The sequence below is a fragment of the Kineococcus aridisoli genome, assembly GCF_050871885.1.
GTDB lineage: Bacteria > Actinomycetota > Actinomycetes > Actinomycetales > Kineococcaceae > Kineococcus.
Map to the genome: position 1 here is coordinate 1 of NZ_JBJLSF010000026.1, position 50,822 is coordinate 50,822.

The 50,822-nt window shown below is 77.2% G+C and carries 40 protein-coding genes, 4 tRNA genes and 1 pseudogene; 16 read left to right on the forward strand and 29 right to left on the reverse strand.

Annotated elements, in window-relative coordinates; translation table 11 throughout:
* Positions 1-779: pseudogene (locus tag ACRYM2_RS09385) on the reverse strand (hypothetical protein); the annotation flags it as partial.
* An 87-nt stretch (positions 780-866) separates the two neighbouring features.
* Between ACRYM2_RS09385 and ACRYM2_RS09390 the strand changes: the two are divergent.
* From ACRYM2_RS09390 to ACRYM2_RS09405, 4 genes are all read left to right on the forward strand, one after another.
* Positions 867-2,246, forward strand: coding sequence for a cation:dicarboxylate symporter family transporter (locus tag ACRYM2_RS09390; protein ID WP_432521700.1), 1,380 nt, complete (start codon positions 867-869; stop codon positions 2,244-2,246).
* Between the two features lie 249 nt (positions 2,247-2,495).
* On the forward strand, positions 2,496-3,503 hold the full coding sequence (locus tag ACRYM2_RS09395; RefSeq protein ID WP_432521702.1) for a globin domain-containing protein: 1,008 nt from the start codon (positions 2,496-2,498) through the stop codon (positions 3,501-3,503).
* A gap of 50 nt (positions 3,504-3,553) precedes the next feature.
* Positions 3,554-4,696 carry a globin domain-containing protein gene (locus ACRYM2_RS09400; RefSeq protein ID WP_432521704.1) on the forward strand — a complete coding sequence of 381 codons (1,143 nt, stop codon included), beginning with the start codon at positions 3,554-3,556 and terminating at the stop codon, positions 4,694-4,696.
* Positions 4,693-5,496 (forward strand): DivIVA domain-containing protein, encoded by an 804-nt coding sequence (locus tag ACRYM2_RS09405; protein WP_432521707.1) that lies wholly within the window; start codon positions 4,693-4,695, stop codon positions 5,494-5,496. Before ACRYM2_RS09400 ends, ACRYM2_RS09405 begins: the two co-directional genes overlap by 4 nt.
* A 21-nt stretch (positions 5,497-5,517) precedes the next feature.
* On the opposite strand, the gene metX is transcribed toward ACRYM2_RS09405, so the two are convergent.
* The gene (gene metX / locus ACRYM2_RS09410; RefSeq protein ID WP_432521771.1) at positions 5,518-6,696 is read right to left on the reverse strand and encodes a homoserine O-acetyltransferase MetX; all 1,179 of its coding nucleotides are present in this window, start codon (positions 6,694-6,696) and stop codon (positions 5,518-5,520) included.
* Between the two features lie 122 nt (positions 6,697-6,818).
* A complete protein-coding gene (locus ACRYM2_RS09415) occupies positions 6,819-8,159 on the reverse strand; it encodes a bifunctional o-acetylhomoserine/o-acetylserine sulfhydrylase (RefSeq protein ID WP_432521709.1) in 1,341 nt (446 codons plus the stop codon).
* Between the two features lie 369 nt (positions 8,160-8,528).
* Between ACRYM2_RS09415 and ACRYM2_RS09420 the strand changes: the two genes are divergently transcribed.
* From ACRYM2_RS09420 to ACRYM2_RS09435, 4 genes are all read left to right on the forward strand, one after another.
* The gene (locus tag ACRYM2_RS09420) at positions 8,529-8,885 is read left to right on the forward strand and encodes a hypothetical protein (RefSeq protein ID WP_432521711.1); all 357 of its coding nucleotides are present in this window, start codon (positions 8,529-8,531) and stop codon (positions 8,883-8,885) included.
* A gap of 72 nt (positions 8,886-8,957) precedes the next feature.
* A complete protein-coding gene (locus tag ACRYM2_RS09425) occupies positions 8,958-9,971 on the forward strand; it encodes a zinc-dependent alcohol dehydrogenase (protein WP_432521713.1) in 1,014 nt (337 codons plus the stop codon).
* Between the two features lie 205 nt (positions 9,972-10,176).
* Positions 10,177-12,882, forward strand: coding sequence for a putative bifunctional diguanylate cyclase/phosphodiesterase (locus tag ACRYM2_RS09430; RefSeq protein ID WP_432521715.1), 2,706 nt, complete (start codon positions 10,177-10,179; stop codon positions 12,880-12,882).
* A gap of 88 nt (positions 12,883-12,970) precedes the next feature.
* The gene (locus tag ACRYM2_RS09435) at positions 12,971-15,718 is read left to right on the forward strand and encodes a putative bifunctional diguanylate cyclase/phosphodiesterase (RefSeq protein WP_432521717.1); all 2,748 of its coding nucleotides are present in this window, start codon (positions 12,971-12,973) and stop codon (positions 15,716-15,718) included.
* On the opposite strand, the gene ACRYM2_RS09440 is transcribed toward ACRYM2_RS09435, so the two are convergent.
* From ACRYM2_RS09440 to ACRYM2_RS09450, 3 genes are all read right to left on the reverse strand, one after another.
* Positions 15,684-16,280 (reverse strand): DedA family protein, encoded by a 597-nt coding sequence (locus ACRYM2_RS09440; RefSeq protein ID WP_432521719.1) that lies wholly within the window; start codon positions 16,278-16,280, stop codon positions 15,684-15,686. The genes ACRYM2_RS09435 and ACRYM2_RS09440 overlap by 35 nt on opposite strands.
* Before the next feature lie 95 nt (positions 16,281-16,375).
* Positions 16,376-16,449: transfer RNA gene (locus ACRYM2_RS09445), tRNA-Thr, on the reverse strand.
* Positions 16,450-16,538: 89 nt separating this feature from the next.
* The gene (locus ACRYM2_RS09450) at positions 16,539-18,125 is read right to left on the reverse strand and encodes a methyl-accepting chemotaxis protein (protein ID WP_432521721.1); all 1,587 of its coding nucleotides are present in this window, start codon (positions 18,123-18,125) and stop codon (positions 16,539-16,541) included.
* Between the two features lie 240 nt (positions 18,126-18,365).
* On the opposite strand from ACRYM2_RS09450, the gene ACRYM2_RS09455 reads away from it, so the two are divergent.
* The gene (locus ACRYM2_RS09455) at positions 18,366-18,743 is read left to right on the forward strand and encodes a VOC family protein (protein ID WP_432521723.1); all 378 of its coding nucleotides are present in this window, start codon (positions 18,366-18,368) and stop codon (positions 18,741-18,743) included.
* A 6-nt stretch (positions 18,744-18,749) separates the two neighbouring features.
* On the opposite strand, the gene ACRYM2_RS09460 is transcribed toward ACRYM2_RS09455, so the two are convergent.
* The 10 genes from ACRYM2_RS09460 to ACRYM2_RS09505 form a co-directional block, all read right to left on the reverse strand.
* Entirely contained in the window at positions 18,750-19,580 is an 831-nt protein-coding gene (locus tag ACRYM2_RS09460) for an alpha/beta fold hydrolase (RefSeq protein WP_432521725.1), read from the reverse strand.
* Positions 19,581-19,648: 68 nt separating this feature from the next.
* A complete protein-coding gene (locus ACRYM2_RS09465; RefSeq protein ID WP_432521727.1) occupies positions 19,649-21,193 on the reverse strand; it encodes an alpha/beta hydrolase in 1,545 nt (514 codons plus the stop codon).
* Between the two features lie 41 nt (positions 21,194-21,234).
* Entirely contained in the window at positions 21,235-22,407 is a 1,173-nt protein-coding gene (locus ACRYM2_RS09470; RefSeq protein WP_432521729.1) for a DNA polymerase III subunit delta', read from the reverse strand.
* A complete protein-coding gene (tmk, locus tag ACRYM2_RS09475; RefSeq protein WP_432521731.1) occupies positions 22,404-24,608 on the reverse strand; it encodes a dTMP kinase in 2,205 nt (734 codons plus the stop codon). The genes ACRYM2_RS09470 and tmk overlap by 4 nt, the downstream gene beginning before the upstream one ends.
* Positions 24,605-25,777 carry an acyltransferase family protein gene (locus ACRYM2_RS09480; protein WP_432521733.1) on the reverse strand — a complete coding sequence of 391 codons (1,173 nt, stop codon included), beginning with the start codon at positions 25,775-25,777 and terminating at the stop codon, positions 24,605-24,607. Before ACRYM2_RS09480 ends, tmk begins: the two co-directional genes overlap by 4 nt.
* 163 nt (positions 25,778-25,940) lie before the next feature.
* The gene (gene topA / locus ACRYM2_RS09485; RefSeq protein ID WP_432521734.1) at positions 25,941-28,826 is read right to left on the reverse strand and encodes a type I DNA topoisomerase; all 2,886 of its coding nucleotides are present in this window, start codon (positions 28,824-28,826) and stop codon (positions 25,941-25,943) included.
* Between the two features lie 153 nt (positions 28,827-28,979).
* Complete coding sequence (locus ACRYM2_RS09490; RefSeq protein WP_432521736.1) at positions 28,980-30,503, reverse strand: DUF7059 domain-containing protein; 1,524 nt, start codon at positions 30,501-30,503, stop codon at positions 28,980-28,982.
* Between the two features lie 75 nt (positions 30,504-30,578).
* Positions 30,579-32,966 (reverse strand): sodium-translocating pyrophosphatase, encoded by a 2,388-nt coding sequence (locus ACRYM2_RS09495; RefSeq protein WP_432521738.1) that lies wholly within the window; start codon positions 32,964-32,966, stop codon positions 30,579-30,581.
* 128 nt (positions 32,967-33,094) lie between these two features.
* On the reverse strand, positions 33,095-33,526 hold the full coding sequence (locus ACRYM2_RS09500; RefSeq protein ID WP_432521740.1) for an ATP-binding protein: 432 nt from the start codon (positions 33,524-33,526) through the stop codon (positions 33,095-33,097).
* Positions 33,527-33,553: 27 nt separating this feature from the next.
* Complete coding sequence (locus ACRYM2_RS09505) at positions 33,554-33,922, reverse strand: anti-sigma factor antagonist (protein WP_166615633.1); 369 nt, start codon at positions 33,920-33,922, stop codon at positions 33,554-33,556.
* Positions 33,923-34,109: 187 nt separating this feature from the next.
* Between ACRYM2_RS09505 and ACRYM2_RS09510 the strand changes: the two genes are divergently transcribed.
* Positions 34,110-36,470: a DEAD/DEAH box helicase gene (locus tag ACRYM2_RS09510; RefSeq protein WP_432521742.1), complete on the forward strand. Its 2,361-nt coding sequence runs from the start codon at positions 34,110-34,112 to the stop codon at positions 36,468-36,470.
* On the opposite strand, the gene ACRYM2_RS09515 is transcribed toward ACRYM2_RS09510, so the two are convergent.
* The 8 genes from ACRYM2_RS09515 to ACRYM2_RS09550 all read right to left on the reverse strand — a co-directional run bounded on the left by ACRYM2_RS09515 (position 36,431) and on the right by ACRYM2_RS09550 (position 43,887).
* Positions 36,431-36,817 carry an Rv3654c family TadE-like protein gene (locus ACRYM2_RS09515; protein ID WP_432521744.1) on the reverse strand — a complete coding sequence of 129 codons (387 nt, stop codon included), beginning with the start codon at positions 36,815-36,817 and terminating at the stop codon, positions 36,431-36,433. The two genes, ACRYM2_RS09510 and ACRYM2_RS09515, sit on opposite strands and share 40 nt — an antisense overlap.
* Entirely contained in the window at positions 36,814-37,215 is a 402-nt protein-coding gene (locus ACRYM2_RS09520; RefSeq protein WP_432521746.1) for a TadE family type IV pilus minor pilin, read from the reverse strand. The genes ACRYM2_RS09515 and ACRYM2_RS09520 overlap by 4 nt, the downstream gene beginning before the upstream one ends.
* Before the next feature lie 56 nt (positions 37,216-37,271).
* Entirely contained in the window at positions 37,272-37,496 is a 225-nt protein-coding gene (locus ACRYM2_RS09525; protein WP_432521748.1) for a DUF4244 domain-containing protein, read from the reverse strand.
* A gap of 166 nt (positions 37,497-37,662) precedes the next feature.
* The gene (locus ACRYM2_RS09530) at positions 37,663-38,178 is read right to left on the reverse strand and encodes a type II secretion system F family protein (RefSeq protein WP_432521750.1); all 516 of its coding nucleotides are present in this window, start codon (positions 38,176-38,178) and stop codon (positions 37,663-37,665) included.
* A 164-nt stretch (positions 38,179-38,342) separates the two neighbouring features.
* Positions 38,343-39,032, reverse strand: a complete 690-nt coding sequence (locus tag ACRYM2_RS09535; RefSeq protein WP_432521752.1) for a hypothetical protein — start codon at positions 39,030-39,032, stop codon at positions 38,343-38,345.
* Positions 39,029-40,273 (reverse strand): TadA family conjugal transfer-associated ATPase, encoded by a 1,245-nt coding sequence (locus ACRYM2_RS09540; protein WP_432521773.1) that lies wholly within the window; start codon positions 40,271-40,273, stop codon positions 39,029-39,031. Before ACRYM2_RS09540 ends, ACRYM2_RS09535 begins: the two co-directional genes overlap by 4 nt.
* Positions 40,273-41,418: a septum site-determining protein Ssd gene (gene ssd, locus ACRYM2_RS09545; RefSeq protein WP_432521754.1), complete on the reverse strand. Its 1,146-nt coding sequence runs from the start codon at positions 41,416-41,418 to the stop codon at positions 40,273-40,275. The genes ACRYM2_RS09540 and ssd overlap by 1 nt, the downstream gene beginning before the upstream one ends.
* A gap of 408 nt (positions 41,419-41,826) precedes the next feature.
* Positions 41,827-43,887 (reverse strand): penicillin-binding transpeptidase domain-containing protein, encoded by a 2,061-nt coding sequence (locus ACRYM2_RS09550; protein WP_432521756.1) that lies wholly within the window; start codon positions 43,885-43,887, stop codon positions 41,827-41,829.
* 45 nt (positions 43,888-43,932) lie between these two features.
* Here ACRYM2_RS09550 and ACRYM2_RS09555 point away from each other — a divergent pair.
* The 3 genes from ACRYM2_RS09555 (at position 43,933) to ACRYM2_RS09565 (ending at position 45,825) form a co-directional block, all read left to right on the forward strand.
* Positions 43,933-44,023: transfer RNA gene (locus ACRYM2_RS09555), tRNA-Ser, on the forward strand.
* Positions 44,024-44,209: 186 nt separating this feature from the next.
* A tRNA-Arg gene (locus tag ACRYM2_RS09560) sits at positions 44,210-44,282 on the forward strand.
* Positions 44,283-45,141: 859 nt separating this feature from the next.
* A complete protein-coding gene (locus tag ACRYM2_RS09565) occupies positions 45,142-45,825 on the forward strand; it encodes an Lsr2 family DNA-binding protein (RefSeq protein ID WP_432521758.1) in 684 nt (227 codons plus the stop codon).
* Between the two features lie 88 nt (positions 45,826-45,913).
* Here the strand turns inward: ACRYM2_RS09565 and ACRYM2_RS09570 are convergent, their stop codons facing one another.
* From ACRYM2_RS09570 to upp, 3 genes are all read right to left on the reverse strand, one after another.
* The gene (locus tag ACRYM2_RS09570) at positions 45,914-46,792 is read right to left on the reverse strand and encodes a PH domain-containing protein (RefSeq protein WP_432521760.1); all 879 of its coding nucleotides are present in this window, start codon (positions 46,790-46,792) and stop codon (positions 45,914-45,916) included.
* A 2-nt stretch (positions 46,793-46,794) separates the two neighbouring features.
* Positions 46,795-46,956 (reverse strand): hypothetical protein, encoded by a 162-nt coding sequence (locus ACRYM2_RS09575; protein WP_166617974.1) that lies wholly within the window; start codon positions 46,954-46,956, stop codon positions 46,795-46,797.
* Positions 46,957-47,162: 206 nt separating this feature from the next.
* Positions 47,163-47,798, reverse strand: coding sequence for a uracil phosphoribosyltransferase (upp, locus tag ACRYM2_RS09580; RefSeq protein ID WP_432521762.1), 636 nt, complete (start codon positions 47,796-47,798; stop codon positions 47,163-47,165).
* A gap of 92 nt (positions 47,799-47,890) precedes the next feature.
* Between upp and ACRYM2_RS09585 the strand changes: the two genes are divergently transcribed.
* From ACRYM2_RS09585 to ACRYM2_RS09595, 3 genes are all read left to right on the forward strand, one after another.
* Complete coding sequence (locus tag ACRYM2_RS09585; RefSeq protein ID WP_432521764.1) at positions 47,891-48,442, forward strand: tRNA adenosine deaminase-associated protein; 552 nt, start codon at positions 47,891-47,893, stop codon at positions 48,440-48,442.
* Between the two features lie 35 nt (positions 48,443-48,477).
* A complete protein-coding gene (tadA, locus tag ACRYM2_RS09590) occupies positions 48,478-48,912 on the forward strand; it encodes a tRNA adenosine(34) deaminase TadA (protein ID WP_432521765.1) in 435 nt (144 codons plus the stop codon).
* A gap of 36 nt (positions 48,913-48,948) precedes the next feature.
* Positions 48,949-49,035, forward strand: a tRNA-Ser gene (locus ACRYM2_RS09595).
* Between the two features lie 72 nt (positions 49,036-49,107).
* Here the strand turns inward: ACRYM2_RS09595 and ACRYM2_RS09600 are convergent.
* Both ACRYM2_RS09600 and ACRYM2_RS09605 read right to left on the reverse strand, forming a co-directional pair.
* Positions 49,108-50,337, reverse strand: a complete 1,230-nt coding sequence (locus ACRYM2_RS09600; protein ID WP_432521767.1) for a VWA domain-containing protein — start codon at positions 50,335-50,337, stop codon at positions 49,108-49,110.
* A partial coding sequence (locus ACRYM2_RS09605) for a DUF5682 family protein (protein ID WP_432521769.1) occupies positions 50,334-50,822 on the reverse strand: 489 nt, incomplete at its 5' end. The genes ACRYM2_RS09605 and ACRYM2_RS09600, both read right to left, overlap by 4 nt.

Sequence of the window (50,822 nt, forward strand, 5' to 3'; positions counted from 1 at the left end):
CCCCCCCCCCCCCCCCCCCCCCCCCCCCCCCCCCCCCCCCCCCCCCCCCCCCCCCCCCCCCCCCCCCCCCCCCCCCCCCCCCCCCCCCCCCCCCCCCCCCCCCCCCCCACCCCCCCCACCCCCCCCCCCCCCCCCCCCCCCCCCCCCCCCCCCCCCCCCCCCCCCCCCCCCCCCCCCCCCCACCGCGAGAGCGCGAAGCTGCCCGCGACGGCCACCGCGACGGCCAGCGCCAGCGCGGTCAGCAGCACCGGCAGCCGGGCGAGCAGGTCCGCGGTCACCGAGCGCGTGGTGACGCCGACGGCGACGGCGCCGACGACCCGCCCGCCGTCGTCGCGCACGGGCAGCACCGCGCGCACGGACTCCCCCAGGGTGCCGGTGTAGGTCTCCACGACCCGCCCGCCGGCGAAGGCGGCCTCGGTGTGGCCCAGGAAGGGGCGGCCGATCTGGGCGGGGTCGGGGTGCGACCAGCGGACGCGGTCGCGGTCCATGACGGTGACGAAGTCCACGCCGGCGGCGGTGCGGACGTCCTCGGCGTGGCGGGCGACCGCGGCGCGCGCACCGGCCAGCGCGGGGTCGGTGGTGCCCCCGGGCACGGCCAGGCCCTCGCGGACGTCGGGGGCGGTGGCCAGCGAGGCCGCGACGTCCGCGACGAGCGCGGCCGCGTCGCGGCGGGTGTCCTCGCGCAGCTGCCACACGAGCGCGGTGGTGGCGCCGCCGACGACGACCGACAGGACCAGCAGCTGCAGCACGAGCACCCGCGAGGCCAGCGTCCAGTGCACGAAACGACCAGAAGGACGTGTCCCGGGTCCCGGTGTGAGCACCATCACCTCCAGCACGACGTTCCCCGACGCTTCCGAGAGGGTCCCATGAGCACAGGCGCTCAGAACGCACCGTCGGCGGGCACCGCCGCACGGGGTCGCGACCGCACCCACTTCCTCTACATCGCCGTCATCGTCGCCGTGGCGCTCGGCATCGCCGTCGGGCTGGTCTTCCCGGAGGCCGGCAAGGCGCTGAAGCCGCTGGGCGAGGGCTTCGTCGACCTCGTCAAGATGATGATCTCCCCGATCATCTTCTGCACGATCGTGCTGGGCATCGGCTCGGTCCGGAAGGCCGCCCAGGTCGGCCGGGTCGGCGGGACGGCGCTGCTCTACTTCGTCGTCATGTCGACGTTCGCGCTGGCCATCGGCCTCGTCGTCGGCAACCTGCTGCCGGTCACGGACCTGGAGCTGACCGACGAGCTGCGCGGCGTCGGGGCCGAGCGCGCCGCGCTGGCCGAGGAGTCCGGCGGCACCGTCGACTTCCTGCTGGGGATCATCCCGACGTCGCTGCCGTCGGCGCTGACCGACGGCTCGGTGCTGGAGACGCTGTTCGTCGCGCTGCTCGTGGGCTTCGCGGTCCAGGGCCTGGGCACCACCGGCGAGCGGGCGCTGACGGCGATCGAGGCGATCCAGAAGATCGTCTTCAAGGTCCTCGCGATGGTCATGTGGGTGGCCCCGGTCGGGGCCTTCGGGGCGATCGCGGCGGTCGTCGGCGAGACGGGCGTGGACGCCCTCAAGGCCCTCGGCATCGTCATGCTCGGCTTCTACGCCACGTGCGCGGTGTTCGTCTTCGTGGTGCTGGGCGTCCTGCTGAGGGTCGCCACGAGGATCTCGATCTTCTCGCTGCTGCGCTACGTGGCGCGGGAGATCCTGCTCATCGTCTCGACCTCCAGCTCGGAGACGGCGCTGCCGCGCCTGATCGCCAAGATGGAGCACCTGGGCGTCAGCCGCTCCACCGTGGGCATCGTCGTCCCGACGGGGTACTCCTTCAACCTCGACGGCACGGCCATCTACCTGACGATGGCCTCGCTGTTCATCGCCAACTCCCTGGGCGACCCCCTGTCGGTCTCCGAGCAGGTCTCGCTGCTCGTCTTCATGGTCATCGCCTCCAAGGGCGCCGCCGGGGTCTCCGGCGCCGGCCTGGCCACGCTGGCCGGCGGGCTCGCCTCGCACAAGCCCGCCCTGCTGGACGGCGTCGGGCTCATCGTCGGCATCGACCGGTTCATGTCCGAGGCGCGCGCGGTGACGAACTTCATCGGCAACACGGTCGGGACGCTGGTCATCGGCACCTGGACCCACCAGGTCGACCGGGAACGGGTCGAGCACGTCCTGGCCGGCCGGGTCCCCTTCGACGAGCGGACGATGGACCCCACGCACGGCTCCGTCGACGCGCGCACCGACGAGCGGGTCGCGGCCACGACGCCCTGACCCCGCGGCCCGCAGCCCCTCGACCCGCCCCCGGTGCACGCGCGCCGGGGGCGGGTCGCGTTCCGCCCCCGATCGCCAGCTCTGCGTCACTCGTTGATCACGCTGCGCAGTGATCCGGGACGAGTTCCCCGATCTGCCTTCCCGCGGCTGTGACGGCTGCGTACGCTCCGGCGCACCACTAGCCCACACGAGGGAGTGCGGAATGCCGTCGCCCGCGCCAGCACGCACCACGCCCACCGGAGGTGCGCGGTGCTGCTGACCACCCACCAGGCCATCGACGCGGCGGCGCGGTTCTCGCCCGCCCGCCGGGCCGGCTACAGCCAGTCCGAGGTGGACGCCTTCGTCGCCGCGGTGCGCGAGACCGTCGAGGTGCTGACGAGCGAGCTGCACACCTCGCGCAACGCCCGGTTCGAGCTGGAGAGCCGCCTGGCCGCGGACCCGCAGCAGGGCGGGACGAACGGGGCGGCCCCGCCGCACGTGCAGGCGGCGCGGCTGCTGGAGATCGCCCAGCGCACCGCGGACACCGCGGTGGCCGAGGCGCAGGAGATCGCGACCCGCCTGGTCGCCGACGCGGAGCGGCGCGCCGCGGCCCTGGAGGCGGCGGCCCGGGAGCGGGCGGAGGCCGCGGAGCGCGCCGTCCGGGAACGGGCGGAGGCCGCGGAGCGCGCCGCCCGCGAGCAGCAGGAGCGCCTGCGCGGCGAGATCGACCTCCTGGAGGCCTCGCGGGCCGACTCCCGGGCGCACGTGCAGAAGCTCGGCGCGCTGCTCGCGGACGTCCTGGAGCGCACGGAGCCGGACGCTCCCCCGCCCCCGGCGGCACCCGCCCCCGCGGCGCGGCAGGCCGACGGACCCGCCGCCGACGGCGGCACCCACGACGAGGAGGTCCCCGTGTCCATCTACGAGCAGCTGGGTCGCGAGCAGGGCATCGGCACGGCGGTGCAGGAGTTCTACGAGCGGGTGGTGGCCGACCCCCGGCTGGCCCCGTACTTCGCCGACACGGACATGACCGCGCTGCGCCGGCACCAGACGGCCCTGCTCGTGCAGGTCACCGGCGGCCCGGTGCGCTACGAGGGGCGGGACCTGGCGCAGGCGCACGCCGGGCTCGGCATCTCCCCCGACGACTTCGACCGCGTGGTGACCCACCTCGCCGGGACGCTGACCGACCTCGGCGTGGACACCGCCGTCGTCGAGCAGGTCGGCGCGGCCCTCGGCGCCCACCGCGAGGAGATCGTCCAGCGCACCGTCGCCGTGGACTGAGCGCCCCTCAGCCACCCCGCCCGACTGCCCGACCCGCCGCGAGGAGAGCCGTGGACGTCGCGAGGATGCGCCGCAACTTCGCCAAGGCCGCACGGGCCGGCGACGAGGCCCCGCTGTTCTTCTACTCGCACCTGTTCCTGAGCCACCCGGAGACGCGGGAGCTCTTCCCCGTCTCGATGATGCACCAGCGCGACAGGCTCTTCCGCGCCCTCGGGCAGGTCGTCGCCCTCGTGGACGACCTGGACGCGCTGGTGCCGGTGCTGCAGGGGCTCGGGCGCGACCACCGCAAGTTCGGCACGGTCGCCGCGCACTACCCCGCCGTGGGCGCGAGCCTGCTGGCCACCCTGGAGCACTTCGACGACGAGTGGGACGCCGCCCTCGCCGCGGACTGGGCGGCGGCCTACGGCGTCGTCGCCCAGGTCATGGTCGAGGCCGCCGAGGAGGCCTCCTCGGCCCCCGCCTGGTGGGAGGCCGACGTGCTCTCCTGCGAGCGCCGCACCATCGACGTCACGGTCCTGCAGATCAGGCCCCGCGCGGAGCTGCCCTTCCGGGCGGGCCAGTCGATCTCCGTGGAGACCGGGCTGCGGCCCCGGCTGTGGCGGTACTACGCCGTGGCGAACGCACCGCGCCCCGACGGCGTCCTGGAGCTGCACGTGCAGGCGCACGACGGCGGGCCGGTCAGCTCCGCGCTGGCGCGGCAGGTGGCGCCCGGCGACGTGCTGCGCCTGGGACCGGCCCTGGGCACCTGCACCCTCCCGCCGGGTTCCGACCGCGACCTGCTGCTGGTCGCCGACGGCACCGGGCTGGCCCTGCTGAAGGCCCTGGTCGACGAGGTGGCCCGGCACGGACCGGTCCGGCGGGTGGACCTCTTCCTCGGGGCCCGCACCGAGGCGCAGCTGTACGACCTGCCCGCCCTGCGCGACCTGCAGGACAAGCACCCGTGGCTCACCGTCACCCCGGTCGTGTCCGACGACGAGCGGGCGGGCGAGGCCGAGCACGGGGAGCTGACCGACGTCCTGCTCACCCGCGGCCCGTGGACCAGCCGCGAGGTCTTCGTGGCCGGGTCCGGCCCGGTGGTGCGGGAGGTCGGCTCGGCGCTCGCCGGCCAGGGCCTGCCACCGGAGCGGCTGCACGCGGAGGCCTTCAGCCCCAGCCGACCAGGCCCCACCGTGGAAGGGAAGGTGTCCGCATGAGCAGCGACCGGGACAGGGGCGGGAGCGAGTGGCGGCTCACCCCCGCCGCGGTGCACGGCGTCCGCTTCAGCCGGGCGAGCCGGATGCACCCGGGGTACGTCGACACCGAGGTCGACGCCTTCCGCGGACGGGTGGAGCTGGAGCTGCAGCGCCTGACGGCGGAGAAGGCGGAGCTGCGCGAGCAGGTGCACGCCCTGCGCCGGGCGGCCGAGGCCAGGGAGGCCGACGCGCAGGCGGCCGCCCGCGAGGCGCCGGCCCCGGAGGAGGTGCCGGTCCAGGCCGTGCACATCCTGGCCGCGGCCCAGCAGACGGCCGACCAGTACGTCGCCGAGGCGGAGGAGTTCAGCCGCCGCATCACCGGCGAGGCCCGCGAGCACTACGAGCAGCTGGTGCAGCAGGCGCGCGCCGAGGCCGACACCGTCCTGCGGGAGGCGGCGTCCCTGGCCGCCGTCGCCCGCGAGGCCGTGCCCGCGCCGGCGCAGGAGGCCAGGGACGTCCAGGAGGAGGTGGCCTACCTCAAGGCCTTCGGCCAGGCCTGCCGCACGCAGCTGCGCTCCTACCTCGAGGCGCTGCTGGACGACGTCGAGCGGGAGTGGGGCCGCGCCGACCCGCAGGCGGTCGCCGCCCGCACCCACCGGCCCCCCGGGGACGGGCGGGCCGACGGGCGGGCCGACGGGCGGGCCGACGGGCGGGCCGACGGTGGCGCGAACGGTGGCGCGAACGGGACGGGCGGGGCGGCGGACGCCGACCGCGCCGCCGCGCCGGCCGAGGCCGGCGCGGTCATCGACGTGCGGCGCTAGCCGGGGCCGTCCGCGAGCGCCTCAGCGCGAGCCGAGGGCGAGGACCTCGGTGACCAGCGGGGCGATCTGGTCGGCCTCCAGCAGGAAGCCGTCGTGGCCGGCGGTGGAGGTGACCACCCGCAGGCCGCCGACGGTGGCCGGGGCGCCCTCGGCGATGCGCACCGAGTCCGCCAGCGGGTAGAGCCGGTCGGAGTCGACGGCGGCGACGACGAGCGGGACCCGGATGCCGGCGAGGGCCGCCTCGGTCCCGCCGCGCCCGAGCCCGACGTCCCAGGTGTTGAGCGCGTCGGTGAGCGCGACGTAGCTGCCGGCGTCGAAGCGGCGCACGAGCTTGTCGGCGTGGTGGTCCAGGTAGGACTGCACGGCGTAGCGGCCCGGGGCGTCGGCGGAGAGCGGGTCCTCCCCCAGCTGCGCGGCCCGGCCGAAGCGCGCGTCGAGCTCGGCGGCCGTGCGGTAGGTCAGGTGCGCCAGCCGGCGCGCCAGGCCCAGCCCGGCGTGCGGGCCGTGCCCGTCGGGCAGGTCGTGGTAGTCCCCGCCGTGCCAGCCGGGGTCGCCGAGGACGGCGGTGATCTGCGCGCTCTGGGCGCCGATCTGGTCGGCGCCGGTGGCCGCGGTGCTCGCCAGCACCAGCGCGGCCCCGACCCGCCCGGGCTGCGCGGCCGCCCACTCCAGCGAGCGCATGCCGCCCATCGACCCGCCGAGGACGGCGGCGAAGCGCGCGACGCCCAGCGCGTCGGCCAGCCGGGCCTCGGCGGCGACCTGGTCGGCGACGGTGATGCGCGGGAACGCCGACCCCCACGCCTGCGCCGAGCCGGGCCGGCGCGAGGCCGGGCCGGTGCTGCCCTGGCAGCCGCCGAGCACGTTGGCGGCGACGACGAACCAGCGGTCGGTGTCCAGCGCCCGGCCGGGCCCGACGAGGGCGGACCACCAGCCCGGGGTGGGGTGGCCCTCGCCGGCCTCGCCGACGACGTGCGCGTCACCGGTGAGGGCGTGCTCGACGAGGACGGCGTTGGAGCCGTCGGGGGCGAGCTCACCCCACGTCTCGTAGGCGAGGCGGACCTGCGGCAGGACGCCGCCGAGCTGCAGCGGCAGGTCGCCGACGTCGGCGAAGCGCCGCCGCCCGACCGGGTCGCCCTCGCGCCAGGCCCCGGTGGCGGGCGGCGGCGGCGGCGCCAGGGCGCGGGCCACCTGCCCGGGCACCTCCCGCGCCACCTCCTGCGCGCTCACCCGCCGCGCGCTCACGTCCTGCGCGCCCACGTCGTCGACCACCACTCCCCGCACCGCGTGCTGCTCCTGCGTCCAGTCTCCCCCGGCGCGCGCGCTCAGGAGGACGCGGCCGCGAAGCCGGCCTCGAGGTCGGCGAGGACGTCCTCGATGGCCTCCAGGCCGACGGCGAGGCGGACCAGGCCGGGGGTGACGCCCGCGGCGAGCTGCTGCTCGGGCGTCAGCTGGCTGTGGGTGGTCGAGGCCGGGTGGATGACCAGCGAGCGGACGTCGCCGATGTTGGCGACGTGGCTGTGCAGCACGAGGGCGTCGACGAACCTCTTGCCCGCGTCGACGCCGCCGGCGATCTCGAAGGCCAGCACCGCACCGGGGCCCCGGGGGGCGTACTTGCGCTGCTGGGCGTGCCAGGGCGAGCCCGGCAGCGCGGCGTAGTTGACGGAGAGCACGTCCTCGCGGGCGTCGAGCCACTCGGCGACGCGGCGGGCGTTGGCCACGTGGCGCTCCACGCGCAGCGACAGCGTCTCCAGGCCCTGGGCGATGAGGAAGGCGTTGAAGGGCGCGACGGCGGGGCCGAGGTCGCGCAGCAGCTGCACGCGCAGCTTGGTGAGGTAGGCGGCCGGGCCGACGGCGTCGGTGAAGACGACCCCGTGGTAGCTGGGGTCGGGGGTGGTCAGGCCCGGGAAGCGGCCGGAGGCGGCCCAGTCGAAGCGGCCGGAGTCGACGACGACGCCCGCCACGGAGGTGCCGTGCCCGCCGAGGTACTTCGTCGCCGAGTGCACGACGACGTCCGCGCCGTGCTCGAAGGGGCGCACCAGGTACGGGGTGGCGATCGTGTTGTCGACCACGAGCGGCACGCCGGCCGCGTGGGCCGCGCCGGCGACGGCCTCGATGTCGAGCACGTCACCGGCGGGGTTGGAGATGGTCTCGGCGTAGAAGAGCTTGGTCTCCGGGCGCACGGCCGCGGCCCAGGAGGCCGGGTCGTCGGGGTCGGCCACGAAGCCGACGCTGATGCCCATCTTGGGCAGCGTGTGGTGGAACAGGTTGTACGTGCCGCCGTACAGGCGCGGGCTGGAGACGACGTGGTCCCCGGCGGAGGCGATGTTGAGGATCGCCAGGCTCTCGGCGGCCTGGCCGGAGGCCACGAGCAGCGCGCCGATGCCGCCCTCGAGCGCGGCGATGCGCTGCTCGACGACGTCCTGGGTGGGGTTCATGATCCGCGTGTAGATGTTGCCCGCCTCGGCGAGGCCGAACAGCGCGGCGGCGTGGTCGGAGTCGCGGAAGGCGTAGCTGGTCGTCTGGTAGATCGGCAGCGCCCGCGCGCCCGTCGTCGGGTCCGGCGACTGGCCGGCGTGGATCTGGAGCGTCTCGAAGCTCCAGCGCGACGGGTCGTTGGCGGGGACGTCGGCAGGGGTGTTCGCGGGGGTGGCGTCGGTGCTCACGGCGGGTCCTCTTCGGTGGGTGGTGCGGCGGGTGGGCTGGGGCGCGTCAGGAGCGCCGACACCAGCCGTCGAAGAGGTACGGACGCCGGCCCGGCCAGAAGGGGTCGAGGACGACCAGCCGGCGTGGGAGCACGTGCCGATGGTGCCGCCGCGGGGAAGGCCGAGGCAACTCCTCGGTCCGCTCGTCCACCGGTTGGACAGCCACCGCTGCTCGTGGACACCACGACATCGACTCAACGTGTTGCAGCGATGACAGCGCGGAACCGCTCGTCGTCTGGCAGGCTGACCGAGCAACTCTGTGCAATGAGTCGCTCACTTTCAGCTGCCCTTGCGGTCCTTCCCACCCCACTAGCCAGTCATGGAGCGTCGATGGACGACCAGCGCACTCCCGCCGACGGCACCGCCCAGGTGGCCGACGACACCCTCCGGGTCATCCGGTGGGACGCCCCCGCGTGGGCGTCCCAGGGGCTGGAGGTCGAGGGCGGCTGGCTGCACGCGCACGAGGCCGCCACCGTCCCCCTCGAGGGCGACGAGGGCGCCGAGCGCCCCTGCCCCGTGCGCCTGGAGTGCACCGACCTCGCCTACGCCGAGCGGGGCGAGACCGTGCTGCGCCGCTTCGGCCCGCGGGTCTTCATCGGCGACATCGCCCAGCTGTCGCTGCCGGAGGCGCGGCGGCTGGTGAGCGCCCTCACCGAGCTGCTCGACCGGGCCGAGGGCGGGGCCTGACGCGGCCCCCCGGCCGCACCGCCCGCCGCGCCCGGCGCCGCACGCGTCGCAGCGGCCCGCTAGCTTGCGCCCATGACCGCCGCGCGCACGGGACGGGCCGTCCGGGTCCCCGCCCCCGGATCCCTCGAGCTCATCGACGTCGACGTCGCCGACCCCGGCCCGGGTGAGGCGCTCGTCAGGATCGCCTGGTGCGGCATCTGCGGCTCCGACCGCGAGGTGTTCGCCGGCACCCGCCCCGCCGAGTTCGTCCGCTACCCCGTCGTCCCCGGCCACGAGTGGTCCGGGACCGTCGAGGCCGTCGGCGCCGGCGTGCCCGAGGGGATCGTCGGCCGCGGCGTCGTCGGCCAGGGCATCCGCACCGCCGAGGGCACCCCCTCCTCCGTGGTGGGCGACCCCGACGGCTGGCCGCAGGAGTACGAGGAGACCGGCTTCACGCTGCCCGGCGGCTGGGCCACCTGGCTGACGCTGCCCGCGCGCTACCTGCACCTGCTGCCCGAGGGCGCCGACCTGCGCGCCGCCGCCGGCATCGAGCCCGCCGCCTGCGTGGCCGAGGCCGTCCTGCTCGCCGACGTCACCGTCGGCTCGAAGGTCGCCGTCATCGGCGCCGGCACGCTGGGCCTGCTCGCCGTGCAGCTGCTGCGCGGCGCCGGCTGCGAGGTCACCGTCGTGCACCGCGACGACTCCCGCCGCGAGCTGGCCGCCACCTGCGGCGCCGCGCACTACACCTCCGACCCGGCCTCGGTGGAGGGCCGCTTCGACGCGGTCGTCGAGGCCGCGGGCGCACCGGGCGTGGCCCGCAGCGCCGTCCGGCTGGCCCGCCGCGGCGGGCGCGTGGTGCTCACCGGCATCCCCGCCTCCGACGCCGACGACCTGTCCAGCCTGGAGCTCGTCTCCCGCAACGTCCACGTCCTCACCGTCTTCGGCGCCCCGACCCGCGCCTGGGCCTACGCGGTGCGCGCCTTCGCCGCGGGCGTGCTGGACCCGACGCCGCTCATCACCCACGAGTTCGACATCGCGCGGGCCGGCGAGGCCCTCGACGTCCTCGCCGCCCGCTCCGGCGCCCTGAAGGTGCTGCTGCACCCCTGAGCGGGCCGCGCACCGCCGCGCACCCGGGCGCACGGATCTCGCCGATCCGCTTGCGCCCGGCGGGCTGCGTCCCGTTCGCTGGACACGCCCGCGCGAGCGCGCCGGGCCGGTGCGCTGGACCGGGCGGGTGGTCGGACACGGCTGTCCGGGTACCCCTCGCGCGGCACCGCTCAACACGCGGCGGTGCCGCGCCGACGTCCGCGAGGTGAGCACCGTGGAGCGCAGGTGGTGGCGGGGCCGTGGCGGCCTGCAGCAGCGCCTGGTCGCGCTCGTGCTGGTGCCGGCCACGGGTGTCGCCCTCCTCGTCGGCGTCGCCGTGCAGGAGCGCAGCCGGCAGGTGGCGGCGGTGCGCACCGCCGTCGCGGAGGTGCGCGCCGCCGTCGCCCTGGACGCCGTGCGGGTCGGCATCGCCCAGGAGGTCGCGCCCGCCCTGGTCACGGGTCTGGTGAGCGATCCCGCGCAGGCCCGCGCCCTGGGGGTCGACGCCACCGTGCTGGAGGCCCTGCGGGGTGCCGAGGCGCCGGGCCGCCTGCAGAGCGCGCGCGTCCAGGTCGACGCCGCCGTGCAGCGGGCCCGCGGCACCGCCGCCCGCGCCGACGCCGAGCAGGTCGCGCAGGCGCTGGCGCGGCTGCGCGGCACCCGGCACGGCGACCGGCCCCTGGAGTCGGTGTTCACCGAGTACCAGCAGCTGGGGCGGCAGCTGGGGATCCGCACGGCCGCGCACCTGCGCACCGCCCGCACCCAGGGGCTGGACGGCGGGACCACCGACGCCGTCGGCGACGTGCTGCGCGTCTCGCGCGCGGGCACCCTCGCCGGCGCGGAGACGCCCCTGCTCCTGGCCTCGCTGCTGGGCAGCGGGGCGGCCGGCGACGCGGTCCACGCCCGCTTCGTGGAGGTCTGGGGCGGCTACCGGGAGGCCGCCGCCGAGGTGGTCGGCACCTGCGCGCCGGAGGTCGTCACCGCCTGGACGGCCGCCACGGGCAGCGGCGTGCGCACCGTCGACGCCACCGCGGCCGCCGCCGCCACCGCCGGCCAGGAACCGCCGCCGAGCCGGTTGCCGGCGCTGCTGGCCGCCAACGCCCGCCGCGACGCCGGCATCGAGCGCGCCGTGCAGGTGGCCGCCGACCGCGCGGTGGAGGCCGCCACCGCGCACGCCGCGCACGTGGACCGGCAGCTGCGCTCGGTGGTGCTGCTGGCCGCCGCCCTGCTGGCCGCGACCCTCGTGGCCACCGTGGTCGTGCGCATCTCGCTGACGCGGCCGCTGGCCCGGCTGGCCGCGCAGGCGCGCGCCGTCGGCGCCGGCGAGCTCGTCGACGTGGAGGAGTCCGGCCCCGCCGAGGTGCGCACCGCGGCGCGCGGCCTGGCCGCCGCCGTGCACGGGCTGCGCCGCCTGCGCGACCAGGCCCAGGCCGTCGCCGCCGGCGACCTGGAGTCCGAGGCGGCGCGCCGCTCCCTGGAGGGGCCCCTGGGAGCGGTCGTGCACGCCTCGATGACGCAGCTCATCGGTGCCGTCCAGGACCGCGAGCGGTTGCGGGCGGACCTGGCCCACCAGGCGGCGCACGACGCGCTCACCGGCCTGCCCAACCGCGCGCGGGCGCAGGCGCTGCTGGAGGCCGCGCTGGAGGGCGCCGGGGGCGCGGGGCAGCGCGCGGAGCACCGCGTGGGGCTGCTCTTCGTCGACCTGGACCACTTCAAGGCCGTCAACGACTCCCTGGGGCACGCCGCGGGCGACGACCTGCTGCGGGAGGTGGCCGCGCGCATGGGCGCGGCGGTGGGCGAGCACGACGCGGTGTGCCGCTTCGGAGGCGACGAGTTCGTCGTCCTGGTGCCGCTCGTCCCGGTGGCCGACGGGTCGCCGGAGGCGGTGGGCGGGGCGCTGGAGGCGCTGCGCGAGCGGGGCCGGCGGCTGGTGGAGGCGGTCTGCGCGCCGGTGGAGCTGCGCGGGCGCCCGGTGCGCGCCGGCGCCAGCGTCGGGGTGGCGCTGAGCTCCCCCGGCAGCACGCCCGAGCAGCTGCTGCAGGAGGCCGACGCCGCCGCCTACCGGGCCAAGGCCGCCGGCCGCGGGGTCGTGGAGGTCTTCGACGACGCGCTGCGCGCCGAGCTGGCGACGCGCGCCGAGGTGGAGGCCGCGCTGCGCCACGCCCTCGACGCCGGGGAGCTGGTGCTCTTCTACCAGCCGGTGCTCGACCTGCGCACCGGCCGCACCCGGGGCGTCGAGGCGCTGGTGCGCTGGCAGCGGCCCGGGCACGGCCTGGTGCCCCCGGACGCCTTCGTGCCGATCGCCGAGGCGTCCTCGCTGGTCCGCGACCTGGGCCGCTGGGCGCTGGCCGAGGCCTGCGCCCAGCTGGTGCGCTGGGACGCCGAGGGCGGGCAGCGCGCCGGCCTGGGCGTGGCCGTCAACGTCTCCGGCCGCCACCTGGCGCGCGCGCACCTGCTGGAGGACGTCGCCGCGGCCCTGGCCGCCAGCGGCGTCGCCCCGCAGCGCCTGACCGTGGAGGTCACCGAGACCGTCCTCGTCGACGAGCCGCTGGCCCTGGAGCAGCTGCGCGCCCTGCGCGCCCTGGGCGTGCGCGTGGCCATCGACGACTTCGGCACCGGCTACACCTCCATCGGCCAGCTCTCGCGGCTGCCGGTGGACGTGCTCAAGATCGACCGCAGCTTCGTGGCCTCCCCCGACGCCGCCTCCGCCGACCTCGTGCGGCTGCTGATCAGCGCCGCCCACAGCTTCTCCCTCGGCGTCGTGGCCGAGGGCGTGGAGGAGGACTCCCAGCTGGCGGTGCTGCTCACGGCCGGCTGCGACGCGGCCCAGGGCCACCTCTTCGCGCGCCCGGCGCCGGCCGCCGACGTGCCGGTGCCGCGGCTGCCGACGGGACCCGCGGCGCGGGCGGCGGTCGCCGGCAGCGGAGCGTGACACGCTGCGCACTGGTGTGCGCTGGGCGACCGGGTGGCAGACTCGATTGACAGCTCAACCACCTGCACCAGGCCGTCGAGGAGCGTCCGTGCCACCAGTCCAGCCGCCGGCCGACCGCCCGCACCGCGCCCGCCCCGGGGCCCGGCCCTGGGCCGGGCCCCGGACCGGGCCCGGCTCGTTGCAGCGCAGCCTGCTCGCCCTCGTCCTCGTCCCGCTCGTCGGGCTCGTGGGCCTGGTCGGCTACGCCGTGGACGAGCAGGCCGAGCGCGCCGCCGCCGCGGCCGAGGCCACCGACGACGTGCGCAGCGCCGTCGCCCTCGACGTCGTGCGCGCGGCCGTGGCCCAGGAGGTCGTGCCCGTGCTCGGCCAGGCCGTCCTGGGCGACCCGGCCACCGCCGCCTCCGTGGGCCTGGACGGCGCGTCGCTGGCGCAGCTGCCGACCTTCGCCGGCGACGCGCTGGGCGCCCAGCTCGCGGCCGCGCAGCGGACCACCGACGAGGCGGTCGCCGCGGCCGGCACCACGGGCGCCGCCGCGCAGGCCGCCGCGGCCGGCCGCGGGGTGCGCCAGCTGCGGGCGCAGTCCGCCGACGGCGACCTGTCGGCCGTGTTCGGCGGCTACCGCGGCCTCGTGGCGCGCCTGGCGGTCCAGGTCGGCGACCACCTGCAGAGCGCGAGCGCCGCCGGCCTCGACGACGCCGGCACCCGCGCCGTCGCCGACCTGCAGCGCGTCTCGCGGGCCTCCTCGCTGGCCAGCGTCGAGGTGCCGCTGTACTTCTCCTCGCTGACGACGAGCGGCCAGGAGCAGGTCGACAACCGCGCGGCGTTCCTGTCGACCTGGGGCGGCTACGCCGTCGCGGCCACCGAGGTGACCTCCCTGAACTCCCCGGGCAGCGCCGCCCGCTGGACCGGCGTGGTCTCCACCCCCGAGGCGGTGCAGCTGGAGGCGCTGCTGCGCACCGCGGCGCTGGAGGACGGCTCGCTGGCGCTCCCGCAGTTCGTCGCGCTCACGGCGGCCAACAGCGCCCGCGACGCGGCGCTGGGCACCGTCGTGGCCGAGACGGGCGAGGCGGCCGTCACCGCGGCCGGGGGGCCCGCGCGCGAGGCCCGGGACACCCTGCGCGTGCTCGTCGCCGTCTGCGCGCTGCTGGTGGCCGGCACGCTGGCCGCCGCCCTGCTGCTGCGCCGCTGGATCGCCGCCCCGCTGGGGCGCCTGGCCGCGCAGGCCCGCGCGGTCAGCGACGGCGAGCTGCTGGACGTGGAGGAGTCCGGTCCCGCCGAGGTCCGCACCGTCGCGCGCGGCCTGGCCGCCGCCGTCGACAACCTGCGCCGGGTGCGCGACCAGGCCCAGGCCGTCGCCGACGGCGCCCTGGACGCCGACGTCGTGCACCGCCCGGTGCACGGCCCGCTCGGGGAGGTCGTCCACGACTCGGTGCGACGGATGGTCGGTGCCCTCTCCGAGCGCGAGCGGCTGCAGGCGGACCTGGCGCACCAGGCCTCCCACGACGCGCTCACCGGCCTGCCCAACCGGGCGCAGGCGCTGCTGCTGATCGAGGCGGCGCTGCACCGCGCGGCCCGCAGCGGCGGCCGGGTGGGGCTGCTGTTCGTCGACCTGGACCACTTCAAGGCCGTCAACGACACCCACGGCCACTCCGCCGGCGACGAGCTGCTGCGGGTGGTGGCCGGGCGGATGGCGGCCTGCCTGCGCGGCGGCGACGTCGTGGCCCGCCTGGGCGGCGACGAGTTCGTCGTCCTCGTCGAGGGCGTCGAGGGCGGGGACGGCCCCGCGGCGAGCACGGCCGACGCGGCCCTGGTGGACCTGGGCCGCCGCCTCATCGACGCCGTCAGCGAGCCGGTGCAGCTGAGCGGGCGCCACGCCGGGGCGCAGGTGCGGGTGGGGGCCAGCGTCGGCGTCGCCGGCAGCGGCGGGGGCGGGGGCGGCGCCGAGCGGCTGCTCGTGGAGGCCGACGCGGCCGCCTACCGGGCCAAGGCCGCCGGCCGCGGGGTCGTGGAGGTCTTCGACGACGCGCTGCGCGCCGAGCTGGCCCGGCGCGGAGCGGTGGAGCGGGCGCTGTGGACCGCGCTGGCCGAGGGCGGGTTGGAGCTGCACTACCAGCCGGTCGTGGACCTGGCGACGAGGTCGGTGGAGGGTGTGGAGGCGCTGCTGCGCTGGGACCGGCCCGGGCACGGGCCCGTGCCGCCCGCCGAGGCGGTCGCCGTCGCCGAGCGCTCCGACCTCGTCTGCGAGCTCGGCCGCTGGGCGCTGGCCGAGGCCTGCGCCCAGCTGGTGCGCTGGGACGGCGAGGGCGGTGCGCTGGCCGGCATCGGCGCCGCCGTCAACGTCTCCGGGCGCCACCTCGGGCAGGCCCGCCTGGTCGGCGACGTGACGGCCGCGCTGGCCGCCAGCGGCATCGCCCCCGAACGCCTGACCGTGGAGATCACCGAGACCGTCCTCGTCGACGAGCCGCTGGCCCTGGAGCAGCTGCGCGCCCTGCGCGCCCTGGGCGTGCGCGTGGCCATCGACGACTTCGGCACCGGCTACACCTCCATCGGCCAGCTCTCGCGGCTGCCGGTGGACGTGCTCAAGATCGACCGCAGCTTCGTGGCCTCCCCCGACGCCGCCTCCGCCGACCTCGTGCGGCTGCTGATCAGCGCCGCCCACAGCTCCCGCCTGGGCGTGGTCGCCGAGGGCGTGGAGCAGGACGGCCAGCTCACCGGCCTGCTGGCCGCCTCCTGCGACGCCGCGCAGGGCTACCTCTTCGCCCGCCCCGTCCCCGCCGGCGAGGTCGCGGACCTCGCCGTCGTCACCGGCGCCCCCGCCGGCGCTGCACGAGGCTGACCAGGGCGGAGGCGGCCACGCCCAGCGCGACGGCGGCCGCCACGCCCACCCACGGGCGGTCGCTGAGGCTGCGCCCGGCCAGCCCCAGCGCGCCGTAGGCCAGCGCCCAGCAGGCCACGGGCGCGGTGTCGGCCACGGCGAAGCGCGGGAGGGGGTAGCCCGTCGTGGCGGCGGCCGCCATCACCGGCACCCGCGCTCCCGGCAGCAGCCGCGAGGTCGTCAGCGTGCCGACGTCGTGGCGGGCCAGCCGGCGCCCCAGCTGCTCCAGGTGCGCCGAGCTGCCCGCCCGCCGGTGCAGCGCCCGCCCCGCCCGGGTGTGCGCCCCGCGCAGCAGCAGCGCGTACAGCAGCAGGTCCCCCGCGTAAGCCGCCACCGCGCCGACGAGGACGACCTCGCCCGTGGCCGGCCAGGAGCGGTGGTGCGCGAGCGCCGCCATGGCGCTCACCGCCGCGCCGGTGGGCACGACGGGCAGCACGGCCCCGACGACGACGGTGCCCAGCAGCAGGGCGAGCGCCACCAGCCAGTCGTCGGCGTGGGCGGCGGGGTCGAGCAGGTGCGCCACGGGCGGCATCCTCGCGCACCGCTGCCGCGCCGGGCCCGCACCGCACCCCGGACGCGACGGAGGGGGCGCCCGTCGTGGGCGCCCCCTCCGGGACGAGCCGCCTCGGGGAATCGAACCCCGGACCTACGCATTACGAGTGCGTCGCTCTGGCCGACTGAGCTAAGGCGGCGTCTCGCGCCCTCGCGGGCACGGTCAGTGAGCTTACAGGACGACGGGGTCCGCCCTCACCTCGAGGCGCCCCGCCGTCCGCGGGCCCGCTCAGCAGACGAAGGTGCCCATGAGCCGGTCGAGGTCGGCCGCCACCCGCGAGACCTCCTCGGCCGTCGCCGCCGTGTGACCGGCGCTGCTGGTGGTCTGGTCGACCGCGGCGGCGATGCTCCCGACGCTCGCGGCGACCTCGCGGCTGCCGCCGGAGACCCCGGTGGCGCTGCGGACCACCTCCGCGGTGGTCGCGGACTGCTGCTCGACGGCGGCGGCCACGCTCGCCTGCAGGGCGTCGATGCGGGCGATGACGTCCAGGACCTGGGCGATGGCGCCGGTCGCGGCGCTCGCGTCGGCCTGGGTGGCCGCCACCCGGCTGGTGATGTCCTCGGTGGCGCGCGCGGTCTGCTGGGCCAGCTCCTTGACCTCGCCGGCGACGACGGCGAAGCCCTTGCCGGCCTCCCCCGCCCGGGCGGCCTCGATGGTGGCGTTGAGGGCCAGCAGGTTGGTCTGCTCGGCGATGGAGGTGATGAGGCTGACGACGGCGCCGATCTCCTGGCTGGAGGCCGACAGGCGGGCCAGGATCGCCTGCGCCGAGGACGCGTCCTGCACCGCCGCCGCCGCGACGGCGGAGGCCTCGGCCGTCGATGCCGCGATCTCGCGGATGGCGGCGGTCATCTGCTCGCCGGCCGCGGCGACGGTGCCGATGCCCGCCGAGATCTCCTCGGTGGCCGCGGCGACCGAGCGCGACTGCACGGCCGACTCCTCCGCGCTGGACGACAGCTGCGAGGCCACGGCGGTCAGCTCCTCGGAGGAGGCCGCCAGCGCCGAGGCACCGCCGGAGACGTCGCGCACGAGGCCGGCCAGGCGGTCCACCGAGGCGTTCGTGGCGGCGGCCATCTGTCCCAGCTCGCAGCGGGAGAGCACCCGGGCGCGCCGGTCCAGGCGCCCCTCGGCCAGTCCTTCGACGACCGGGACCACGAGCGCCAGGGGCACGGAGATGCTCTTGCCCAGCAGGACCGCGATCGCGGTGCCGGCGAGCAGCGCGAGCGCTGCGACACCGGCGATCAGCTGGAGCGCGCGGTGGTACGTGTCCTCGCCGGCGGCGGCGCTGACGGCGGCCGCGCGCTCCTCGGTCTCGACGAGGGCGGTCAGGTCGGCGGACAGGGCCTCCCCGGAGGGGGTGGTCGTGGCGGCCCGGGCGGTGGTGAACCCTTCGACGTCCCCGGCCAGGGCCAGCTCCGCGACGGTGTCCCGGTCCGCGCGCCAGGCGGCCAGGTCGGCCGTGAACTCCTCGCGCTGGGCCGGCGAGGACGCCGGGGAGGAGTCCAGGTAGGCCGTCCAGGCGGCGTCGAGCGCGGCGTCGTCGGTGCTGGTGCGCTGCTGGACCCGGGCCCGCGCCTCCTCGCCGACGGCCAGCGCCAGGTCGGGCAGGTCCCCCTCCACCCGCTCCAGGGCACGTCCCACGTGCCCGAGGGAGTCGGCCGAGGCGACGGTGGACACGCTCATGTCCTGCAGCCGGGCGTGCACGGCCTCCAGCTGCACCACGCCCGCACCCGCGACGACGAGGAGCAGCGCACCGACCACCGCGAAGCCGCAGAGGATGCGGGGCACGACCCGCATGTCGCAGAAGAACTTGACCACCTTCTAGCAATCGGCAGCGAGCACGCCGACCTGCGCTTCCGGGGCCGGGTCGCGGCGAGGGCTGCGCGAGGGCGGCCGCGGACCCTGGCGGCGGCACCCGGGACGGGCTAGCGTCGGGCGCGCGCCCCTCGGGCCCCGACTCCAGGGAGGTTCCTGCTGGACCCCGTCCGGGGGCGCGCGCAGACGGCTCCTCCTCCGGACCCCCGTGACCGGACGCCGAAGACACCGAGGAGACCCGTCGTGCCCGCTTCCTTCAACCACACGATCATCGCCGCCCGCGACCGCGGCGAGTCCGCGACCTTCCTGCGCGAGCTGCTGGAGCTCGCCGACGCCCCCTCCTGGGGGCTGTTCACCAACCTGCTGATGCCCGACGGCGTGCTGCTGCAGTTCGCCGAACCGCCCGTGGAGCTCATCCAGCCCCAGCACTACGCCTTCCTCGTCGACGAGGAGCTGTTCGACCGGGCGTACGCGCGGCTGGTGGCCGCCGGCCGCGAGCACTGGGCGGACCCGCAGCGCACCCGCCCCGGCGAGACGAACACCGAGCACGGCGGGCGCGGGGTGTACTTCCTCGACCCCGCCGGGCACTACCTGGAGCTGACGACGAAGCCCTACGTCTGAGCAGCCCTACCCCTGGGCGCCCGCCCGCGCGTCGGCGACGAGGCGGGCGACGAGGTCGGGCGCCTCCAGGTACGGCAGGTGGGCGGTCCCGGGCAGCGCGGCACGCCGCGCTCCCGGGATCCGCTCCAGCAGCTCCTCGGTGCGCCGCAGCAGGTACGGGGCGTCGAGGTCACCGGTGGCGATCGTCACCGGCACCGCCAGCTCGCCCAGGCGCGACCACGCGTCGAGCCCGCCGTCGCCGCTGTCGGCGCCGCCACCGCGCACGGCCGCGCGGGCCATGTCGCGGGCCAGCTCGCGCGCGGCACCGACCACGCGCCCCGGGCGGGCGGGGCCGTCGAGCCACAGCTGCAGGCTCAGCTCGACCGCGCCCTCCACGTCGCCGCGCGCGAGGGCCTCGTCGGCGGCCGCGTCCAGGGCCAGGGTGCGCTCGTCGAGGTCGCCCGCGGCGGGTGCCGGTGCCCCGCTCACCGCGGGCGCCAGCAGCAGCAGCGCGGCCACCCGCTCCGGCAGCTCCAGGGCGGCGTCCAGGGCCAGGCCGCCGCCCATCGAGCTGCCGACGAGGACGACCGGCTCGGCGTCCGTCGCGCCGACGTGGTCCAGGACCGCGCGCAGGTCCTGCAGGTGGGTGGGGTCGCCCTCGCCGGCGGGGGTGGACTCCCCGAAGCCGCGGCGGTCGTGGGCCAGCGTCGCGGTGCCCGGCAGGCGGTCCACGACCTCGCGCCAGCTGCGGCGGTCGCAGACGCCGGCGTGCAGCAGGACCACGAGCGGCCCGCGGCCGGGGCGGTGGTCGGCGACGAGCTGCGCCCCGCCGACGTCGATCCTCAGGAGTTCGTCCACGCGGTCATCGTGGTCCGCCCGCACCCGCTGCGCACCGGGTTTCCCGCCGCACCGGGGGTGCGGGGACGTCAGGTGCAGGTGGTGCCCTCCTCGGGCGGGGTGCCGGCCACGAGGTAGGCGTCGACGGCGGCGTCGATGCACCGCGAGCCCATCGCGTAGGCGGTGTGCCCGTCGCCGTCGTAGGTGAGCAGCCGGCCCGAGCTCAGCTCCTCGGCCAGGCCCTGCGCCCACCGGTACGGCGTCGCCGGGTCGCGGGTGGTGCCGACGACGAGGATCGGCCCGGCGCCCTCGGCGCTCACCGGGGCGACCGTGCCGACCGGCGGGATCGGCCACTGCGTGCACGCCAGCGCGCCCCACGCCAGGAACGGCCCGAACGTCGGGGAGTCCGCGGCGAACTCCTGCACCGAGCGCTGCACGTCCGCCAGCGGCTCGGCGTCGTCGCGGTCCAGGCAGTTCACCGCGTAGATCGCCGTCGTGGAGTTGTCGGCGTAGCGGCCGTCGGCGCCGCGGTGGGCGTAGGCGTCCGCGAACGCCAGCATCGCCGAGCCGTCCCCGGCGAGCGCGGCGCCCAGCGCGGCCGACAGCTGCGGCCACAGCTGCCGCGCGTACAGCGGGTAGGCCAGCGCCAGGTAGCCCAGGCCCTGCACGAGCGGGCGGTCGGTGCCGGTGGGCAGCGGCCGGGCGTCCAGGCCGTCCAGGAACGAGCGCACCTGCGCGACCCCGTCGTCGACGCTCCCGCTGAGGGGGCAGTCGTCCCCGGCCAGGCAGTCCTGCACGTAGGAGCGCAGCGCCAGCTCGAAGCCGGCGGCCTGCCCGGCGTTGACCTCCTCGCTGCTCAGGGCAGGGTCGATGACCCCGTCGAGCACGAAGCGCCCCACGCGCTGCGGGAAGGCGTCGGCGTACAGGGCCCCCAGGTAGGTGCCGTAGGACTTGCCGAGGTAGTTCAGCCTGTCGTCGCCGAGGACCGCGCGCAGGACGTCCATGTCCCGGGTGACCGAGCGGCTGTCGACGTGGGCGGCCAGCTCGCCGGAGGCCGCGCACCCGGCGCCGAGGGCGCCGGCCTGCTGCTGCAGCGCCTGCACCTCGCCGCCGTCGTCGGGGGTGGGGTCGGTGGCCAGGAACGCGTCGACCTGCTCGTCGGACAGGCACCGCAGCGGGTCCGAGTCGCCCACCCCGCGCGGGTCGAAGCCGACGACGTCGAAGTGGTCGCGCAGCGCCTGCGAGGTGACGCCGGTCGCGGCCCGCGCGTACTCCACGCCGGAGGCGCCGGGACCGCCGGGGTTGAGCACCAGGGAGCCGAGCCGGTCCTCGCCGGTGGCCGCGGTGCGCAGGCGCACCACCGCCAGCGAGGCCGTCGCCCCGCCGGGCTCGGCGTAGTCGACGGGCACCGTCAGGCGGGCGCACTCGAAGCCGCCGGAGCAGTCGGCCCACTGCAGCCGCTGGTCGTAGTAGCGGGCCAGGTCCGCGTCCTGCGCGGGCTCGCCCGCGACGGCGGTGGCGCTGCCCACCGGTTCCGGCTCGGGCTCGCCGCCGAGGGCGGAGCAGCCGGAGGCCAGCAGCGCGGCGGCGCCGAACCCGGCGACGGCGGTCAGGAGGGCGGGACGGCGGCGCATGGTGACGCCAGGCTACGCGGGAGCACCGCGCGGGGGGCGGTTCAGCGCGCCGGGGGCCGCCGGGGCGAGCGCAGCTGCAGGGCGAGGGCCTCCACGGCCAGCAGCGGGGCCACGTTCTGCGCCAGGCGCTCGCGGGCCAGCTGGACGGCGTCGGCGCGGCGCAGGACGTCCTCGGGGGTGGACTGCTCGGCCATCGCCCGCACGTCGGCGGTCATGTCGGAGTTCACCAGGTCCACCGGTGCCCCCAGCTGCACGACGAGGACGTCGCGCAGCAGCCCGAGCAGGTCCACGAGCGCGCGGTCCAGGACGTCGGTCTGGTGGCGGCGGGCCCGGCGCTTCTGGTCCTCCTCCAGCTGGCGCACCTGCGCGCGCACCGCGGGCGGCACGCTCGCGCTGCCGTCGGCGCCCAGCGCCCGCAGCAGCGCGGCCCTCTCGGCGGCGTCGCGCTCGCTGGTGGAGGCCCCGGCCTCCTCGGCGGCCACCTCGACCAGCTCGCCGGCCGCGACGACCGCGTCGCCGACCCCGCGCAGCCGCTGCGGCAGCCGCAGCACCTCGCGGCGGCGGATGCGCGCACCCTCGTCGCGGGCCAGCCGGCGGGCGAGGCCGACGTGGCTCTGCGCCGCGCGCGCGGCGAAGGCCGCCATCACCGGGTCGACACCGTCGCGGCGCACCAGCAGCTCGGCCACGGCGTCGGCGGGCGGCACCCGCAGCGGCACGTGCCGCGAGCGCGAGCGCAGGGTCGGCAGGACGTCGTCGACGCCAGGCGCGCACAGCACCCACACCGTCTGCGGCGGCGGCTCCTCGACGGTCTTCAGCAGCACGTTGCCCGAGGTGGGGTTCAGCCGGTCGGCGTCCTCGACGACGATGACCCGCCAGCGCGCCACCGAGGGGCGCCGCTGCGCGGTGGCGATGAGCGGCTCGACGTCCTCGCGGCGGATCTGCATGTGCTCGGTGCTGAAGACGGTGACGTCGCCGTGCGAGCCGGCCAGCCCCGTGCGGCAGCCCGGGCAGCGCCCGCAGCCGACCTCGGCGGCGTCCTCGCAGACCAGCGCGGCGGCGAAGGCGCGGGCGGCGTTGGAGCGCCCCGAGCCGGGCGGCCCGGTGAGCAGCCAGGCGTGGGTCATGCCGCCCGTGCCGCGGCGGGCGGCCAGCGCGGCCCGCGAGAGCACGGCGACGGCCGGCTCCTGGCCCACGACGTCGTCCCACACGCTCACCGGGCACCGGCCCGGGTCTGCGCCGCGGCGCCGGGAGCGGCGTCCGGGGCCGCGGTGGACCCGGCGGTGGACCCGGCGGTGGACCCGGTGGTGGGCCCGGCGGGCGTGCCCGCGGGAGCGGGCAGCAGCGGCCCGAGGTGCTCGCGCAGGCGGCGCTGCACCGACTCCGCGGTGCCGGTGGCGTCGACGACGAGGTAGCGGGCGGGCTCGCGGAGCGCCAGCAGCAGGAACTGCTCGCGCACGCGGGCGTGGAAGGCCTGCGACTCCGCCTCCAGGCGGTCCTCCCCCGCCCGGGAGGCGTCCCGGCCGCGGCGCTGCGCGGCGGTGGCGGGGTCGACGTCGAGCACGACGGTCAGGTCGGGCAGCAGCCCCTGCGTGGCCCAGGTGGACAGCTGCTCGACCTCGGCGGCCGGCAGCGCCCGCCCGGCGCCCTGGTAGGCCAGCGAGGAGTCCACGTAGCGGTCGGTGAGCACGACGGCGCCGCGGCGCAGACCGGGCCGCACGACCTCGGCGACGTGCTGGGCGCGGTCGGCGGCGAACAGCAGCGCCTCGGCGCGCGCGTCCAGCGGCGGGCGCTGCGCGGCGGCGTCCGCACCGGCCAGCAGCACCTCGCGCAGCGCGCGCCCGGTGGCCGTGCCGCCCGGTTCGCGGGTGACGACGACCTCGTGGCCGAGGCCGGTCAGCCAGTCGGTGAGCAGCGCGGCCTGGGTGGTCTTGCCCGAGCCGTCGCCGCCCTCGAAGGCGAGGAAGAACCCGCCGGCCTCGCGCACGGGGCGCTGCGCGGAGCCGGTGGCCGGCTGCGCCCGCCCGTCACCGTCGCCGTCGTCCCCGCCGCCGCGCAGGGCCCGCAGGAGGTCGGCGCGCAGGCTGGTGCCGCGCCGGTCGTCCATGTGCCGGTAGGCGAGCACGCCGGCGACGGCGGTGACCACCCCGGCCAGCGCCATCGCCAGCGCGGCGCCGGAGTAGGTGACCGACCAGTGCGGGCTGGGCGCGAGGGTGTGCTCGCCGAGCAGCTGCGCCACCCACGGCGCCACGAGCATCACGGCGATGATGACGACGCGGGTGCTGGAGCCGACGAAGGAGAACGTGCGCCCGCGCACGTCGTCGTCGACCTCCAGGCCGAGCAGCGTGTAGGCCGACACGTAGGCCAGGCCGGTGAACAGCCCCAGGGCCACGACGAACAGCGCGGCGACGACGATGTTCGCCACGAGCGCGACGAGCACGAGCGCCACCCCGGCCGCGGTCAGCGCCAGGCCGAACACGCGCCGCCGGCTGAGCCCGGCCAGCCGGCGCGGGCCCTGCCACACCCCCAGCGCGACACCGGCGAAGACGGCCATGACGACGACGCCGTAGCCGGGGTCGCCGGCGCCCAGGCCGGTGACGAAGGCGCGGCCCAGGCCCAGCACGACCCCGCCGGCGCCGAAGGCGACGAGCATCCCGAAGACCAGCCCGCGCAGCAGCGGGGAGGCGCCCACGAACCGCCAGCCCTCGACGATGTCGCGCCCGAGCGTGGGCGCCAGGCCGCCGGTGCGCACCCGCGGGGTGCGCGGGGGGATGTCCAGGCGCCAGATGACGGCGGCCGCGACGAGGAAGGTGAAGGCGTTGACGTACATCGCCAGGTCGGACTGGCTGCCGCTCAGGAAGGGCAGCACGTTGTCCAGGACGCCGGTGAGCAGGGTCAGCGCGATGAACGCCAGGCCCGCGACGGGTGCGGAGCCGTAGGTGGCCACCAGGCTGACCTGGTTGGCCACCTCCAGCTGGTGGGCGGGCACGAGGTTGGGCACCGTCGCGTCCTTGGCCGGCCCCCAGAACAGCGTCACCAGCTCGATGAGCAGCGTGGCGACGTACAGCCAGGTCAGGCTGCCGGCGATCGGGATGGACAGGAACAGCCCGAAGCGCAGCAGGTCGCCGACGACCATCGTGGCCCGGCGGTCCAGGCGGTCGGCCAGCGCACCGGCCAGGGGCCCGAGCAGCGCCGCCGGGGCCAGCTGCAGGACGAAGACCGTCGAGACGGCGACGCTGGTCTGGGTGGCGCTGCCGCCGGCCAGCTGGGTCAGGCCGGCGGCCGTCCCCAGCTTGGCGAGCATGCCCAGCCAGTCGCCGAAGCTGGAGAGCATCAGCGACAGCCACATCCGGCGGAAGTCGCGGTTGCCGGCCAGCAGCGCCCGGACGTCGTGGTCGGGAGCTGCGGCAGGTCTCACGCCGTCAGGGTAGATGCCTGCCCGGACAGCTCCGGTGCCGGCGACGCGGGCGCGGGCACCTCCGCGGGCACGCCCCGGCGGCCCCGCTCCAGCGAGCGGGTCAGGCGCAGCAGCGGCTGCTCCGCGAACCGGTGCGTCAGCGAGGCGGCGAGCACGCAGCCGGCGGCGACGGCCGCGACGACCAGCAGCTGGACGGCGACGCCGGCGCCCCCGCCGACCGGCGGCAGCAGCCGCGCCAGGACGATCGCCGCGAGCGTGATCGCGGGCACGTGCACCAGGTACAGCGAGTAGGAGGAGTCGCCGAGGCGGGCCAGGGCGGCCGGTACCCGCAGCCGTCCGTCGCGCTCCAGCAGCGCCAGGCCGGCGACGGCGAGCGCCGCGCCCGTCCCGACGACGAGCGCGCCGACGAGCGGGTCGCGCAGCAGCGGCCCCTGCGCGCCGAGGTCGGCCCAGGCGAGGACGAGGACCACCGCCCCCGCACCCAGCAGCGCCGCCCCGCCGCGGCGGGCGTGCAGCACCAGGCAGCCGGCGCCGATGCCCAGCAGGAACTCCAGGTTCATCGGGTTGAACCCGACGACCAGCCACGGCGAGGACGGGTGCGGCACCAGCAGGTGGCCGACGAGCACGACGGCCGCCCAGGCGCCCAGCACGCTCCAGGCCGCCCACCGGGCGCGCACGGCCAGGGCGAGGGCGAAGACGAGGTAGAAGCCCACCTCGTGCACGAGCGTCCAGCCCACCAGCAGCAGCGGCTCCCCGGCCTGCGGCAGCAGCAGGAAGGAGGCGGGCAGGCTGGTGGGCTCGCCGTTGCCGTGGACCAGCTGCGGCGCGGCCAGGACGACGGCCAGCAGCGCCAGCGAGACCAGCCAGTACAGCGGGTAGATGCGGCTGGCGCGCCGCCACGCGAAGCGGCCCAGCGACTGGCGGGGGGCCGCGCCGGTGAGCGCACCACCGGCCGTGACGACCATGACGAAGCCGCTGACGACGAAGAACAGGTCGACGCCGGTCATCGCCGGGTGCCACAGCGGGTCGAGCAGCGAGCGCCCGAACACCTTGTGCTCGAAGGCGGTGGGGCCGGCGAGGTGGACGACGACGACCATCGCGGCGGCGAGCGCGCGGACGGCCTGCAGGGTGGCGAGACGCCCTGGTGCGGGCGGGCGGGGTGTGGGCACGAGCGGGAACCCTGCCCGACCCCGCGCGGGCCCGGAGGGGATTTTCGCCCCGCTCACGGGGACGGCCGACCACCCCCGACGGTCCGTGCCGACGCCGTCACCGTGCGCCCCGCCCGTTCCGCGGTGGCCGGGTGCGCGCACGCGCCGGCCACCGCGGGCGGGGTCAGGACTCCGCGGCCGCCGTGCTCTTGGCCGCGGTCTTCTTGGCGGCGGCCTTCTTCGCCGGCGCCGCGGTCTTCTTCGCCGTGGTCTTCTTGGCGGCGGCCTTCTTGGCGGTCTTCTTCACCGGTCCCTTGGCGCGCTTCTCCGCCAGCAGCTCGGCGCCGCGCTCGGCGGTGATGGTCTCCGGGTCGTCGTCCTTGCGCAGGGTCGCGTTGGTCGTCCCGTCGGTGACGTACGGGCCGAACCGGCCGTCCTTGACGACCATCGGCTGACCGGACTCGGGGTCGGGACCGAGCTCCTTCAGCGGCGGCTTGGCGACCTGCCCGCGGCGCGTCTTCGGCTGCGCGTAGATCGCCAGCGCCTCGGGCAGCGTGATGGAGAAGATCTGGTCCTCGTCCGCGAGCGAGCGCGAGTCCGTGCCCTTCTTCAGGTACGGGCCGTAGCGGCCGTTCTGCGCGGTGATCTCGTCGCCGGTCTCGGGGTCGGTGCCGACCACGCGCGGCAGCGACAGCAGCTGCAGCGCCTGCTCCAGCGTCACCGTGTCCACGGACATGTCCTTGAACAGCGAGCCCGTGCGCGGCTTGGCCTTCGCGGCCTTCTTCGCGGTGCGCTTCTTCGGCGCCCCCTCCGCCTGCTGGGCGCGCTCGGCCACGGCCGTGGCGGGGGCGTCGTCCTCGATCAGCTCGGTGACGTAGGGCCCGTAGCGGCCCACGCGCGCCACGATCGTGCGGCCCGTCGCGGGGTCGGTGCCCAGGACGTTGTCGCCGTCGGACTGGGAGGTCAGCAGCTCGCGCGCCTTCTCCACGGTCATCTCGTCGGGGGCGACGTCGTCGGGGACCGAGGCCTTGAGCAGCTCGCCGGTCTCGGCGTCCGGGCCCTCCAGGTAGGGGCCGTAGCGGCCGACGCGCAGGACGATGCCCTCGCCGATCGGCACGGTGGAGATCTCGCGGGCGTCGATGGAGCCGAGGTCGTCGGCCAGGCCCTTGATGCCCTCCATGTTCGCCGGCGAGCCGTCGGAGCCGTCCGGGCCGCCGGAGCCGTCCGGCGGGCCCGCGGGACCGGCGGACCCGTTGGCCGGGCCGTCGGCGCCGAAGTAGAACCTCGTCAGCCAGTCGACGCGCTCGGCCTCGCCGCGCGAGATCGCGTCGAGGTCGTTCTCCATCCCGGCGGTGAAGTCGTAGTCGACGAGCTTGGGGAAGTGCTCCTCCAGCAGCCGGGTCACCGCGAACGCCAGCCACGTGGGCACCAGCGCGGAACCCTTGTAGCGCACGTACCCGCGGTCGACGATCGTGGAGATGATCGAGGCGAACGTGGACGGCCGCCCGATCCCCTTCTCCTCCAGCGTCTTCACCAGGCTCGCCTCGGTGTAGCGGGCGGGCGGGGTGGTCTCGTGGGCGTCGGTGGCCAGGGCGGTGGCGGTGAGCGCGTCACCCGCGACGACCTGCGGCAGCCGGCGGTCGGTGTCGTCACCGGCGTCCTGCTCGTCGCGGGTGGCGTCGCGGCCCTCCTCGTAGGCGGCCAGGAACCCGCGGAAGGTGATGATCGTGCCGGAGGCGGAGAACTCGGTGTCGCGCCCGTCGGCCGTCCGCGCGCCGACGCGGACCGTCGCGGTCGTCCCGCGGGCGTCCTGCATCTGCGAGGCGACCGTGCGCTTCCAGATGAGGTCGTAGAGGCGGAACTCGTCGCCGCGCAGCTCGCCGGAGACCTGGGCGGGGGTGCGGAAGGTCTCCCCCGCGGGCCGGATGGCCTCGTGGCCCTCCTGGGCGTTCTTCGACTTCGAGGCGTACACCCGCGGGGAGTCCGGCACGTACTCCGGCCCGTACAGCTCGCGGGCCTGCGCCCGCGCCGCCGACAGCGCCTGCGCGGACAGCTGGATGGAGTCGGTGCGCATGTAGGTGATGTAGCCGCGCTCGTACAGGCTCTGCGCGGTGCGCATCGCCTGGCGGGCGTTCAGCCGCAGCTTGCGGGAGGCCTCCTGCTGCAGCGTGGAGGTGATGAACGGCGCCGCGGGGCGGCGGGTGTACGGCTTCTCCTCCACCGCGCGCACCGCGAAGGAGGCGCCGGCCAGGCCGTCGACGAGCGCCTGCGCGGCGGCCACGTCCAGGTGGGCCACGTCGCGGGCCTTCAGCCGCCCGGTGTCGTCGAAGTCGCGGCCGGTGGCCACGCGCTTGCCGTCCACGCTGGTGAGGCGGGCGCCGAAGGCGGAGTCCCCCTCGGGGGCGAAGGTGGCGGTGACGTCGGCGTAGCCGGCGGCGCGGAAGGCCATCCGCTCGCGCTCGCGCTCGACGCACAGCCGGGTCGCCACCGACTGCACGCGCCCCGCGGACAGCCCGGCGCGCACCTTGCGCCACAGCACCGGCGACAGCTCGTAGCCGTAGAGGCGGTCCAGGATGCGGCGGGTCTCCTGCGCGTCGACGAGGCGGTCGTCGATGTCGCGCAGCTCGCGCGCGGCCTGCTGGATGGCCTCGCGGGTGATCTCGCCGAAGACCATGCGGCGGTAGGGCACGCGCGGCTCCAGCGCCTGCACCAGGTGCCAGGCGATGGCCTCGCCCTCGCGGTCGCGGTCGGTGGCGAGGATGAGCTCGTCCGCCTCGCGCAGCGCCCGCTTGAGGTCGTTGACCTTCTTCTTCTTGTCGTCGTCGACGACGTAGTAGGGCTCGAAGCCGTGCTCGACGTCGACGGCGAACTTGCCGTACGGGCCCTTCTTGACGTCCTCGGGCAGCTGCGAGGGCTGCGGCAGGTCGCGGATGTGGCCGTAGCTGGCCTCGACCTGGTAGCCCGGGCCGAGGTAGGTGGAGATCTTGTCGATCTTGCTGGGCGACTCGACGATCACCAGCCGGCGCAGTCCGTCACCGGACGTCGGGGATGCCTGGGACTTGCCCGCCACTGGTCCTGCCTCTCACCTTCGATCGCTGCCACCGCCGGGCGACTCGTCCGGCCCTCGCCGTCACGCCCTGCTGATGCACTCTCGCACGCCGCGGAGCCGCGCCGTGCGCCTTCAATGTCGCACGGTCCCCTCGCCGCCGTGCAACCCGCCGCGTCAGGGCAGCAGGAGCAGGCCGTCGGCGACGAGGTCGCGCACCCGGGGGAACAGGCGGGCGCGCACCGCGCCGACCTCCTCCTCGCCGAGCACCGCCAGACCCGCGCTGACCTGCGCCAGCGTCAGCTCCCCGTCGCACGCGCCGACCAGCCCCGCGAGGTCCCCGTCCACCTGCGCGACGTGGCGCAGGCCGCCGCCCTGGCGCAGCAGCACGATGCGCGGGTCCGGCTCCCCCGGGGTGTGGTACCGCTCGTCGGTGACGTCGGCGGCCACCCGCAGCGCCAGCTCGCCCAGCGCGTCGTCGTCGAGGACGGCAAGCCGGTCGTGCGCGGCCAGGCCGGCGGCGAAGACCTCCCCCAGCGGGTCCGTCAGGGGCGCCAGGTTCTCCTCGAAGCGGCGCAGCGGGGTCCCCGGCCGCTCGGGGCGGCGCAGCGTGACGACGCCGAAGCCGACGCCCGTGACACCGCGGGCGGCGAAGTCGTCCAGCCACGCCGCGTACAGCTCGTCGAAGCGCGGGCCGGGCTTCTGGCCGCCGTCGCGGATCCACGTCTCGGCGTACAGCGCCGGGTCGGCCACCTCGCGCTGGACGACCCAGGCGTCCAGGCCGGTGCCCTCCAGCCAGTGCTCCAGCCGCTGCGACCAGCTCTCGCCCTCGTGCAGCTCCCAGTTGCCCAGCAGCTGCGCGACGCCGCCGGGGGCCAGCACGTCGCCGACCCCGCCGACCAGGCGGGCCACCAGCGAGTCGCCGGGCATCCCGCCGTCGCGGTACTCGTAGGTCGGCACCGCGCCGGTGCGCGGGGTGATGACGAACGGCGGGTTGGAGACCACCAGCCCGAAGCGCTCGCCGTCCTCCACGGGCTCCAGCAGCGAGCCCTGCCGCAGGTCCAGGGCGACCTCGTTGAGCGCGGCGTTGACGGCCGCGAGGTCCAGGGCGCGCTCGGAGGTGTCGGTCGCGGTGACCCGGCGCGCGTGCCGGCTGGCGTGCAGGGCCTGGATCCCGCAGCCGGTGCCGATGTCCAGCACCCGCTCCACGGGCGTGCGGACCGTCGCCGAGGCCAGCGTCAGCGACGCCCCGCCGACGCCGAGGACGTGGTCGGCGGACAGCGCCTGCCCGGTGGCCAGCTCTCCGAGGTCGCTGACCAGCCACCACTCGGCCGCACCGGCCGCGTCGTCGACGGTGTACGGGCGCAGGTCCACCAGCGGGCGCACCTCGTCGTCGGGCCCCTCGCCGGCGGCGGCGACCAGGCCGAGGGCCTGCGCGCCCGCGGTGCCGGTGCGCGGCAGCGCGGCGTCCAGCTCCGCGCGCCGCACCGCCCGGCCCAGCGTGGCGCAGCGCAGCAGCACCGCGGCCGGCTCGCGCGAGCCCTCGGTGGCGCGCAGCGCCGGCAGCGGCTGCTCGCGCTCCAGCGCCGCCGAGGCGACGTCGCCGACGAGCTCGCCGACACCGTCGACGGTGTAGTTCGCGGCGCGCAGGTCCTCGCGCAGGCCGGCGAGGAGGGCACGGGGGTCGGGACCGGGGCTCACGCGGGAGGAGTCTGCCCGACGGCGCGCACCGGCGGCTCAACCGCCCGGGTCGGCCGCCCGGGTCGGGCGCCCGGGTCAGCCGTTCGGGCGGGCGTCCTGCACCGCGCCGCGCACGTCCAGCCCGTCGCTCCCGTCCAGCGCGCCGGCCGCGGCGCCACCCGCCGCGCCACCGGCGGGGGCGGACATGTCGACGCGGCGGTTCCGGCTGGTGACGACGGCGACGACGATGATGAGCGTCGCGACGGCGGCGATGCCGTAGCGGGCCCAGGCGTTGGCGTCGGCGCCGATGGACAGGGTCACCACGGCGGGCGCCACCAGCAGCGCCACGAGGTTCATCACCTTGATGAGCGGGTTGACGGCCGGTCCGGCGGTGTCCTTGAACGGGTCGCCGACGGTGTCGCCGATGACGGTCGCCGCGTGCGCCTCCGAGCCCTTGCCGCCGTGCCGGCCGTCCTCGACGATCTTCTTCGCGTTGTCCCAGGCGCCACCGGCGTTGGACAGGAAGACCGCCATGAGCACCCCCGCGGCGATCGCCCCGCCGAGGAAGCCCGCCAGCGGCGCGACGCCGAGGCCGAAGCCCACCGCGATGGGCGCGAAGGCGGCGAGCAGGCCCGGGGTGGCCAGCTCGCGCAGCGCGTCCCGGGTGCACAGGTCGACGACGCGGCCGTGGTCGGGGCGCTCGGTGCCGTCCATGATCCCGGGGTGCTCGGCGAACTGCCGGCGCACCTCCAGCACGACGGCCCCGGCCGAGCGGCCCACCGCGTTGACGGCAAGCCCGGAGAAGAGGAACACCACGGCCGCCCCGAGCAGCACCCCCACCAGCGTGGTCGGCGTGGAGACGGAGAAGTCGCCGATCGTGCGCTGCAGGTACTGCGAGGGCGCCTCGATGCCGACGGCCGCCTCGTTGATGCGGTTCACGACGGCGTCCTGGTAGGAGCCGAACAGCGCGGTCGCCGCCAGCACGGCCGTGGCGATCGCGATGCCCTTGGTGACGGCCTTGGTGGTGTTGCCCACCGCGTCCAGCTCGGTGAGGACCGCGGCGCCCTCCTCGTCGACGTCGCCGCTCATCTCGGCGATGCCCTGGGCGTTGTCGCTGACGGGCCCGAAGGTGTCCATCGCGACGATGACGCCGACCGTCGTCAGCAGCCCGCAGCCGGCCAGCGCGACGAGGAACATCGCCAGCGCGAGCACGCCGCCGGCGAGCAGGAAGGCCAGGAACACCGCCCCGGCGATGACGAGGGTCGTGTAGACGGCCGACTCCAGGCCCAGCCCGACGCCGGCCAGGACGACGGTGGCCGCACCGGTGGTCGAGGCGTCGGCGACGTCGTTGGTGGGCCGGCCGTCGGTGCCGGTGAAGCGGCCGGTGATCCACAGGATGAGGACGGCCAGCAGGATGCCGAGGAACACCGCGCCCAGCGCCACCGCGCGCGGGTCGCCCGCCAGGCCGGCGACGGTCTCGTCCGCGCCGGTCAGCTCGGCGAACGAGCCGGGCAGGAAGGCGAAGCAGGCGGCGGCCGTGCCGGCCAGGGCGATCGCGGCCGAGGCGTAGAAGGCGTTCTGGATGGAGGTCAGCCCGCTGACGCCGGGCCGGGCGCGCACCAGCAGCACGCCGAGGGCGGCGGTGATCGCGCCGATGGCCGGGACGAGCAGCGGCAGGACGAGGCCGTCCTCGCCGATGGCGGTGCTGCCGAGGATGACGGCCGCCACGATCGTCACCGCGTAGGACTCGAAGAGGTCGGCGGCCATCCCGGCGCAGTCGCCGACGTTGTCGCCGACGTTGTCGGCGATGGTCGCCGGGTTGCGCGGGTCGTCCTCGGGGATGCCCTGCTCGATCTTGCCGACGAGGTCGGCGCCGACGTCGGCGGCCTTGGTGAAGATGCCGCCGCCGACGCGCATGAACATCGCCAGCAGCGCGGCGCCGAAGCCGAAGCCCTCCAGGACGGTGGGCGCGTCGCGGCCGAAGACCAGCACCGCCACCGAGGCGCCGAGCAGGCCCAGGCCCACCGTGGTCATGCCGACGACGCCGCCGGTGCGGAAGGCCAGCCGCATGCCGCGCTCGCGCCCACCGGCCCCGGTGCGCGCGGCCGCCGCGACCCGCACGTTGGCCCGCACCGCCAGCGACATGCCCAGGTAGCCGATGGCCGCGGAGAAGCCCGCGCCCAGCACGAAGGCGCCGCTGCGCGCCGCCCGCAGGTCCCAGCCGTCGGCGGGCAGCGCCAGCAGCAGCAGCAGGACCGCGACGGCGAACCAGGCGAGGGTGCGGAACTGCCGGCGCAGGTAGGCGGCGGCACCGCTCTGCACGGCCCCGGCGATCTCGCGCATCCGCTCGGTGCCCTCGTCGGCGACGAGCACCTGCCGCCGGAAGACCCAGGCGGCCAGCAGGGCCAGCAGGGCGACGACGGCCACGGCGAGGACGATGCCCTGCGCTGAGCTGGAAAGGTTCTCCGACGCGGTCGGGGACATCCGTCCTCCTCGACGAGTGACGACCTTGCCACCGAGAGTAGGGCAGTGCCCCGGGGACGGCTACGCCCGCCGCGCCGCGCTCCTGCGGGGCCCGTCCCGGTGCTGCGCGCCGGGGAGCCCCCGGAGGATCAGGAGCCGCCGGCCTGCCGCGACCAGCTGAGGACCATGCCGCCCGCGGCGGCGGTCTGGGTGCTGGAGTCGGCCGTCCCCGCCATGAGCGCCATCGACAGCGGGTCGGTGGCGGCCAGGGAGCCGGCGGGCTCCTCCAGCGGGTCGCCGTGCTCGTCGCACTGCACGACCGTCACGTCCAGGCGGTCGTCGTCGTCGCACAGGCGCATGTCGACCAGCCCGACCTCCGCGGGGGCCGGCGACAGGCCGAGGCCCCCGCTCGCGGTGGGAGCGGGGGCGACGGCGCGGGCGCAGGCCTCGCCGATCGCGATCCGGATCTCGTCGAGCTGGTCCTCGCCGAACCCGGCGCGCCGGGCCACGGAGACCGCCACGAGCCGGGCGGTGCGGACGTGCTCGGCGAGCGGTGAGAACCGCAGGGCGACGGTGGGCACGGTCTCGGCTCCGGATCGCAGGCGACCTCAGGAGGTCGCGTTGGCCTCGTCGGCCGCGGTCGACGCGGCGATCGCGTCGGCGACGGTGTCGTGGATCGGGAAGACCTTGGTCAGCCCGGTGATGCGGAACACCTTCAGGATCTTCTCGCGCTGGCACACCAGGTGCAGGGACCCGTCGTGCGAGCGCACCCGCTTCAGGCCCCCGACGAGGACGCCGAGCCCGGTGGAGTCGAGGAACTCGACACCCTCCATGTCCACCACCAGGTGGTGGTGACCGGCACCCACGAGTTCGTTGAGGCGCTCGCGCAGGGTCGGTGCGGTGTACACGTCGATCTCGCCGGACACCTCGACGACGGTCCGGCCGCTCTCCTCGCGGCTGGTCACCGACAGGTCCACAGGACCCCTCCTCGCTGCTGGTCTGCTGCTCGCTGGTCGCGTGCAGGCGTTCGTGCGGTGCTCTTGCGGTGCTGCTGCGGAGCCGCTGGGAGCGGCTCCCCTGGCATTCAACCATCGCGGTGCGTGAGCGGCCTGTCCAACGAGGGCGCGTCCGGGGGCCGGGGGCCGCCTGGAGGACACTGGGCGCGTGGAAGCGCGCTGGCAGCACCTGCTCGACGCGGGTGCGCGCAGCGACCGGCTGCGCCACGTCGAGACGCTGCCGGCGCGCGCCGGGGAGCGGGTGCCGTGGCCGGGCTGGGCCGACCCGGACGTCGTCGCCGCGCTCGCCCGCAGCACCGGCGGCCTGCCCTGGCGCCACCAGGTCGAGACCGCCGAGAGCGTGTGGGCCGGGCGCTCCACGGTGCTCGCCGCCGGCACCGCCTCCGGCAAGTCGCTGGCCTTCCAGCTGCCGGTGCTGACCTCGCTGCGCCGCACCGCGCAGCAGGCGCCCAGCGGCAGGGGCGCCACCGCGCTGTACCTGTCGCCGACCAAGGCGCTCGCGGCCGACCAGGAGCAGCGGCTGCGCGGGCTCGGCCTCGACGACGTGCCCGGGCCGGTGAGCAGCACCTACGACGGCGACACCCCGCCGGAGGTGCGGCGCTGGATCCGCGAGCACGCCGCGCTCGTGCTCACCAACGTGGACATGCTGCACCGTTCGGTGCTGCCCGGCCACGAGCACTGGGCCAGCTTCCTGCGCCGGCTGCGCTACGTGGTCGTCGACGAGCTGCACACCTACCGGGGCGTCTTCGGCTGCCACGCGTCCGCCGTCCTGCGCCGGCTGCGCCGCGTCGCGGCCCGCTACGGCGCCGACCCCGTCTTCGTGCTCGCCTCCGCGACGGTCTCCGAGCCGGCGACGACCGCCCGGCGGCTCACCGGCGTGCCGGTGCACGCCGTCACCGTCGACACCTCCCAGCGCCCCGCCGTCTCCGTGGCCCTGTGGGAGCCGCCGCAGCGGCCCCCCGCCCCCGGTGAACCCGCCGGGAAGGTGCCCGAGCGCCGCACCGCGACCGCCGAGAGCGCCGACCTGCTCGCCGACCTCGTCCTCGACGGGGTCCGCACGCTGGCCTTCGTGCGCAGCCGCGCGGGCGCGGAGTCCGTCGCCGCCGGCGCCCGGCGGCGGCTGGCCGAGGTCGACGAGGACCTGCCGTCGCGGGTCGGCGCCTACCGCGGCGGCTACCTGCCCGAGGACCGCCGGGCGCTGGAGGAGGCGCTGCGCTCGGGGCGGGTGCTCGGCATGGCGACCACGAACGCCCTCGAGCTGGGCGTGGACGTCGCCGGGCTCGACGCCGTGCTGGTGGCCGGCTGGCCCGGCACCCGCGCCTCCTTCTGGCAGCAGGTCGGGCGCGCCGGCCGCCGCGGGGAACCGGCGCTGGGGGTGTTCGTCGCCCGCGACGACCCGCTGGACACCTTCCTCGTGCACCACCCCGAGGCGCTCTTCGGCGCCGGGGTGGAGGCCAGCGTCCTGGACCCGGACAACGCCTACGTCCTGGCCCCGCACCTGGCCGCCGCCGCCCAGGAGCTGCCGCTCACCGAGGCGGACCTGGACGCCTTCTCCCCCGCCGCGCGGGAGGTCGTCGACCTGCTCGTGGCGCGCGGGCTGCTGCGGCGCAGGGCGACCGGCTGGTACTGGACGCGCCGCGAGCGCGCCTGCGACCTCACCGACCTGCGCGGGGCCGGCGGCAGCGTGCGCATCGTCGAGGCGGGCACCGGCCGCGTGCTGGGCACCGTGGAGCGCACCTCGGCCGACGCGCAGGTGCACCGGGGCGCGGTGCACCTGCACCAGGGCCGCACCTACCTCGTCGACGAGCTGGACCTGGAGGAGTCGGTCGCCGTCGTGCACCCGGAGCCCGAGCCGGGGTTCACCACCCACGCCCGCTCCACCTCGGACGTGCGGGTGCTCCAGGTCGGCGCGCAGCGGCGGTACGGCCCGCTGGTGGTCTGCTCGGGGGTCGTCGAGGTCGGCAGCCGGGTGACGGGGTTCCTGCGACGGCGGACGGGCACGGGGCAGGTCCTCGGCGAGGAGAGCCTCGACCTGCCGCTGCGCACGCTGCGCACGCGCTCGGTGTGGTGGACCCTCGACGCCGACGCCGCCGCGGCGGTGCTCGGCGACGCCACCCGCCTGCCGGGTGCGCTGCACGCCGCCGAGCACGCCTCGATCGGGCTGCTGCCGCTGCTGGCCACCTGCGACCGCTGGGACCTCGGCGGGCTGTCGACGCCGCTGCACCCCGACACCGGCCTGCCCACGGTCTTCGTCCACGACGCCGTCCCCGGCGGCGCGGGCTTCGCCGACCGCGGCCACGAGCGCGTCGCGGACTGGCTGGGCGCCACCCGCGACGCCGTGCGCGCCTGCCGCTGCAGCGACGGCTGCCCGGCCTGCGTGCAGTCGCCCAAGTGCGGCAACGGCAACGAGCCCCTCGACAAGGCCGGTGCGCTCGCCGTCCTGGAGCTGCTGGTCGGCTCCCTGGGCGCTCACCGGGACCCCTCCGCCGAGACCGCCTCCGTCGCCTGACCGGCCCGGGCCCGCGCCACGGCCTCGCCGAGCGCGGCCAGCGGGCCGACCGGCAGCACCGCGGCGCTCACCGCGACCGACCCGTCGCCGCCCACCGCGCAGCCCACCACCCGGGCCCCGTGCGCGAGCAGCACGGCGGCCGCCCGCTCGCACGGCGCACCGCTCGCCCGGCCGGCGAGCACGTCGGCGCCGGCCAGCGCGGCGAGGTCGGCCGCCGACTCGGCCCGGTGCCGGGCCAGCACGGCCGAGGACAGCCCCAGCACGCCGAGGCCGACGCCGAGCAGCGCGGCGCAGACCGCGAGCACCAGGACGCTGCCGGACCCGCGGTCGCGGGGCCCCCGCGTCACGACGCCTCACCTGCCCGTTCCCCGGCCACGTCCCGCACCGCCTGCACCCCCGCGGCCTGCACCCCCGCGGCCTGCACCCCCGCGGCCTCCACCGCCGCCGTCGCCGTGCCGCGCGCCAGGACGTCCCCGCCCCACGGCCCGGCCAGCGACTGCCGCGAGCTGACCTCGACGACGACCGTGCCGGCACCGGCGCGGACCACGACCGCGGCGCCGCGCGGGGCGAGCGCGGCCGCGGCGGCCCGCACCACGGCGGGGTCCTCGCCCCGGGCGGCGGCCCGCGCCGCCGCCCGGGCGGCGTCGACGCAGCCGACCTGGGCCAGGACCACCCGGCCCGCCGCGAGCACCACGGCCAGCAGCACCACGAGCGCGGGCAGCGCGAGGGCGAACTCGGCGGTCACCGACCCCCTCTCGCGCCGGCTGCGCGGGCACCGGGTGCGCCTCCCGCCGGTGCGCCTCACGCGAGCGACAGCGCCTGCTGCACGATCCGCACGAGCATCCCGCGCACCTGGTCGCTGCTGAGCACCGCGATGAGCAACCCGGCGAACCCGCAGGCGGCCAGCGTCGCCATCGCGTACTCGGCCGTCGCCATCCCCGCGTCCGGCGGCGGCGGGGCGCCCTCCCGCGCCCGCCCGGCGCAGCGCTCGGTCCCCCGCCCGGTCGTGCCGACCTGGTCGTCCACGTGTCCTCCTCCTGCCCGGCGCAGCGGCCGGTCCGCGGGCCGGTGCTCCCGGCCCGCTGCCACTGTGGGCGGCCACCGGGGCACCGGCGGCGCGCCCGCCGGCGCTGTGGACGCGGCCCGCCCGTGCCCGCGCTGTGGGGACGACGGCGGCGACCCGCCGGGCCGCTCAGCCGCCCAGCAGCTCGCCCGCCAGCGTCAGCACGACCGGCACGACGCCCAGCAGCAGGAACGAGGGCAGCGTGCACAGCCCCAGCGGCAGCACCAGCAGCGCGGACAGCCGCGCGGCCGCCGCCTCCGCCGCCCACCGCCGCTCCGCGCGGGCCGAGGCCGCCGCGGAGACGAGCAGCGAGGCGGCGGGCGCGCCGGTGCGCGCGGACAGCAGCAGCGCGTCGGCCAGCGGCCGCCAGCGGTCGCCGCACTCGCCCTCCAGCGCGCTCCAGGCGGTCCAGGGGTCCCCGCCCCAGGTCAGCTGCACCGCCGCCCGGCGCAGCGCGGCGGGCACGGCGGGACCCGCCTGCGCACCCCGGCCGGCGTCCTCGAGCGCGTCCAGGGCGGCCTCGAGGGCGCGGGCGGGCGGCAACCCGGCCTGCACCCCGGCCGCCACGAGGTCGAGCACCAGGGCGACGTCCGGCTCGGCGGAGGCGGCAGCGGCGCGCCGCCGGGCGGCGCCCACCGCGCGCACCGCCTCCCGCACCCCGCGGACGGCGGCGGCGGCACGGGCACGCGGTCCACCGCCACCCGCTCCACCCGGACCACCCGCTCCACCCCGACCACCCGCACCACCGCCGGCGCTGAGGACCGCCGCCGCGAGCAGCGCGGCGACGAGGACGGCAGCGCCCGCACCGCTCACCGGGCGGCGCGCTCGGCGCCGCGCACCAGCCGGGCGCTCCAGGCCCGCCCGAGCACGAGCAGAGCGGCCCCCAGCAGCGCGCTGAGGCGCCCGGGCGCCGACCCGAGCAGCGCCTCCCAGGGCGGCGCCCCCAGCGCGGCGCCGAGCGCCAGGCCGAGCAGCGGCAGCAGCGAGACGGTGCGGGCGCTGACGGACGCCCCGGCCAGCGCGGTCCGCACGGCGGCCCGCGCCGAGGCGTCGGCGCGCAACCCCGCCGCACTCGCCTCGAGGACCTGCGCGGCGGGTGCACCGGTGCGCTCGACGAGCTCCCACACGGCGCGCACCCCGAGCGGCGCGGTGGCCGGCGGGCCGGCGGGAGGCACCGGATCGGCGCGGGCCCCGGCGGTGGTCCCTGCGGTGGCCCTCGCGGTGGCCCCCGCGGCGGCCCCGTCGGTGCTCTCGGCGGGCGGCGCGGCGTGGTGCCACACGAGCGCGGGCGGCACCCCGGCGCGCAGCAGCGCCGCCGCGCGCTCGGCGAGCCGGGCGCCGGCCAGCAGGGCGTCCTCCTGCCGCGGCCGGGGCCGCCGCCGGCGGTGCGGGCGGCCACCGCCGCGGGAGGGGCCCCGGGCACCGGGGGCAGCGGCGGGCGCCGACACCAGGACGGCGGCTCCGAGCAGGGCACCCGCCAGCAACCCGGTCGCGCTCACGCCGGCCCACCCGCTCCGTCGGCGACGCCGTCCGGCTGCCCGTCCGCGCACCCGTCCGCGCACCCGTCCGCGCACCCGTCCGCACCGGCGAGCGCCTCGGCGCCCAGCCGGGCGGCCAGCACCTCCCAGCCCGGCGCGCGGTGCGGGCGGCCCGCGCGGTCCAGGACGAGCGCGGGCACGACGCGGGCGCGGCCGCCGTCGTCGGCGACGACGACGGCCACCTCCGCCAGAGCGCGTCGCCGCCCCCGCCGCGCCACGTGCAGCACGACGTCGACCCCGGCGAGCAGCTGGGCGTCGACCGCCGCCGCGGACAGCCCCGCGGCCGCCGCGAGGGCGTGCAGGCGGGCGGGGACGTCGGCCGCCGTGTTGGCGTGCAGCGTCCCGGCGCCCCCGGCGTGCCCGGTGTTGAGCGCGGCGAGCAGGTCGCGCACCTCCGCGCCGCGGCACTCGCCGACGACGAGGCGGTCGGGGCGCATCCGCAGCGCCTGGCGCACCAGCACGTCCAGCCCCACCGCGCCGCGGCCCTCGACGTTGCCGTGGCGGGCCTCCAGGCGCACCACGTGCGGGTGGTCCGGGCGCAGCTCGCCGGAGTCCTCCACGAGGACGATGCGCTCGCCGGGGCCGACCAGTCCCAGCAGCGCCTGCAGCAGCGTCGTCTTGCCCGCACCGGTGCCACCGCTGACCAGCAGCGACAGCCGCCTCCCCACGACGGTGCGCAGCAGCGGCTCCCACGCCGGCGGCACCGCGCCCGCCGCCACCAGCTCGGGCAGGCCGAAGCGGCGCACGGCCGGCACCCGCAGGCTCAGGTGCGTGCCGTCGACGGCCAGCGGGGGCAGCACGGCGTGCAGCCGGGTGCCGTCCGCCAGCCGGGCGTCGGTGAAGGGGCTCGCCTCGTCGAGGCGGCGGCCGGCCCCGGCCGCCAGGCGCACCGCGAGCGCCCGCACCTGCTCCTCGCCCTCCAGCCGCACCGGGGCCGGCCGCAGGCCGGCGCCGTCGTCGACCCACACCTCGCCCCCGCCGTTGACCAGGACGTCGGTGACGCCGGGCACGCGCAGCAGCGGCTGCAGCGGCCCGGCGCCCGTGAGCGCGGCGCGCACGTCGTCGACGAGCCGCAGCAGGTCCGCGGCGCCCAGCACGACCCCCTGCGCGGCGGCGGCCGCGGCGACGGCGTCCGGGCCCGGCGGGGTGCCGGCGGCGGCGAGCCGCTCGCGCACGCGCACCACGAGGTCGCCGGCGGGGATCACCACGGCGCGGGCGCCGAGGCGGTCGCCGACCAGGTGGCCGCCCAGTCGCCGGCGCAGGCCAGCGCGAACGAGCGCAACGGGCTGCGCCGGCCGGTGGGCGGGCCCTCACCGCGCTCCAGGGCGGCCTCGAGGTCGCGCTCGGGGCGCAGCACACCCGCCAGCGGGGCGCCGACGGCGTCCGCGACGTCCTCCGCGTCCGTCCCCGCCCCGAGGTCGCGCACGACCAGGCGCACGGGCGGGGCGGACGGCCCGGTGCGCAGCTCGTCGACGACCGCGCACGCCGCGGCGGCCGCCCGGGTGCTCGCGGGCACCACGACGAGCACCTCCTCGCAGCCGCCCAGGCGGCCGTGCAGCTCGGGCAGGCCGGCGCGGGGGAGGTCCAGGACGGTGGCCGCGAAGGTGCGCCGGGCGGCGTCGGCGACGGCCGACAGCGCCGTCGGGCCGGGGGTGCCGGGCACCCGGCGGTCCGCGGCGAGCACGTGCAGCCCCGCACCGGCGCGCACGGTGGAGCGCAGGACGTCCGGGCGCAGCCGGCCGCTGACCGCGGCCAGGTCCCCCCAGCGCAGCCCCGGCAGCGCGTCGGCCCCCAGCAGCAGGTCCGCACCGCCGGAGCGGGGGTCGGCGTCCAGCAGCAGGCAGTCGCCCGTCGTCTCGGCCAGCGCCAGCGCCAGGGCCGCGGCCAGCACGCTGGCCCCGGCGCCGCCGCAGCCGCCGACCACCCCGACGCAGCCGGCGGCCGCGGCACCGGCCGCGGTGTCGGCGAGCGCCTCCAGCAGCCAGTCCTGCGCCTGCGGCAGCAGCACGGCGTGCTCGGCGCCCAGCGCGGAGGCCGAGCGCCACCAGGCGTCGGCCGCGGGCGCGGTCCCGACGACGACGAGGCGGCTGCCCCCGCCCAGGCCCGCCACCGCGGCGGCCGGGACGTCGGCGTCCACGAGCACCAGGCCGGGCGCGGCACGGCCGGAGGGCCCGGCGGTGCCCTCGGCGGGCTGCTCGACCGGAGCGCGCCGCAACGGGCAGCCGGCGGCGGCGGCCAGCCGGGCGACGGCCTCGGCGAGGTCGTCGTCGCCGGTGATCAGCAGGGCGCTGCCGGCGGGTGCGCGGTGGTCGGGGGGCGCGGGGCGGGCTCGGCGACGGGCGGGCACGGGGTCTCCTCACGGGGTCGGGAGGACCCACCGTGGCCGCGGCCGCGACGGCGCCGTCGCGGTGCACCGCACCGGTGTGGAGGAGGGCAGGAGGTGCGCGTCTGTGGAGACCGCGGGTGGTCCTCGACCGGCCGTGGAAGAGCGACGGCCCCCGCTGGGGGGGAGCGGGGGCCGTCCACGGTCCGGCTCGGGGGGGATGAGCCGGGCCGCATGTAGCCCACAGGGCGTACTGCTGCATCTTCACCCCTGGTGGGCTCCCCTGGCAATTCCTCCGGGCGAGTTGGTGGGAGATTTCGTGGCGCCGGGCGGGACGGGGTCCTCCGCACCCTCACGGCACCTGCACAGCAGGGGTGCCGCGACGCCCTCCCGGCGCTGCCGCGGCGTGCTCAGGGGATCCCCAGGCGGTCCTCAGGAAGCGCCGGTCGCCGCGACCCGCCGCAGGAAGTCCGCGGCCAGCGGGGCGGCCACGCTCCCGCCGCTGGCGCCCTCGGTGACGAAGACGGCGAACGCCAGCCCGCCCTGGTACCCGATGGTCCAGGCGTGCGTCGCCGGCGGGACGTCGGTGCCGTGCTCGGCCGTGCCCGTCTTGGCGTGCACCGGCTCCCCGGGCACCCCCGCGAGCACCGTCGCCGTCCCGCCGGTGACGACGTCGCGCATGAGGCCGCCGACGGTCGCCAGCGCCGCCGGGTCCGCCGCCGACGGGGGCGCGGGCGGCGGCGCGGGAGCGGGGTCGAGCACGACGGCGGGCAGGCGCAGCTGCCCGGCGGCGACCGAGGCGGCCACGACGGCCATCGCGAGCGGGCTCACGAGGGTGCGGCCCTGCCCGAAGCTGGCCGCCGCGAGGTCGACGGCCGACTCGGCGGCCGGGACGCTGCCCGCGTACGCCTCGACGCCGGTCGCCCACTCCACGCCCACGCCGAGCTGGGCGGCGGCCGCGGGCAGCGCGTCGTCGGCCAGGCGCGGGCTGAGGCTGGCGAAGGCCGTGTTGCACGAGAGGGCGAAGTCGGTGCGGAAGGGCACGTCGCCGAACGCCTCGTCCTCGAAGTTGGAGAACGAGCGGCCCTCGACGGTGTAGGTCGGCGTGCACGGCACCGTCTCGGCGACGTCGAGCCCGTCGGCCAGCAGCGCCAGCGTGGTGACGACCTTGAACGTCGAGCCCGGCGGGAACCGGCCGGTGAGGGCGCGGTCGCCGCCGTCGGCCGGGGAGTTCGCGACCGCGAGCACCTCACCGGTCGCGACGTCGACGGCGACCAGGGCCGACGGCGAGGCGGCGGCCGCGAGGGTGTCGTCGGCGGCCTGCTGCACGGCGGGGACCAGGCTGGTGCGCACGGGTTCCCCCGGCTGCGGTTCGGCCCTGAACAGCTCGGTGGAGGCGGCGTTCGCCCCGCCCCGCGCGCTGACCACGACGCCGACCCGGCCGGCGAGGCGTTCGTCGTAGGCGGCCTGCAGGCCCGACGAGCCGGCCAGGTCACCGGCGGCGTAGCGGCCGCCGGAACCCTCGACGGTCTCCGCGGTGACCTCCCCGACGGAGCCCAGCAGGGCGCGGGCGAACGCGCGGGTCGGCGCCAGCGGCCGCGTCGACTCGCGGAACACCGTTCCCGGCAGGGGTTGCAGCACATCGCGCTGGGCGTCGTAGTCGCTGCGCCGCAACGTGATGACGTCCACGAACGCATCGGGGTCGGCCTGCCGCACGCGGGTGGTGAGCGCGTCGGCGTCGATGCCGAGCGCGGTGGCCAGGGCGGCGGCGGTGGCCGCGGGGTCCGGGGTGCGCGAGGGCTGCACGCCGACCTGCACGACGGGCGTCTCGGTGACCACCGGGGAACCGTCGCGCCCCAGGACGTCGGCGCGCGGCGGCTGCTCGCGCTCCACCGCGAGCGCCGCCCCGTCGGCGAGCGCGGGGTGCAGCAGCGCCGGTTCCCACACCGGGCGCCAGGTGCCGTCGTCGCCGCTGCGCAGCAGGCGGGCGGTGCTGGTGTAGCCGAACACCGCGCCCGCGGGTGCTCCCGCGGCGGCCGCGAGGTCGAACGAGACCCGCAGCGCCGCCGACGCCGCACCGTCGGCGGCCTCGTCGAGGTCCACCGCCTCCACGGCCACCGACGGGGCCGAGCGGGCCAGGGCGCCCAGCAGGCGCTCCTGCTCCGCGGCGAGGTCGGCGGGCGGCTGGGCGCTCCCGGGGGCGGCGGTGAACTCGACCTCCGCCAGGCGCCCCCGGGACCAGGCGGCGGCGAGGGCGTCGGCGGCGGCGCGGGCACCGCTGCCGTCCCCGCGCTGCGCGCGCCACCACAGGGCGCCGCCGCCGGCGGCCGCGGCCGCGGCGACCGCCGATCCGGCCACGACGGCCCGCCGCCGCGGCCGGCGGCGTCCTGGCTGGTCAGCGGCCCGGGAGGGGGCGGCGGCCGCCTCGTGCGAGGCGGCGGGGCCGGGCTCGCGGGGACCGTCGGGCGAGGGGGTGCGGGCGTCGGAGCTCATCGGACGTGATGCTCGCACGCTGCGGCTGCTAGCCTGCGGTGTGTTGGAGGTGTCGCCTAGTCCGGTCTATGGCGCCCGCCTGCTAAGCGGGTTGGGGGCTACAACCCCCTCGCGGGTTCAAATCCCGCCACCTCCGCCGGGTCGAAGGCCCCGGTCGCCCAGCGCGACCGGGGCCTTCGTCGTCTCCGCCCCGCCGCCGGGGACCCGCCCGGGCACGGCACGCAGCGCATCACGCCTCGAGAAGCGTTGCGCTGCAACCGATTGGTGAGGACGGCGTCGGACCGCTACAGTAGTCCTCGACGGCGCGCCGAGCGCGCCGCCGGCGCCCGTAGCTCAACGGATAGAGCATCTGACTACGGATCAGAAGGTTAGGGGTTCGAATCCCTTCGGGCGCACCTCCGCTCTCCCGCCCCTGACAGGGGCTCTCGCGCCTCGCGCACCCCCTCCCGGCCCGGCCCCTCGCGGCCACCGACCGGGACCAGCCCCTCCTCCGCGCCTGCCACCGTGAGGCACCGCCGGGCGCGCCCCCTCCCCGCGGGTGCGCCGCACCTGCCCCGGCCACCGCGCTCCGGTCCCACCCCACCGGTGCACCCGCAGCACCACCCACCCGCAGCGCCACCCGGGCGGCCGGGAGCACCGGAGCGGTGGCGAGGACCGGGAGCGGGCCGACCCGGCCGCGACCCCGCCGGCCGCGACCCCGCCGCTCGCGGCGGCCCGCGCACCGGGCGCAGCAGCGCTCACCCCGCGCGGGTCCACCGGCGGGCACCCCGGCGGGCACCGTCGAGGAGGTCCCGAGGAGACCCCGTGACGACTCCACGAGGCGTTCCCGACGACGGCGCGAAGGACGGCGCGAGGGACGGCGCGAAGGACGGCGCGAAGGACAGCGCGAAGGACAGCGCGAAGGACAGCGCGGAGGCGACGCGGAAGCGGCGCGGGGAGTGCGCAGCGGGCGGTGCGGTTCGGGAACCGCCACGAACGCCTTCCGGTCACCGCCCGGCGGGGCCGTCGCGGCGGGTTTCACGGGTGCGCGGCGCTGAGGGCCGGCGGTGGATCGGCGGTGAGAAGTCCGGGAAGCGGGAACGGGAACCCGCACCGGAAGTGCGGGGCACATGACGCACATCATGCAGAGGCGACAACTGCCGGTAGAAGGAGAACTCGAACGGAGAATGCCCTCTCCTCTCGATGCGCGAACTCCTCGACAACTGTGGTTTCATTGCTTCAGCATTGATCACCCTCTTATCCCAGGAGCCCAGCATGGCAAGTCACGACGTTGCACTGAAGGTGGCCACCGAACTGCCCGTCGGTGCCGTCGACCTCGAGATCCCCGTGAAGCGGAACGGTCGCCGCATCGGCACCTTCACGGTCAACGCGAACGGCGTCTCGTGGAACCCCTCCACCACGCGCCCCGCGACGAACGTCTCGTGGGAGGACCTGCCCGCAGCCCTCGCCGGTTCCGCGGCTCCCGCCGCGGCCGCCCCCGCCAAGAAGGCGGCTCCGGCGAAGAAGGCCACCCCGGCCAAGAAGACCGCGAGCAAGAAGACCGCCGCGGCCCCGGTCGAGGAAACCCCCGCTCCCGAGGCGCCGGCCCCCGCGGCCGAGACCGCTCCGGAGCCCACCCCGGCTCCGGCCCCGGCGGCGAAGAAGACCGCCAAGTCGGCCACGAAGTCGGCCACGAAGTCGGCCTCCAAGACCGCGACGAAGACCGCCGCGAAGACCGACGAGAAGCCCGCGGCCAAGACCGCGGCCAAGACCGCGACGAAGACCGCCACCAAGTCCGCGGCCAAGAAGGCCGCCCCCGCGGCGGCTCCGGCGGCGAGCGGCGGCTCCGTCGACGCGCGCGCCGTGCGCCAGTGGGCTGCGGAGAACGGCATCGCCGTCGCCCCGCGCGGCCCGATCTCCACCACCATCATCGACCAGTTCCGCGCCGCCCAGGGCTGACGCGCACGCTGTTCACGCCGAAGGGGCGGGGTCCTCGGACCCCGCCCCTTCGGCGTCCCCGGGCACCGGCGCCCGGTGCCCGGCCGCGTCAGCGACGCCGGCGGGACAGCGCCCTGCGGGCCAGCTGACGCACCCGCCGGCCCAGCGGCCGCCCCACCTCCACCACCCCGACCTCGCCGAACAACTGCTCGCAGATGCGCACGTAGACCTGGTCGGGCATCGGCAGCCGGTCGACGTGGCTGAGCGCCCGGTCCTGACCGGCGGATTCCATGACGAGCTCGCCGTAACCGAGCAGGCGGCCGGCGAGCGAGCGGTTGTAGCTCATGTCCGTCACCTTCGACAACGGCATCATCGCGACCTGCCGCCGGAAGACCCCGTAGGTGAGCAGGAGCCGCCGGTCGGTGGCCATGAACCAGTCGTTGCGCCACAGCATCCACTTCCAGACCGCACGCGCCAGCAGGAACGACCACAGCGCGAACAGCGCGTTCGGCAGGTGGGGGACGTCGTGCAGCCGTTCGAGCAGCCACAGCAGCACCGCGAAGCCGGCGATGCAGCTCGTGACGGGTTCGGCGAGCACCACCAGGTGCCGGCGCAGGCAGACCAGGCGCTTCTCGGTCCCCAGCACGTAGCGGTCCACCGCCTCGGGCGGCCGCTCCCACAGCGGGTCGGCCTCGACCACCTCCACGGTCGTGAGCAGCACCTCGTCGCCCGCGCCCTCCAGCACCTCCACGCCGGCCGCGCGGCCGTCCCCGTCACGGCCGTCCCCGTCGCCGTCGTCGGCGCGCTGCGGGGCCGCGGCCGCGGTGGACGTCGTGGAGCCGTGCCCGTCGGCGCCGCCCGGCCCGTCCGCGGGCCCGTCGTCCAGCTGCCAGGTGCCGTCGTCGCGCTTGCGCAGCCGCGCGCCGGAGAGCAGGAGCAGTTCCCTGGGCGGCTCGTCCGGGTCCTGCCGGTGCTCGTGCGCGGCCACGGTCAGCCCAGCAGGCCGTCGAAGAAGTCGCCGATGCTCGCGACGATCGTTCCCAGCGATTCACCGACGGCGCGGACGAATCCCGCCGCCTGCTCCGGAGCGCGGTACACCGCGTACAGCGCGAAGACGATCAACACCCACCACAGAACCCGGCGCCACTTCACGGCCGGCTCCTTCCCGCGTTCCCCCGAACGCCACTCGTGACCACGCTGAGCCCGTGAGGAGATCACGGCGGGCCACATCCTGCCGGAAGGGTGCGGGCAGCACGAAGCCCCGCGCCGGGGCCGGGCGGGGCTTCGTGGTGGGCTCGCGCTGGAGCAGGTCGGAGCGGGTCGTGCGGGCGGGTCCCGGGGCGGGCCCGCCGCGCGGCTCAGACGACGCCGTAGAGGCGGTCCCCCGCGTCGCCGAGGCCGGGGACGATGTAGCCGTTCTCGTCGAGGCGCTCGTCGACGGCCGCGGTGACCACGGTCACCTGGGCGTGCGCGTCGAACGCCTGGCGCACGACCTCCAGCCCCTCGGGAGCGGCCAGCAGGCAGATGGCGGTCACGTCCCGCGCCCCGCGCTCCAGCAGGTAGGTGATGGAGGCCACGAGGGTTCCGCCGGTCGCCAGCATCGGGTCGAGCACGAAGCAGTGCCGCCCCGACAGGTCGTCGGGCAGCCGGTTGGCGTAGGTCTTGGCCTGCAGGGTCGTCTCGTCGCGCAGGAGGCCGAGGAACCCGACCTCGGCGGTCGGCAGCAGCCGCACCATGCCGTCGAGCATGCCCAGACCGGCGCGCAGGATCGGCACGACGATCGGCTTGGGCGAGCGGATCCGCACGCCCGTGGTGGGCGCCACGGGCGTCGTCACCGGGTGCGGCTCCACCGCGACGTCACGGGTCGCCTCGTAGGCCAGCAGGGTGACCAGTTCGTCCGCGAGGCGGCGGAACGTCGGGGAGTCGGTCGTCCGGTCCCGCAACGCGGTGAGTTTGTGGGCGACGAGCGGGTGGTCGATGACGGACAGGCGCATGGGAGCCAAAAGTAGTCGTGCCGGGCCGTGCTGGCCGCCTCCGCGCCGGGACGTGCTGGCCGCCTCCACGGCCGGGCTGCCACGATGGGTCCGTGGCGTACTTCACCGCAGTGCTCTCCCCCGAAGGCTCCGGCGACGACCGCGACTGGCGGTCCGTGGACGTCGACCTGGAAGCCGGCTCCCCCGACGAGCTCGCCGACGTGCTGCGCGGCGCGGTCGACGGCGACGACCCCGTCCTCGCGGTCCTCGAGCGCGAGGACGAGTGGTTCGCGCTCGTGCGCACCGACGGCGACGGCGATGCGCGGGTGTTCGTCTCCGACGCCGTCGCCGCGGCCGACAGCGCCTACGCGCCGCTGTTCGCGGAGCTGCCCGCCGCCGGCGAGCTGGCGACCGGCGCGGCGGGCGCCGACGACGAGGCCGCCGACGACGAGGAGGACGAGGAGGAGGCGGTGGCCGAGGAGGCCGCGGGCCCGGGCACGCTCGTCGAGGACGTCTGGGCGGGCGATCCGGAGCTGCTGGCCGACCTGGGCTGCCCCGCCCGGGTCCTGCTGCGGCTGGCCGCCTCCGGCGAGGACCCCTCGGCCGCCACGGTCGAGATCGGCGAGCTGCTGGGCTTCGCCGACGTCGTGGAGTCGCTGCGCTGAGCGCGCTGGCCGTTCCCGCGCCGTGGGAACGGTGGATGCGCCTGGCCCTGGCCGAGGCCGAGGCCTGCCGCGCCAGCGGCGACGTGCCCGTGGGGGCGGTCGTCGTCGACGAGGCCGGGCGGGTCCTCGGCCGGGGCCGCAACGAGCGGGAGGCGGCCGGCGACCCCACCGCGCACGCGGAGGTCCTGGCGCTGCGCGCGGCGGCCGCGGCCCGCGGCGAGTGGCGGCTGAGCGGCTGCACGCTCGTGGTGACCCTGGAACCGTGCACGATGTGCGCGGGCGCGACCGTGCTGGCCCGCGTCGACCGGCTCGTCCTCGGTGCGTGGGACCCGCGCTTCGGGGCGGCGGGCTCGCTGCGCGACGTCGTGCGCGACCGGCGCCTCAACCACGTCGTGGAGGTGGCCGGCGGCGTGCTGGCGGACGACTGCGAGCGGCTGCTCGACGACTTCTTCGCCGAGCGCCGCGGGTGAGCGGAGCACTTCCCCGGTCCGTGTAAGGTTGACCACGGTGGTGTGTCCGAGCGGCCTAAGGAGCACGCCTCGAAAGCGTGTGAGGGGGCAACTCCTCCGTGGGTTCAAATCCCACCGCCACCGCCGCAGGGCGAAGGCCCCGGACCCGGCAGGGTCCGGGGCCTTCGTCGTCCCCGGACCGGCTGCCCCGCACGCCTACCGCTGCGGGGCGCTCGCCGCGGCGATCTCCCGCTGCGCCCACGCGCCGACGTCACCGCCGGTCATCGCCAGCGCCAGCAGGTCGGGGAAGGCGTCCGGGGTGCAGGCGAAGGCCGGGACGCCGAGGGCGGCCAGCGCGGCCGCGTTCTCCCGGTCGAAGGCGGGCGCACCGCTGTCGGACAGGGCCAGCAGGACGACCACCTGCACGCCGGCGGCCTTCATCGCTGCCACCCGCTTGACCATCTCCTCGCGGACACCGCCCTCGTAGAGGTCGCTGATGAGGAAGAACAGCGTGTCGGCGGGGCGGGTGATGCGCTCCTGCCCGTAGGCGATGGCGCGGTTGATGTCGGTGCCGCCGCCCAGCTGCACGCCGAACAGGACGTCGACGGGGTCGGCGAGGGACTCGGTGAGGTCGACGACCTCGGTGTCGAAGGCGATGAGCGTGGTCTTCAGGGTGCGCATCCTCGCCAGCACCGCGCCGAACACGCTCGCGTACACGACGGACTCGGCCATCGAGCCGGACTGGTCGATCTCCAGGACGACCTCCTTGGCCACCACCTGCTGGCGGCGGCCGTGGCCGATCAGCCGTTCGGGGACCACGGTGCGGTGCTCGGGCAGGTAGTGGGCGAGGTTGGCGCGGATCGTCGCGCCCCAGTCGACGTCGTGCAGCCGCGGCCGGCTGGTGCGGGCGGCGCGGTCGAGGGCCCCGGCCACCGCGGAGGTGGTGCGGTCGGCGACGCGGGCCTCGATCTGGCGCACGACCTCGGCCACGACCTGACGGGCCGTCTCCTTGGTGCGCTCGGGCAGGACGCGGCTGAGGCTGAGCAGGGTGCCGACGAGGTTCACGTCGGGCTGCACGGCCTCCAGCAGCTCCGGCTCCAGCAGCATCCTCGTCAGGTCCAGCCGCTCCACGGCGTCGCGCTGCATCACCTGCACGACGCTGGAGGGGAAGTAGGTGCGCACGTCGCCCAGCCACCGCGCCACCCGCGGGGCGGAGCCGCCCAGGCCGGCCGAGCGGCGCCCCCGCGCCCCGGGCGGCGCGTCGGGGACGTCGTAGAGCGCGGCCAGCGCGGCGTCCACCGCGAGGTCCGTCCCGGCCAGGCGCGGGGCGCAGCCGTCCGCGGCGTCGCCGAGCAGCAGCCGCCAGCGGCGGGCGCGGCCGGCGTCGTCGACGAGCGGGGCGGGGACCCCGTCGGTGGGGCCGTCGGTGGTGGCGTCGGTGCTCATGCGGGGCCTCCGAGCAGGAGCGCCGCGGTGCGCAGCGCGGGCAGGGCGAGGGCGTCGTCGACCGCCGCGACCGCGGTGGCGGCGGTGGAGCGGCGGGTGACGGCGTCGCCGATGCTGCGGCGCTCGGCGCGGTCGTAGGCGCCGAAGGTGCGCCGCAGCAGCGGCAGGACGTCGGTGAACTCCCGCTCCGGCAGCGAGCACACCCAGCCGTCGAGCAGGGCCAGCAGGTCCGCGTCGTGGACGAGCAGCAGCCCGTCGCGGCCCAGGAACCCCTCCACCCAGGCCGCCTGGGCGGGGGCCGGGGCCCCGACCGACAGGGCCAGCCGCAGCCGGCGGGCGGCCTCGGCGGGCGGCAGCCGGCCGGTGTCGCGCAGCAGGCGGGTGGCGCGGCCGGCGAGCAGGCCGTGCACGTCGGTGCGGGCGGAGACCCCGGCGAGCGCGGTCAGCCACCGGTCGGCGGCGCCGCCGTCGTCCCACAGGACGAC

Coding starts and splice junctions, on each gene's coding strand:
- ACRYM2_RS09390 (WP_432521700.1), top strand. CDS start 867: ATGAGCACAGGCGCTCAGAACGCACCGTCGGCGGGCACCGCCGCACGG.
- ACRYM2_RS09405 (WP_432521707.1), top strand. CDS start 4,693: ATGAGCAGCGACCGGGACAGGGGCGGGAGCGAGTGGCGGCTCACCCCC.
- ACRYM2_RS09420 (WP_432521711.1), top strand. CDS start 8,529: ATGGACGACCAGCGCACTCCCGCCGACGGCACCGCCCAGGTGGCCGAC.
- ACRYM2_RS09425 (WP_432521713.1), top strand. CDS start 8,958: ATGACCGCCGCGCGCACGGGACGGGCCGTCCGGGTCCCCGCCCCCGGA.
- ACRYM2_RS09465 (WP_432521727.1), bottom strand. CDS start 21,193: ATGCGCCGCCGTCCCGCCCTCCTGACCGCCGTCGCCGGGTTCGGCGCC.
- ACRYM2_RS09495 (WP_432521738.1), bottom strand. CDS start 32,966: ATGTCCCCGACCGCGTCGGAGAACCTTTCCAGCTCAGCGCAGGGCATC.
- ACRYM2_RS09550 (WP_432521756.1), bottom strand. CDS start 43,887: ATGAGCTCCGACGCCCGCACCCCCTCGCCCGACGGTCCCCGCGAGCCC.
- ACRYM2_RS09565 (WP_432521758.1), top strand. CDS start 45,142: ATGGCAAGTCACGACGTTGCACTGAAGGTGGCCACCGAACTGCCCGTC.
- upp (WP_432521762.1), bottom strand. CDS start 47,798: ATGCGCCTGTCCGTCATCGACCACCCGCTCGTCGCCCACAAACTCACC.
- tadA (WP_432521765.1), top strand. CDS start 48,478: ATGCGCCTGGCCCTGGCCGAGGCCGAGGCCTGCCGCGCCAGCGGCGAC.
- ACRYM2_RS09600 (WP_432521767.1), bottom strand. CDS start 50,337: ATGAGCACCGACGCCACCACCGACGGCCCCACCGACGGGGTCCCCGCC.